58 protein-coding genes, 1 tRNA gene and 2 pseudogenes are annotated in these 55,396 nt (G+C 51.0%); 9 read left to right on the top strand and 52 right to left on the bottom strand.

Translation table 11 applies throughout. The annotated features are described in order from the left end of the window. The 31 genes and pseudogenes from TJ79_RS15070 to mtrB form a co-directional block, all read right to left on the bottom strand. Positions 1–522 (bottom strand): annotated as a pseudogene (locus TJ79_RS15070) (menaquinol-cytochrome C reductase); the annotation flags it as partial. A gap of 34 nt (positions 523–556) precedes the next feature. Continuing rightward, entirely contained in the window at positions 557–1,228 is a 672-nt protein-coding gene (gene qcrB, locus TJ79_RS15075; protein WP_040951168.1) for a menaquinol-cytochrome c reductase cytochrome b subunit, read from the bottom strand. A gap of 16 nt (positions 1,229–1,244) precedes the next feature. Beyond that, complete coding sequence (locus tag TJ79_RS15080; protein WP_040951169.1) at positions 1,245–1,814, bottom strand: Rieske (2Fe-2S) protein; 570 nt, start codon at positions 1,812–1,814, stop codon at positions 1,245–1,247. Between the two features lie 206 nt (positions 1,815–2,020). After that, complete coding sequence (locus TJ79_RS15085) at positions 2,021–2,428, bottom strand: DUF2487 family protein (RefSeq protein WP_040951170.1); 408 nt, start codon at positions 2,426–2,428, stop codon at positions 2,021–2,023. Then, positions 2,425–2,928 carry a gamma carbonic anhydrase family protein gene (locus TJ79_RS15090; protein WP_202903329.1) on the bottom strand — a complete coding sequence of 168 codons (504 nt, stop codon included), beginning with the start codon at positions 2,926–2,928 and terminating at the stop codon, positions 2,425–2,427. Before TJ79_RS15090 ends, TJ79_RS15085 begins: the two co-directional genes overlap by 4 nt. Before the next feature lie 187 nt (positions 2,929–3,115). Beyond that, positions 3,116–4,234, bottom strand: a complete 1,119-nt coding sequence (locus TJ79_RS15095) for a hypothetical protein (RefSeq protein ID WP_040951172.1) — start codon at positions 4,232–4,234, stop codon at positions 3,116–3,118. 91 nt (positions 4,235–4,325) lie between these two features. After that, positions 4,326–5,096 (bottom strand): annotated as a pseudogene (locus TJ79_RS15100) (AAA family ATPase). A gap of 110 nt (positions 5,097–5,206) precedes the next feature. Next, positions 5,207–5,824: an anti-sigma factor family protein gene (locus TJ79_RS15105; protein WP_040951173.1), complete on the bottom strand. Its 618-nt coding sequence runs from the start codon at positions 5,822–5,824 to the stop codon at positions 5,207–5,209. Then, positions 5,821–6,414 (bottom strand): RNA polymerase sigma factor, encoded by a 594-nt coding sequence (locus TJ79_RS15110; protein WP_040951174.1) that lies wholly within the window; start codon positions 6,412–6,414, stop codon positions 5,821–5,823. Before TJ79_RS15110 ends, TJ79_RS15105 begins: the two co-directional genes overlap by 4 nt. A gap of 508 nt (positions 6,415–6,922) precedes the next feature. After that, the gene (locus tag TJ79_RS15115) at positions 6,923–8,008 is read right to left on the bottom strand and encodes a prephenate dehydrogenase (protein WP_040951175.1); all 1,086 of its coding nucleotides are present in this window, start codon (positions 8,006–8,008) and stop codon (positions 6,923–6,925) included. 38 nt (positions 8,009–8,046) lie between these two features. Further along, positions 8,047–9,147, bottom strand: coding sequence for a histidinol-phosphate transaminase (gene hisC / locus TJ79_RS15120; RefSeq protein WP_040951176.1), 1,101 nt, complete (start codon positions 9,145–9,147; stop codon positions 8,047–8,049). Positions 9,148–9,363: 216 nt separating this feature from the next. Next, positions 9,364–9,708 carry a chaperone CsaA gene (gene csaA, locus TJ79_RS15125; protein ID WP_040951177.1) on the bottom strand — a complete coding sequence of 115 codons (345 nt, stop codon included), beginning with the start codon at positions 9,706–9,708 and terminating at the stop codon, positions 9,364–9,366. Between the two features lie 2 nt (positions 9,709–9,710). Next, positions 9,711–10,550 (bottom strand): tryptophan synthase subunit alpha, encoded by an 840-nt coding sequence (trpA, locus tag TJ79_RS15130; RefSeq protein WP_040951178.1) that lies wholly within the window; start codon positions 10,548–10,550, stop codon positions 9,711–9,713. Next, complete coding sequence (gene trpB, locus TJ79_RS15135) at positions 10,547–11,743, bottom strand: tryptophan synthase subunit beta (protein ID WP_202903330.1); 1,197 nt, start codon at positions 11,741–11,743, stop codon at positions 10,547–10,549. The genes trpA and trpB overlap by 4 nt, the downstream gene beginning before the upstream one ends. Next, complete coding sequence (locus TJ79_RS15140) at positions 11,727–12,494, bottom strand: phosphoribosylanthranilate isomerase (protein WP_052339622.1); 768 nt, start codon at positions 12,492–12,494, stop codon at positions 11,727–11,729. Before TJ79_RS15140 ends, trpB begins: the two co-directional genes overlap by 17 nt. Then, positions 12,491–13,306, bottom strand: coding sequence for an indole-3-glycerol phosphate synthase TrpC (gene trpC / locus TJ79_RS15145; RefSeq protein WP_040951180.1), 816 nt, complete (start codon positions 13,304–13,306; stop codon positions 12,491–12,493). Before trpC ends, TJ79_RS15140 begins: the two co-directional genes overlap by 4 nt. Then, positions 13,296–14,336, bottom strand: coding sequence for an anthranilate phosphoribosyltransferase (trpD, locus tag TJ79_RS15150; protein ID WP_040951181.1), 1,041 nt, complete (start codon positions 14,334–14,336; stop codon positions 13,296–13,298). Before trpD ends, trpC begins: the two co-directional genes overlap by 11 nt. Before the next feature lie 21 nt (positions 14,337–14,357). Continuing rightward, positions 14,358–15,902: an anthranilate synthase component I gene (trpE, locus tag TJ79_RS15155; protein WP_040951182.1), complete on the bottom strand. Its 1,545-nt coding sequence runs from the start codon at positions 15,900–15,902 to the stop codon at positions 14,358–14,360. 350 nt (positions 15,903–16,252) lie between these two features. Further along, positions 16,253–16,627, bottom strand: coding sequence for a chorismate mutase (gene aroH, locus TJ79_RS15160; protein ID WP_040951183.1), 375 nt, complete (start codon positions 16,625–16,627; stop codon positions 16,253–16,255). A 3-nt stretch (positions 16,628–16,630) separates the two neighbouring features. Continuing rightward, positions 16,631–17,725 carry a 3-dehydroquinate synthase gene (aroB, locus tag TJ79_RS15165; RefSeq protein ID WP_040951184.1) on the bottom strand — a complete coding sequence of 365 codons (1,095 nt, stop codon included), beginning with the start codon at positions 17,723–17,725 and terminating at the stop codon, positions 16,631–16,633. Position 17,726: 1 nt separating this feature from the next. Then, positions 17,727–18,890 (bottom strand): chorismate synthase, encoded by a 1,164-nt coding sequence (gene aroC / locus TJ79_RS15170; protein WP_040951185.1) that lies wholly within the window; start codon positions 18,888–18,890, stop codon positions 17,727–17,729. A 269-nt stretch (positions 18,891–19,159) separates the two neighbouring features. Continuing rightward, positions 19,160–19,942 (bottom strand): CheR family methyltransferase, encoded by a 783-nt coding sequence (locus TJ79_RS15175; protein WP_040951186.1) that lies wholly within the window; start codon positions 19,940–19,942, stop codon positions 19,160–19,162. A 55-nt stretch (positions 19,943–19,997) separates the two neighbouring features. After that, positions 19,998–20,441, bottom strand: coding sequence for a nucleoside-diphosphate kinase (ndk, locus tag TJ79_RS15180; RefSeq protein ID WP_040951187.1), 444 nt, complete (start codon positions 20,439–20,441; stop codon positions 19,998–20,000). Between the two features lie 71 nt (positions 20,442–20,512). Next, complete coding sequence (locus TJ79_RS15185) at positions 20,513–21,487, bottom strand: polyprenyl synthetase family protein (protein ID WP_040951218.1); 975 nt, start codon at positions 21,485–21,487, stop codon at positions 20,513–20,515. A 4-nt stretch (positions 21,488–21,491) separates the two neighbouring features. After that, entirely contained in the window at positions 21,492–22,340 is an 849-nt protein-coding gene (locus TJ79_RS15190) for a menaquinone biosynthetic enzyme MqnA/MqnD family protein (RefSeq protein WP_052339623.1), read from the bottom strand. Continuing rightward, positions 22,333–22,932, bottom strand: a complete 600-nt coding sequence (locus TJ79_RS15195) for a UbiX family flavin prenyltransferase (RefSeq protein WP_040951189.1) — start codon at positions 22,930–22,932, stop codon at positions 22,333–22,335. The genes TJ79_RS15190 and TJ79_RS15195 overlap by 8 nt, the downstream gene beginning before the upstream one ends. Next, complete coding sequence (locus TJ79_RS15200; protein WP_040951190.1) at positions 22,929–23,801, bottom strand: UbiA-like polyprenyltransferase; 873 nt, start codon at positions 23,799–23,801, stop codon at positions 22,929–22,931. The genes TJ79_RS15195 and TJ79_RS15200 overlap by 4 nt, the downstream gene beginning before the upstream one ends. Positions 23,802–23,818: 17 nt before the next feature. Further along, positions 23,819–24,526: a demethylmenaquinone methyltransferase gene (locus tag TJ79_RS15205; RefSeq protein WP_040951191.1), complete on the bottom strand. Its 708-nt coding sequence runs from the start codon at positions 24,524–24,526 to the stop codon at positions 23,819–23,821. 15 nt (positions 24,527–24,541) lie between these two features. Beyond that, the gene (locus TJ79_RS15210; RefSeq protein WP_040951192.1) at positions 24,542–25,405 is read right to left on the bottom strand and encodes a heptaprenyl diphosphate synthase component 1; all 864 of its coding nucleotides are present in this window, start codon (positions 25,403–25,405) and stop codon (positions 24,542–24,544) included. Positions 25,406–25,518: 113 nt separating this feature from the next. Then, positions 25,519–26,049 (bottom strand): hypothetical protein, encoded by a 531-nt coding sequence (locus TJ79_RS15215; RefSeq protein WP_040951193.1) that lies wholly within the window; start codon positions 26,047–26,049, stop codon positions 25,519–25,521. Between the two features lie 167 nt (positions 26,050–26,216). After that, positions 26,217–26,438 carry a trp RNA-binding attenuation protein MtrB gene (mtrB, locus tag TJ79_RS15220; protein WP_040951194.1) on the bottom strand — a complete coding sequence of 74 codons (222 nt, stop codon included), beginning with the start codon at positions 26,436–26,438 and terminating at the stop codon, positions 26,217–26,219. Positions 26,439–26,642: 204 nt separating this feature from the next. Here mtrB and TJ79_RS28185 point away from each other — a divergent pair, with 204 nt between their 5' ends. After that, complete coding sequence (locus tag TJ79_RS28185) at positions 26,643–26,930, top strand: hypothetical protein (RefSeq protein WP_155987906.1); 288 nt, start codon at positions 26,643–26,645, stop codon at positions 26,928–26,930. Positions 26,931–27,082: 152 nt separating this feature from the next. Here the strand turns inward: TJ79_RS28185 and TJ79_RS15225 are convergent. Next, positions 27,083–27,156 (bottom strand) — tRNA-Pro (locus tag TJ79_RS15225). Between the two features lie 242 nt (positions 27,157–27,398). Between TJ79_RS15225 and TJ79_RS15230 the strand changes: the two genes are divergently transcribed. Beyond that, the gene (locus tag TJ79_RS15230) at positions 27,399–28,511 is read left to right on the top strand and encodes a stalk domain-containing protein (protein WP_040951195.1); all 1,113 of its coding nucleotides are present in this window, start codon (positions 27,399–27,401) and stop codon (positions 28,509–28,511) included. A gap of 42 nt (positions 28,512–28,553) precedes the next feature. Then, positions 28,554–29,666: a stalk domain-containing protein gene (locus tag TJ79_RS26035; RefSeq protein WP_052339624.1), complete on the top strand. Its 1,113-nt coding sequence runs from the start codon at positions 28,554–28,556 to the stop codon at positions 29,664–29,666. A 126-nt stretch (positions 29,667–29,792) separates the two neighbouring features. Here TJ79_RS26035 and TJ79_RS15240 read toward each other — a convergent pair whose 3' ends face one another. The 7 genes from TJ79_RS15240 to TJ79_RS15270 form a co-directional block, all read right to left on the bottom strand. After that, positions 29,793–30,065, bottom strand: coding sequence for an HU family DNA-binding protein (locus tag TJ79_RS15240; RefSeq protein ID WP_040951196.1), 273 nt, complete (start codon positions 30,063–30,065; stop codon positions 29,793–29,795). A gap of 207 nt (positions 30,066–30,272) precedes the next feature. Further along, on the bottom strand, positions 30,273–31,751 hold the full coding sequence (gene spoIVA / locus TJ79_RS15245; protein ID WP_040951197.1) for a stage IV sporulation protein A: 1,479 nt from the start codon (positions 31,749–31,751) through the stop codon (positions 30,273–30,275). Positions 31,752–32,040: 289 nt separating this feature from the next. Beyond that, positions 32,041–32,769 (bottom strand): hypothetical protein, encoded by a 729-nt coding sequence (locus tag TJ79_RS15250; RefSeq protein WP_040951198.1) that lies wholly within the window; start codon positions 32,767–32,769, stop codon positions 32,041–32,043. Continuing rightward, the gene (locus tag TJ79_RS15255) at positions 32,763–33,110 is read right to left on the bottom strand and encodes a 2Fe-2S iron-sulfur cluster-binding protein (RefSeq protein ID WP_040951199.1); all 348 of its coding nucleotides are present in this window, start codon (positions 33,108–33,110) and stop codon (positions 32,763–32,765) included. Before TJ79_RS15255 ends, TJ79_RS15250 begins: the two co-directional genes overlap by 7 nt. A gap of 42 nt (positions 33,111–33,152) precedes the next feature. Continuing rightward, positions 33,153–33,446 carry a 2Fe-2S iron-sulfur cluster-binding protein gene (locus TJ79_RS15260; protein ID WP_040951200.1) on the bottom strand — a complete coding sequence of 98 codons (294 nt, stop codon included), beginning with the start codon at positions 33,444–33,446 and terminating at the stop codon, positions 33,153–33,155. A gap of 16 nt (positions 33,447–33,462) precedes the next feature. Next, entirely contained in the window at positions 33,463–33,633 is a 171-nt protein-coding gene (locus TJ79_RS15265) for a DUF2768 family protein (RefSeq protein WP_238323021.1), read from the bottom strand. A 151-nt stretch (positions 33,634–33,784) separates the two neighbouring features. Beyond that, the gene (locus tag TJ79_RS15270) at positions 33,785–34,078 is read right to left on the bottom strand and encodes a stage VI sporulation protein F (RefSeq protein ID WP_052339625.1); all 294 of its coding nucleotides are present in this window, start codon (positions 34,076–34,078) and stop codon (positions 33,785–33,787) included. Between the two features lie 174 nt (positions 34,079–34,252). Here TJ79_RS15270 and TJ79_RS15275 point away from each other — a divergent pair, with 174 nt between their 5' ends. The 6 genes from TJ79_RS15275 (at position 34,253) to TJ79_RS15300 (ending at position 43,472) form a co-directional block, all read left to right on the top strand. Further along, positions 34,253–36,880 carry a winged helix-turn-helix domain-containing protein gene (locus TJ79_RS15275; protein WP_040951202.1) on the top strand — a complete coding sequence of 876 codons (2,628 nt, stop codon included), beginning with the start codon at positions 34,253–34,255 and terminating at the stop codon, positions 36,878–36,880. A gap of 111 nt (positions 36,881–36,991) precedes the next feature. Next, positions 36,992–37,531, top strand: a complete 540-nt coding sequence (locus TJ79_RS28450) for a helix-turn-helix transcriptional regulator (protein ID WP_052339626.1) — start codon at positions 36,992–36,994, stop codon at positions 37,529–37,531. Between the two features lie 220 nt (positions 37,532–37,751). After that, positions 37,752–39,320, top strand: a complete 1,569-nt coding sequence (locus TJ79_RS15285) for a copper amine oxidase N-terminal domain-containing protein (protein WP_040951203.1) — start codon at positions 37,752–37,754, stop codon at positions 39,318–39,320. 4 nt (positions 39,321–39,324) lie between these two features. After that, a complete protein-coding gene (locus TJ79_RS15290) occupies positions 39,325–40,449 on the top strand; it encodes a fibronectin type III domain-containing protein (RefSeq protein WP_040951204.1) in 1,125 nt (374 codons plus the stop codon). Then, positions 40,385–42,901 (top strand): S-layer homology domain-containing protein, encoded by a 2,517-nt coding sequence (locus TJ79_RS26755; RefSeq protein WP_081756931.1) that lies wholly within the window; start codon positions 40,385–40,387, stop codon positions 42,899–42,901. The genes TJ79_RS15290 and TJ79_RS26755 overlap by 65 nt, the downstream gene beginning before the upstream one ends. A gap of 31 nt (positions 42,902–42,932) precedes the next feature. Then, on the top strand, positions 42,933–43,472 hold the full coding sequence (locus TJ79_RS15300; RefSeq protein ID WP_040951205.1) for a hypothetical protein: 540 nt from the start codon (positions 42,933–42,935) through the stop codon (positions 43,470–43,472). 98 nt (positions 43,473–43,570) lie between these two features. Here TJ79_RS15300 and TJ79_RS15305 read toward each other — a convergent pair whose 3' ends face one another. From TJ79_RS15305 to TJ79_RS15365, 13 genes are all read right to left on the bottom strand, one after another. Next, complete coding sequence (locus TJ79_RS15305) at positions 43,571–44,617, bottom strand: NAD(P)H-dependent glycerol-3-phosphate dehydrogenase (protein ID WP_040951206.1); 1,047 nt, start codon at positions 44,615–44,617, stop codon at positions 43,571–43,573. A gap of 27 nt (positions 44,618–44,644) precedes the next feature. Then, entirely contained in the window at positions 44,645–45,241 is a 597-nt protein-coding gene (plsY, locus tag TJ79_RS15310; protein ID WP_040951207.1) for a glycerol-3-phosphate 1-O-acyltransferase PlsY, read from the bottom strand. A gap of 10 nt (positions 45,242–45,251) precedes the next feature. Then, on the bottom strand, positions 45,252–46,574 hold the full coding sequence (gene der / locus TJ79_RS15315) for a ribosome biogenesis GTPase Der (RefSeq protein WP_040951208.1): 1,323 nt from the start codon (positions 46,572–46,574) through the stop codon (positions 45,252–45,254). A 121-nt stretch (positions 46,575–46,695) separates the two neighbouring features. Then, positions 46,696–46,881 carry a capping complex subunit for YIEGIA gene (locus tag TJ79_RS15320; RefSeq protein ID WP_040951209.1) on the bottom strand — a complete coding sequence of 62 codons (186 nt, stop codon included), beginning with the start codon at positions 46,879–46,881 and terminating at the stop codon, positions 46,696–46,698. Continuing rightward, positions 46,878–47,765: a YIEGIA family protein gene (locus tag TJ79_RS15325; protein WP_040951210.1), complete on the bottom strand. Its 888-nt coding sequence runs from the start codon at positions 47,763–47,765 to the stop codon at positions 46,878–46,880. The genes TJ79_RS15320 and TJ79_RS15325 overlap by 4 nt, the downstream gene beginning before the upstream one ends. After that, positions 47,762–48,388: a YphA family membrane protein gene (locus TJ79_RS15330; RefSeq protein ID WP_040951211.1), complete on the bottom strand. Its 627-nt coding sequence runs from the start codon at positions 48,386–48,388 to the stop codon at positions 47,762–47,764. The genes TJ79_RS15325 and TJ79_RS15330 overlap by 4 nt, the downstream gene beginning before the upstream one ends. A gap of 72 nt (positions 48,389–48,460) precedes the next feature. Then, the gene (fni, locus tag TJ79_RS15335) at positions 48,461–49,516 is read right to left on the bottom strand and encodes a type 2 isopentenyl-diphosphate Delta-isomerase (RefSeq protein WP_040951212.1); all 1,056 of its coding nucleotides are present in this window, start codon (positions 49,514–49,516) and stop codon (positions 48,461–48,463) included. Between the two features lie 15 nt (positions 49,517–49,531). Further along, the gene (gene rpsA, locus TJ79_RS15340; protein WP_081756932.1) at positions 49,532–50,851 is read right to left on the bottom strand and encodes a 30S ribosomal protein S1; all 1,320 of its coding nucleotides are present in this window, start codon (positions 50,849–50,851) and stop codon (positions 49,532–49,534) included. Between the two features lie 112 nt (positions 50,852–50,963). After that, entirely contained in the window at positions 50,964–51,554 is a 591-nt protein-coding gene (locus tag TJ79_RS15345; RefSeq protein ID WP_040951213.1) for a lysophospholipid acyltransferase family protein, read from the bottom strand. Position 51,555: 1 nt separating this feature from the next. Then, positions 51,556–52,230 carry a (d)CMP kinase gene (gene cmk / locus TJ79_RS15350; protein WP_040951214.1) on the bottom strand — a complete coding sequence of 225 codons (675 nt, stop codon included), beginning with the start codon at positions 52,228–52,230 and terminating at the stop codon, positions 51,556–51,558. Between the two features lie 128 nt (positions 52,231–52,358). Then, complete coding sequence (locus TJ79_RS15355) at positions 52,359–53,009, bottom strand: flagellar brake protein (RefSeq protein WP_040951215.1); 651 nt, start codon at positions 53,007–53,009, stop codon at positions 52,359–52,361. 94 nt (positions 53,010–53,103) lie between these two features. Continuing rightward, positions 53,104–54,444, bottom strand: a complete 1,341-nt coding sequence (ypeB, locus tag TJ79_RS15360; RefSeq protein WP_040951216.1) for a germination protein YpeB — start codon at positions 54,442–54,444, stop codon at positions 53,104–53,106. Between the two features lie 468 nt (positions 54,445–54,912). Next, the coding region (locus TJ79_RS15365) for a PrsW family glutamic-type intramembrane protease (protein ID WP_040951224.1) at positions 54,913–55,396 on the bottom strand (484 nt) is incomplete at its 5' end.

Genomic DNA, 55,396 nt, shown 5'->3' on the forward strand with positions numbered 1-55,396 from the left:
AATCGTGCCGGTTATTTCAAGCTGGTGCTGGTAGTGATGCCAGGAAAAGGTCGTCAAATAGACGATTGCCGCCAATGAGGTGAACATTAAAGCCGAAGCTACAGGCCGCCGGTAGAAGCGCCTTTCTTTCCCTCTATCCAGAAAAGGAGCCAGCAGCAAACCGACAAACAACAAGCCCGGCAGGCCAAGTCCGCCGATGACGACATAGTGTCCAGACGTATAAGGGTATTTCAACAACTGGTACAAGAAGAGAAAATACCAGTCCGGCATAGGGATAAACGAACCGTTAAGGGGATCCGCAGGATTGCCCAGAGGCGCCGGTTCTGACATGACCAGAACAAGCACGCCAACTAAGGCGACAACAGCGACCATCCATTCCTTTAATAGAAAGTTTGGAATGAAGACTTCCGATTTTCCGGGATAAGCGGTGTAATCGGGCGGCAGCTGTTTGGTTTCCCGTGCGATGACGCGGGAATCGCCGACATAGACGATTTTTTCATCCGAATTCTTATTATGTGCCACTCAAGCTTCCTCCTTCTCTTCGAGACAGATCAGATTATAGCGGACCAGCTATGCCTTGCTTGCGGATCATATAGAAGTGTCCACCCAAAAGAGCGAGAAGCAGAGCAGGCAGGAAGAATACATGAAGGGCAAAAAACCGCGTCAATGTCGTAGCTCCGACTATATCTCCCCCTTGCAGGAAAGTTTGCAGGTAGCTGCCGATAAAAGGAGTCGTCGCCGCAATTTTTATCCCGACCTGGGTAGCAAAATACGCCTTGTTGTCCCATGGCAGCAAATAGCCGGTAAACCCAAGCCCCAGAATAACGAAAAAGATCAACATGCCGACAACCCAGTTCATTTCCCGCGGCGCTTTGTACGCACCTGTGAAGAAGACACGAAGCGTGTGCAGGAACATCATGACGATAACGAGGCTGGCCCCCCAGTGGTGCATCCCTCTCACGATCACGCCAAAGGCAACGTTGTATTGCAGGAAATCGACGCTTTTGTATGCGTTCTCGATATCAGGCACGTAATACATCGTGAGGAACATTCCAGATAGAAACTGGATGAGCACAATGAAAAAGGTCAGTCCGCCAAAGCAATATACAAATGCCGAGAAATGGTGCGCGGGATTCACATGCTCAGGAACCTCGTGATCGGCAACGTCTCTCCAAAGCGGCGTGATGTCCAGGCGCTCGTCTATCCAGCTATAAATTCCTTTCAGCATTTTTGCCTACGCCTCCCTAAGCTTTCTTGGACTCTTTATTTGCGTGAAGCGTTCCCACGTAAACAAAACCGTTTTCAATTTTCACATCAAATTCGTCCAGAGGAAAATTGGCAACCTTCAGTTGCTTGCCTTCCAGGGTATAGCGCGCGCCGTGGCATGGACACTGGTATTCGTGCGCTTCCTCCTTCCATTCCACGCGGCAGCCGAGATGTTTGCATGTCGGACTCAGAGCGAAAATATTGCCGGCTTTATCTTTGGAAATCCAGGCTTCATGCTTAGGCGTGCTTTCATACCAACCATCCACCTGATGGACCTGGAACTTGAATGATTGCGGGCTGTCGGTAATTTTACTTTCCTCTACGACCTTCACCCAATCCGCGCCAGTCTTCTTCTTCAGCATCGGATCGACGGCGAAGCGAACCATGGGAACGAGTAATCCCGCCGCTAGAAAACCGGTGGTGCCGCCAAGAGTGTATGTAAGAAATTGCCGCCGGCTCATCTCATTTTTGCGTTTCGGAGCGGTGTTCTGTTCACCCGACTCTTGATTCGTTTGCTCTGAAAAATGGTCTTGGTTCTTGTCATCCATGAACCTGATAAACCCCCTTTACAGTTGCTTCACTCATCATGCGCAGCCCTTACATTTCCCTTATTTCTTTATTATGTATTAACTAATATTAATTCTATAATAACGTACCCTTTAAAAACGCGTCAAGAAACCCCTGAGCGAGATGTTCAGGGGTTTGTCACAAAGTTCATATAATGTTTCTATTTTTGTCACAATTATATCCATTTTCACTGCCATATTCCGCTAAGCAAGTGATTTATTTTACTTTCACCATCGGTTGCGATGTCATTGGTTATGAGTAGGTCAGCATCTGAAAAGGTCATACACGAGATCGCCGCATCTGCTGTTACCAAGACGACATATCGGAACCCGCCTTCTTTTAGCTGCCGGCAAACCTGATTGACCGAATCCGCGAAACCGCCCGGTGGAGTAAAATAATGCAATGCCGGATAAGTCACCAGTCGTCCTTTATACGGCTCCTCCAGCTCTGCCATAAGATCTCCCAACCGCTCTAAAGCATCCGCCGCTTCCCATGGCGATTCTTCGCCGGTTAGTCCTGTCAAGGGCAGCAAGCAGGTATCGAGATAGGGTTGCAAATCGCGCCATTGGCCTTTGCGGATATCGCTGAATTTCATTTATCCGTACTCCCCTTTGCCATTCCCCGAAACTCCCGGCTTTTGATCACATAGCTGTCCGTCGTGCGCCTCATTCGTTCCAGATCCGCTTCCGTCAGTTCCCGCACCACTCTTGCAGGTGACCCGAGACATAACGTGTAGGGAGGAATCTTTGTATTTTCGGTGATCAGGCTGCCTGCTCCGACCAATACGAACTCGCCTATCTCCACCCCATTCAACACGATGGCGCCCATGCCGATGAGCGAGCCTGAGCCGATGGTGCAGCCATGAATAATCGCCCCATGGCCTACGGAAACATCATCGCCTATAAGGAGCGGCTGGCTCGTATTGACATGGCCGATGACGCCATCTTGGATATTGCTTCGATCACCTATCGTGATTGGCGCCAGGTCTCCCCGCAATACCGCATTGTACCACACACCGCTGTCTCGGCCGATGCGGACATCCCCGATGATCTGCACACCGGTTGCCAAAAAGGCGGATTCATCGATTGTTGGCATAATACCGTTAAAGGCATGCAACAAAAAAATCACCCCTTTTTGTTGAAGTGATTCCTCGCTTGTCGCTCGTCCAGCACTTCAACTCACTGAAGTGATTCCTCGCTTGTCGCTCGACCAGCACTTCAACTCACTATTGGAGTGATTATAGCAACCCACTGTCCAGAGTGTCAAAAACTTCGGCGTCTGCTTAGTCCGTCAGCATGATCATTTCGTCATCCGATACGTGAATGCCTTTGATAATTTTGGCCCCGACGCGGCTGGTCCGCACGACTCTCCCTTCGCGCTCATCTTCCCCGATCAGCAGCAAACCCAGATGTCCCATCATCCCAATCATACGTTGCTCCAGAATCGACTCCGGCGTGTCGTAATAGTAAGGTTTAATCAATCTCCCGAGGATGCCGCTTAAGGATGCAAGGGTTGTCCACTCACCGGTCAGGCACTCGATCCAGTTGGCTAAAGCTTGCAGATTAGGCACAGCTCCCTTATACAGCCGCAAATAGAACCGGTATAGAGCGTCCATATCCTCCCGCTCTTTCTCTTCTACTTTCTTCAAGCCTTTGGCCGAGATCACAAGTTCTGCGTTCCGCTCTTCAATCAGGCCGGAATAATAACAATAATCATAAATAAAGGAGAAGCGGCTAGGGTACTCGCGAAACCTTCGCCCGTAACCAAAGCGCCATGCGGTTTTCGCCACCGGCTCTTCGGAGATAGTGAAGGTCTCCTGAATTTGCTGCAACGTACGCTTATATAAATATCCTTCTGCGTTTAACGGCAGTTCATTTTGCGTCATAAAGTGAAGAAAACGATAGAGGTCCTCTGCCAGCAGCAGCCGCTCATCCCGATAGACTGCCGGATTATCGGCAATACGAACCAGATCTGCGCCAAATTGGCGAGCAAGGGTATCGCGAAAGCGCAGCTTCAAATCCTCTGGGACCAGGTAAAGATAACTGTTGTTCCAACGGTGGCCGTTAAATAGCCAGCCCCTTCCTTTAAAGCGGCTGATAATCTCCCGGGGATTGATCTCCGTCTGGCCCTCTCCATCGTAGACATTCATTCGAACCCGTGCCGTCAACTCCTCCAGACTGAAGGAATCCCTCCTGTCAAAAAGAAGCGAGCTCATGAAGCGGATTTCTTCCCATCCCAGCCTGCCCAATTCCTGCTTCAGAAGGTCGCTGCGGCTGACATTGGCGAGAATAGCCTGGATCAGGTCGTTTTTCGAGTGTGTATTGCAGGTGAGTTCGTAGGTCTCGGCAATTCGCCCCAAGTCCTTGATGTCGGCAAAGCACAACATGTCCGCCAGATTCATCGAGATCCCTCCGCTAGCATCTTTCATCCTCTTCTATTTTGCTCTTTTTACCAGTATGGACGAAATCATGCCGCGGTATCCCTGCCTCTATCTATTCCTCCGAATGTTCATCAAATAGCTCTGCCAGAATCGGGTTTCGATTGTTCACAAACTGCTTCATAATCGAGAAATGCTCCGTTTCTTCCAACTGCACCTTCTCAATACCATCGGCCGTCAGTTAATAGATCCAAGCATCCGGATAAGCCATCAGAATGGGAGAGTGGGTGGAGATGATAAACTGGGAACGGCTTTGCACCAGTTGATGGATTCGTGAAAGCATAGCCAACTGCCGAAAAGGCGACAAAGCCGCCTCAGGCTCGTCCAGCAAATAAAGCCCGTTTCCGCCGAACCGATTCATGAACGCGGCAAAGAACGATTCCCCGTGGGACTGCTTATGCAGCGATACACCGCCGTAGGAATCGATGATCCTCGGTAATCCTGGAGACTCCCGATCCAACTCGTCTATATTCGTCGCCAGGTTGTAATAGCTTTCCGCTCGAAAAAAGAAACCGTCTTTCGCCTTGTTGAACCCCCGAACGAGACGAAGATAGCGGTAAAGCTCAGAATGGGTGGCTTCGGTGGAAAAATTGAAGTTAAGGGTGCCGCCTTCGGGATTAAAGCCCCACGCTACAGCGATAGCTTCCATCAACGTAGATTTGCCAATGCCGTTTTCACCAATCAGATACGTGACTTTGGGATGCAGCGGCAGCGTTCTCAATTCCCGAACTGCTAAAAGATGAAAGGGATATTCGTCAAAAGCGGGAATGCGGTCGCGGAGCAGTTCGATGCTGCGCAAATATTGCGGATATTGGGACACTTCCATACGTTCGCTCCCTTTGTTCGATATCGTAATCATGTCTTATCTAGCAAAAAACCGCCGGCGCTGGCAAGCGACGACGGTTTTAATTCAAATTGGTTATGCCAACTTCCACTTCATGCCCTTGTTCGCGAGAACCAGTTCAAGAAGAGCAAGGTGCAGATGAATCCGATCAGAGACATGACAAGCCAGTAGTTCGGCGTGCTGGAAGGATTGCCCCACTTCATCGGCTCCATGATGGAGAATCCGATGCTGGCTACCGCTGTATTTTGCAGAGTCGCCTCATCCGTTATGCTATCGAAGCTGTAGGAAGCAGGTTTGCTGATCACACCCAGCGCTTGATGAGGCTCCGCAACGTTAACCGCTCCATGAGAGCCTGTCAAAACGTAGATGAAACTGACCGCAAAAATAGCGATGCATAAGGCGATAACAGCCGTTAGATTGCGCCTCAGCTTGAAGGGGATGGCGTACATTTTCGCGCTGACGGGAGTTCTCCAGCCCTCATCCTTATAAATACGATCCATCACGCTGCTGCTGATTTGCGGGGCCTGTAAAAGCTCGCTGGAATCATCCTGCACAGCGCGGATCAGATCATAGCTTTCCTCCCACATGCGGAATTCCTCCGCACAGGCAACGCATTCGCTGATATGCTTGTCAACCAGGATACGTCGGGAATCATCTTCGGGTAAATCAAAGTAATTACCGAACAGTTCCTGAACTTCGGAACAGTTCATCGTGATCTCACCCTTTCAAGGTCATCTAAAACCGGTTCAAGATAATAGGGCTCGAGCTGCACCTTGACGCTTGCTCGCGCCCGAAACAGCAAGGATTTCACCGCACTCACCGTTTGTCCGAGAATATTGGCAATTTCCTGATAATCCATCTGATCGTATTCCCGCAATATCAAGGCAGAGCGCTGCTTCTCCGGTAAATTGTTGATAGCCTGGCGGACCATCGTCACCCGCTTATTGCGCAGGGCGGTGCTCTCCGGCAAAGCTTCTTGGGAAGCTTGGGGCATAATGCCCGTTTGTTCCAAAGAAACCTTGATATGTTTTTGTTTTCTCATTTCACTAAGTACGGTATTGCGGGCGATCGTATATAACCAGGTTGAAAACGAAGCTTCAACTTCACGGAAAGTTTGCAGACTTCGATAGGCTTTGTAAAAAGTTTCCTGACAAAGATCGTCGACGGCCGCCTCTAGGCGCGCGCTTTTCAGCATGTGATAGATGAACGCGTAGATTTTCCGTTCGTACCGCTTCATCAGTTCGCTGTATAGCTCTACGTTGCCGTCTTTGATTTCTCTGATCAGCTGAGAGTCCGTCATTAGCCTAGCGCTCCTCCTTCTGAAAGGCTCGAAGTTTTACCGCCGGCATGACACTATTATTACTCTGCCGGCAAATAAAAGTTGCGTTACCAAATTAGGGTTCCAAGCTGTAATTACCCGGTAAGCACACTCCATCTATCATGATTTCGAGCAAAACTATGAATTTTCCTGCCTATATAAGCTCTATTTTTGCATTTTCACCTCGGAAAACGATGGAATTTGCGATGAAATATGTATTCCCAACGATTGACACCCTTCCATAGACGTCGGGTTTCAAAGAAATGTTTCATCCATTTTTTTCTGAAATGAGGCTTCCCTCTCTATGATATAACAGATTCGTTCAAGAATGCCTGTATGCCAGCTGAGAATCTCGAAAAGCGAAAAAAAAAAGCTGCCGTACTCGGCAGCCCGCACAAAGTGCAAATTCGGATAGGAGTGGAGAGAAACCATACTGTACTTTTATTATATGTATCCGTTTACATTCTGTCAACCCTTTTTTGAAAACGTTTTATCGCACCTCGTACTTATCTTTCAAAATGGCTGCCGCTTTGTCCATATCTCGATCGCTGCGGAAGCTGAGCCGCAAAATGCCCGGCACATCCGCCCTGCTTTCAATCACCTGGATGTTGCTCAGGTTGATCCGTTCGCTGCCCAAGAGCGAGGCGATTTGTCCAATGATGCCCGGATGGTCCGGTATATCCACATAAAGATCGTACAGGGAATGGAGCATTCCTTTGCGGCGCTCGGGGATCTGATTACGGAACGCTCTGGACTTGCTGAACTGTTCCTCGATGCCTTCCCCATCCTCTGCTTCCAAGAGTCGGATGAAGAGGTTCGTTTCCTCCGTCCACTGATGCAAAAGATCCAGTACCACCTGACGGTTATCCATCAGAATATCCCGCCAGATAACAGGTTCGCTGGAGGCGATCCGGGTAATATCGCGAAAACCGCCTGCTGCCAGATCCTGATAGAGGGGGTTAACCTCTGCATACCGGGAAACCTGATTGACCAGGGCTGCCGCCACGATATGAGGAAGATGACTAATGGCGCCGACAATCTCATCATGCACTTTCGGCTCCAAGCGCACCAGTTGAGCTTTCGTGTGGTTGAGAAGCTCCACCAAGCGCTCGTACGCTTCTTCCGGAACTCCGGGAGCGGGGGTCAGGACATAAAAGGCATTCTCGTAGAGAAGGCGGCTAGCTGCCTCCACGCCTGAACGTTCTGAGCCCGCCATCGGATGGCCGCCAATAAACCAGGCATTCCGCAAGTTAACTTTGGCTGCGGCACGGCAAACCGATGCCTTCGTGCTGCCAACGTCAGTAATGATGCAGCCAGGTTTCAAATCAATCTCCTGCAATTTGAGGAGATATTCCTCAAGGTTGCCTACCGGAACGCAAAGAAAGATGAAATCCGCGTCTTCCGCAGCCTCTTTGAAAGATGTTGTAGCCGAGTGAACGACTCCGCGGTCTACGTATTTTCGCACCGAGTTAGGATTGACGGAATGCCCGACAACGGTAACTTCCGGCAAATCTTTAAAGCAAAGGGCTAATGAACCTCCCATTAGCCCGACTCCAAAAATGGCGATTTTGGTCATGTGCAACCAACTTTCATCATGATAGAATTACCTTCCGCTTAAACGGTAACGGCTACTTCATTCAATACTTCTACCAGAGCTTGGATCAGGCCTTCGTTTTGCTTGCGGTTGCCGACCGTAACCCGGATGGAGAACGGAAATCCAAGCTGATGGCCGCTTCGGATAATATAACCTTTACGGAGCATACCATTAAAAACATCTGCGGCAGGACGCTTCACATCAATCATAATGAAGTTGCCGTAAGCAGGATAATAGGTCAGGTTGAGCCGTTCAAACTCACCGGTCAGATAAGCGATGCCTTCCAAGTTAGCGCGGCGGCATTCGGCGACGAACTCATCGTCGGCAAGTGCGGCAAGTGCGGCTGCCTGCGCGGAGCGAGTCGTATTGAATGGCGGACGAACCTGATTGATCAGTTTGATCACTTCCGGATGGCCGATGCCGTAACCGATACGCTGGGAGGCCAAACCGTAAATTTTGGAGAAGGTGCGCAGCAAGACAAGGTTCTTATACTCACGCAGGAGTGCAAGCCCGTCCGGAAAACGCGGATCCTCCACATATTCGATATAAGCCTCGTCCAGCACAACCAGCGTCTTGGACGGGCATTTTTCCATGAATGCCTTCACTTCATCATGGGTAACCATCGTTCCAGTCGGGTTGTTAGGATTGCAAATCCAGACGATTTTCGTGCGGTCGTTAACCAAGTCCAGCATAACCGGCAAATCGTGAGTGCCGTTATTCATCGGCGCTAGCACGATCTTCGCTCCCTCGACTTCCGCATTGTGATAATATTGCGAAAACGTATGGGAAGCCATTACCGTCTCATCGCCCGGTTGGAAAAAAGCTTCGGCAATCATTTCGATAACTTCATCGGAACCGCATCCGAACACCACTTGGTCCGCATTGACTCCGAATTTGCTGCAAACCGCTTCAGTCAAGCTGACGCTTGCTCCATCGGGGTACAAACTGATATTTTCCAGCTCACGGATCACGGCTTCTTTGGCTTTAGGCGAACATCCAAAGGGGTTTTCATTGGAGGCCAGCTTGATAACGTGGTCCAAACCCAACTCACGCTTTACGTCTTCAATGGGTTTGCCGGGAATATAGACTGGAAGATTAACGATACTCGGTTTTGGCTGCACGTACAAACACCTCATTTTATGAAATAGAAACAATAGCTATCAGGTAATCCTGCTTTCGCGCTTCGACGCGGCAGAGAAGGTTTAGAGCTATTATAGCGCATATTATGCCCGGTGACTAGTATACTCGTTGCCGATGTTTTTGCATAATGAAAAGCCACCCTGCTCTTCAGGATGGCTTCGATTCATATTTCCATACTGTCTATTGATTTCGAGGACTTAGGCGACAGGCGTACCGTTCGGAACCGGAGCGTCCGGGGCAAGCAGGACAACGTCGTCGGCTTCAGGTATTCCGCCCAGCACCAGAACTTCCGAGATATAACCGGCTATTCGGCGGGGTGGAAAGTTTACTACGGCCGCCACTTGCCTGCCGATCAGCTCTTCCGGATTATACCGTTTGGTGATCTGAGCGCTGGAGCGTTTTAGGCCCAGTTCTCCGAAATCGATAAGCAGCTTGATCGCTGGTATTCGCGCTTCCGGAAAAGCCTCTGTCTCTAGAACAGTACCGATGCGGATATCCAGCTTATGAAAATCATCGATCGTCGCGGATTCCGACGGAGGCATGGTCAAGCGCCCTCCCCGGTTTTCAGACTGCGGACAAAATCGCGGATATGAGCAAGCCCCTCCGCCCTCTTGTCAGATGCAGTAAGCAGCGGCAGCGCTTCTTCGATGGAGCGAACGATGGCGCTGCCCACGACAACGCCGTCGCAAATGCGGGAGAAACGCTCCACGTGCTGCCGGTTGGAGATCCCGAACCCGACGGCAACGGGAAGCGGCGTTGCTGCTTTCACAGCATCAATAAAGTCCTCTACGCCCCCGTAGAACTCGCTCCGGGTTCCAGTGACACCCAGTGAGGAAACGCAATACACAAATCCTGCGGCTTGCTCAGCAATTTGCGCAATGCGGGTATTGGAGGTCGGCGCTACGAGCGGTATGAGGTGGATATTATTTTGCACGGACAGCTCCTTGACCGGGCCGCTCTCTTCGATGGGCAGGTCCGGGATAATCAAGCCGCTGATGTCGTTTTCCTTCAGCAGATCAAAAAAACGTTCAAATCCTAGCTGCAGGACCGGATTGTAATAGGTGAATAGAATAAAAGGCAGCTGAATGCCCTGCCGCCTGCATGCTCCGGCCGTATGAATGCAGTCCACGATGGAGATGTGGTTTTTCAGCGCTCTTTCGGAGGAACGTTGAATAACCGGTCCGTCCGCCAGAGGATCGGAATACGGTACGCCCAGCTCCACCATATCCGCTCCGGCCGCCTCCAGCTCGCGGATAATGGCAACCGACGTTTCCAAATCGGGATCGCCTATGGAGAGGAATGGAATGAGCGCCGTTTCCCCCTTCTCCTTACCCAGCCGAAAAGCTTCATCAATACGATTTGTAAGCTTGCTTCCGAGGCTCATTCCGTTTCCCTCCCCAAATAGCTCATGATCGATTCCACATCTTTATCGCCGCGGCCGGACAAGCTGACAACGATAATCTCGTCCTTCGACATAGTCGGCGCTACCTTCATCGTTTGAGCAATGGCGTGGGCGCTTTCCAATGCGGGGATGACTCCTTCGGTCCGGCTCAGGAGCTGCAGTGCTTCCAGCGCTTCCGCGTCGGTGATGGGTACATACTCCGCTCGGCCTGCGTCTCTCAAGTATGCGTGCTCCGGGCCAACACCCGGATAATCCAGACCGGCGGAGATGGAATGGGCTGGCAGAACTTGGCCAAGCTCATCCTGCAATAGATAAGACATGGACCCTTGGAAAACGCCATGAGACCCCTTCGTCATGGTCGCGGCATGTTCCAGTGTATGGATGCCTCTACCCGCTGCTTCGACACCCATCAGGCGGACTCCCTCATCTTCGACAAAGGGATAAAAGATCCCCATGGCGTTGCTGCCGCCGCCTACGCAGGCGATGACCAGATCCGGCAATCGGCCTTCCTGGCGAAGAATCTGTTCCCGGGCTTCATCCCCGATGATCCGTTGGAAATCGCGAACCATCATCGGATAAGGATGCGGTCCGGTCACGGAACCGAGGATGTAGTACGTATCTTCAACGTTGCTTACCCAATAGCGCAGCGTTTCGTTGCAGGCATCTTTCAACGTCCTGGAGCCGGACATGACGGGGACGACTTCGGTACCCAGCAGGTTCATTCGAAACACGTTAAGCTGCTGCCGTTTGGTATCTTCCTCTCCCATGAAGACTTTACACTCGAAGCCCATGAGAGCGGCGACTGTAGCGGTCGCTACGCCGTGCTGGCCCGCACCGGTTTCGGCGATGAGCTTTTTCTTGCCCATGCGTTTGGCGAGTACCGCCTGGCCGATGGCGTTGTTGATTTTATGGGCGCCAGTATGGTTGAGATCTTCCCGCTTGAGATAGATCTTCGCTCCGCCCAAATGCTCCGTCAATCGTTCCGCGTAATACAGCCGGGTTGGCCTGCCAGAATATTCTTTGAGCAAATAGGTGATTTCTTTAATAAACTCCGGATCTTTGGAGTGCAGCTTATAGGCTTCCTCCAATTCAATCAAAGCGTTCATCAGCGTTTCCGGTACATATTTTCCTCCGAATTTTCCGAAACGTCCGTGAGCGTCAGGCACTTGGCTGATCACAACTTCTCACCCTTTCCACAAAAGCTGCTATTTTCGCAATATCTTTTTTTCCGTTCGTTTCAACCCCGCTTGATACATCTACCCCATCCGGAAAATAAGTCCGAACAAGCGTGCCGACATTATCGGAATGGAGTCCTCCAGCCACAATCAGCTTCAGGTTCAGCATGCGCGCGGCCTCCCGGTAAGCCGGAATGGCTTCCCATGGGAAGGTCTTGCCACTGCCACCCCCATAAACCGGATCGAACGTGTCCAGCAAAAAGGCATCGACTGATCCTTGATAAGGAGCGAGACGGGCATACGCAGCTTCCACTTCTTCCTCGCCGGAGCTATTTTCGGCTGCCGTTTCCGTGAATGATAGCACGCGGAACACCTTCACCGCAAAGGTTTCTTTAATCCAGTTGCAGAACTCCGGCGGCTCGCTGCTGTGCAATTGGACGACGTCCAAAGGGGCGACGGACAGCACATCGGTCAGCATTTCCCTTGAAGGTTCCACGAAGACGCCTACCGTCTGTGGAATCTCTCGACCGCCTGCTATGCCTGCCGCTTCATATTCCCTGGCTTCCTTCAGCAGTTTGATAAATTCCGCCGTTTGTACCGGAGTAACTTTGCGCCGGCTGTTGGCAAAGACGAAGCCTATATAATCAATCGGCATTCTTCGAATCGCGGTCAAGGTTTCAACATCGGTAATCCCGCATATTTTTATGAGTGTTTTACCGGCTGTGCGTTGATTTGTCTCAGCACCGCTCATCTGGTGATCTCCTTGCCGTAGCCGATAGGCCCAAGAAGCGTATGCACCGCTTCAGCGACATCCGGCTGGCGCATGAAATATTCGCCTACCAAAACAGCGTCTGCGCCTACGGATTTTAAATAATCGATATCGGTAGGACCGGCGATTCCGCTTTCGCTCACCAGTGCGATTCCGGCGGGAAGCTGCTTCGCCAGCTTTTCCGTTGTCTGCAAATCGGTGGCAAAGGTGCGCAAATTCCGGTTGTTGACCCCGATCAACGCCGGCTCGGCTGAAAGATCCAGCACGGCGGCAAGTTCTTCCTGGTCATGCACCTCTACCAACGCATCGAGCCCAAGATCCGCACTGATTTGCAAAAATTCATTCATCTGCTGAGGAGTTAAAATCGCGGCGATCAGCAATACCGCATCAGCCCCCCATATTCTAGCCTCGTAAATCTGGCGGTAATCGATGACGAAATCTTTCCGCAGCAGCGGAACCCGGACTTGCTGCCTTACGGCGCGCAAGTAGTCGCCGCTGCCTTGGAAAAACGTCCGGTCCGTCAGCACCGACAGACAATCTGCGCCTGCCGACTCGTAAGCGGCGGCGATGGCAACGGGATCGAAATCGGGCCGGATCAGCCCTTTCGAAGGAGAAGCCTTCTTCACCTCGGCGATTAAGCCAATATCCCGCTTTCTGCCGGCTATAAGCGACCCAGCAAAGCCTAAGCACTGCGGCAGATTGGATATCTCCTTCTCAACCGTCCCCAAGGAGAAACCGGATCTCAAAACTTCGACTTCCTTCATCTTTTCAGCAACGATTTTATCAAGATACATAGCTGATATCTCCTGTGTATTGAATGAGTTCTTCCAGCTTCGCCAGCGCTCTGCCGGAATCGATGACTTCCGCCGCCAGCGCCGCCCCTTCCCGAATGGAAGCGGCGCGATCTGCCACATAGAAGCAAGCGCCGGCATTGGCCAGCACGATGTCGCGGCAGGCGCCTTTTGCACCTTGCAGCACGCTGCGGATAATCTCCGCATTAGCCGCCGCATCGCCGCCTGCAACATCTTGCATTTTATAAGTGCCGAGCCCAAGTTCGCCAGGCGTCACTTCGTAGGTTTGCAGCGCTCCATCCTTCAACTCTGTCACCCGGGTAGGTGCTGAAACGCTGATTTCATCCAATCCGTCCAGGCTGCCGACAACAAGGCTGCGCTTCAGGCCTAACGCCTGCAAGACTCGAGCCAGCAGTTCTGTTTTCGAGCGGTCGAAAACCCCGATGAGCTGCCGATCGGCGCCTGCTGGATTCGTCAACGGACCGAGCAGGTTGAATACGGTGCGAATTCCCAATTCCTTGCGGGGACCGGCAGCGTATTTCATCGATTGGTGGTAGTTCTGGGCAAACATGAAGCAGATACCCACCCGATCAAGACATGCCGCCGCCTGACCGTTATCCAACTGGATATTTACCCCTAATGCCTCCAACACGTCGGCGCTGCCGCTCTTGCTGGACATCGCCCGATTACCGTGCTTGGCAACGCGAATTCCTCCGGAAGCGGCGACAATGGCCGAGGCCGTGGAAATATTGAACGTATCCGCGCCGTCACCGCCGGTTCCGCATGTATCCAACAGCCCGAAATTCTCGGTGTTGACCCGGTTCGCCTTGCTGCGCATGATTTCCGCGAAGCCGGCGATTTCATCCGCCGTCTCGCCCTTCATGCCGAGAGCCGTAAGCAAGCTTCCGATCTGCGCGGCGGTTGCACGCCCGTCCATAATTTCCTCCATGGCCATCCGGGCTTCTTCCCGGGACAGGTCGTTACCTCCTGCGACTCTTGCTATCGCTGATTGTACCGCCATTTTTGCATCCATCGTCCGTTCCTCCTTCGTCCATTAATAATAATCTTGATTGGCCAATACCGCCGTTTTTCCGTTCAGCTCGTCCGCAAACATTTCTTCGGCCATGCGTATGGAAGTGAGAAGCGCCTTCGCCTTGTTAATCGTCTCCTCGTATTCTTTTTCCGGCACCGAGTCCCATACAATTCCCGCACCCGCTTGCACATAGGCTTTCCCATTCTTGAACACGATGGTACGGATCGTGATGCACGTATCCATATTTCCGGAAAACCCAAGATACCCGATGGCGCCGGCATAGGCGCCTCTTGCTTCATTTTCCAGTTCGGCGATGATTTCCATCGCTCTCAGCTTGGGCGCACCGGATACGGTGCCCGCCGGCAAGCAGGAGATGAAAGCATCGAAGAAGGTTTGATCCTTGCGGATCTTCCCCGAAACGTTGGAAACGATGTGCATGACATGGGAGTAGTGTTCGATCTCCATAAATGTATCGCACTTCACAGTGCCAAACTCGGCTACCCGGCCGATATCGTTGCGGCCCAGGTCTACCAGCATTAAATGCTCCGCCCGTTCTTTCTCGTCGGCCAGCAGTTCTTTTTCCAACGCGCTGTCCTCTTCCGGCGTCAGCCCCCGTGGTCTCGTACCGGCGATAGGCCGGGTTTCCACTCGCTCTTCCTCCACCCGCACTAGCAGTTCCGGAGACGAGCCGACGATCACTTCCTCATTGAACTTCAAGTAATACATATAGGGTGAGGGATTGACCGTCCGGAGCACCCGATATACATGCAGCGGGGAAACTTCCGTCTTTTTCTCCAGCCGTTGGGACAGCACTACTTGGAAAATGTCGCCCGCCCGGATATATTCCTTCGCTTTTTCCACATTATCAATGAACTGTTCCTTCGTTAAATTGGATTCGATGCCGGTCAGTTCCACCCGTTCTGGAATACCTCGATGGGCTAAGTGGGAAGCAGCGATCGGCCGCTTCAGCCGTTCGACGATCTCGTCGATTTTACGGCAAGCCCAGTCGTATTCCTTGGCGATTTCCTCATCGGTAGCGCCTTCCGGCACATGAACGTTGGAGATGATCATAATCTGCTGCTTGAAATGATCGAATACCACCAACCGGTCACAGAACATGAACTGTAAGTCGTTCATCTGCAGATCGTCATTCCGGTGCTCCGGCAAATGCTCGTAATCCTGCAGCAGGTCGTAGCCGAAGTAACCGATGGCGCCCCCGGTCAACCGGGGAAGTCCAGGTAAGGCCGGACTGCGGTAGCCCCTGAGATAGGCTTTCAGCACTTCCAGAGGTTTTTCCCGATGCTCTTTAACCTCGCCTTTACCGGTAACTCGGGTGATTCCCTTTTTCCCTTCCACTGTCAAAAAAGGATCGGTGCCGATGAAGGAGTAGCGCGCCCATTTGGCACCTCCCTCCACACTTTCCAGAAGAAAAGCGTGAGATTCCTCGTAAAAATGTTGGAAAACCCGGATCGGTGTCTCCGTATCTGCCAACAGATAGCGGACCACCGGGATGAGGTTGTAGTCTCCTGCCAGCCGAAGCACTTCCTTCACATCAGGCGCGTACATCGCATTCATCTCCTATCGATGATTTGTCTTTTTTACAATCCGTGCAAATCGAAAAGCCACTACACAAGTGTAGTGGCTTTGAACACAAGGCTGATGGTATCCGGCAGAGAATGAAGGCGCGGGGTATGCTAAATAGCAAGAAGAAACCAATTGAATTGGCGCTTCTGCAAATCGGCGTACGGGAATCTACCCGTCCCGCCAAACTCCCGGCATTATACTTAGCTCTGCTCTAACTAAACTCAGCTCAACTTGTGTTGCTCTCATCTACACTCAACTAAACTATACTGGTTATCACTATACACGAAAGGATCAGGAAGCGTCAATATGGAATCGAAAAGAGTCCTATCCCCTTATTGAGGGGCTTTCACTAAGTCCGGGCGAAGCTTCATCGCTTCCTTCAGGTATACATGAACAATTTCGTCTTGGCGCTTTTCAGTATTAATCTGTACCATCAGACGAATGCATCTCGGCAAGCTCGGCTCGACGGGAATTTCCAACGAACACATCAGAGGCACCAATTCCCAGCCTGGCATTTGCCGAATGGATTTTGCCGGAAAAACGGCGGTTACATCGTGAGTCGTCGTTATGAATACGCTGCAAATATCTTCAGGTTTTACATCGTTCTCCATGACGATCTGTTTCAACAGCTCGATTGTGGCATCGAGGATTTCTTGTTCCTCATTTTGCGACACCGTCGTCGCGCCGCGAATTCCGCGTACCCACATCGTCTATCCCTCCCGTTTCAGCTCTTCGACGACAGCACGCACCTGATTGACCGACAGCTCGTTATTGATTTCCACTTTGCCGATGGATAAAGGCAACACGAAGGACATCCGATTTTCACGGAATTTCTTGTCGTGCATCATCGCAGCCATAATCTGATCGGTATCCAAATGAGCAGGAATACGAACCGGCAGTCCAAACTTACGGAAGATCCGTTCCGTTACAGCTTCGATTTCAGGCGAACGGCCAAGTCCCACAGCCAATTTAGCGGAACCGACCATGCCGATGGAAATCGCTTCGCCATGGAGCAGCTCGTTATAGCCCGCTACCGCCTCGAGAGCGTGGCCGATGGTATGCCCTAAATTGAGGATGGCCCGCAAGCCGTTTTCCTTTTCGTCTTGGGAAACCACGATGGTTTTAACTTGAACCCCTGTAAAAAGGGCGTATTCCAAAGCAGCCGGGTTCAGGGCGAGCAGTTCCTGCACGTGATCCTCGCACCAATAGGCAAACTCCTCATCCCAAATGAGACCATGTTTAATGACTTCCGAGAAACCGGAGCGAACATCCCGATCCGGTAATGTTTGTAATAGCTCCGTGTCATAGAGAACGAACTCCGGTTGGTAAAAAGCGCCGATAACATTTTTTGCCAGCTTGTGATTGACGGCGACTTTCCCTCCGACACTGCTATCATGGGCTAGTATGGTCGTCGGTATCTGCACGAAGCGGATGCCCCGCATGTAGCTGGCTGCTGCGAAACCGGCCAAATCTCCGACGACGCCTCCGCCTAAAGCGATAATGGCCGAACTGCGTTCAAGGCCCGCCTGTAAAGCAACGCCGACGATTTCTTCCAGCATCGTCAAGCTTTTCGAGCTTTCTCCTGACGGGATGATAAACGAAGATACCGCAAAGCCCCCGGCTTGCATTATCCCCATGACTCTTTCCAGATGATGCTTTGCAACATGATCGTCCGTAATAATCAGATGCGGGGAGGATTGGCGTACTCCGTTTTCGGCCAGTTTTTCGGCAATTTCAGCGAGGATGCCGGACCCGATATAAATCGGGTATGACCGCTCTCCCAAGTCAACCTTTAATTCCTTCATCTCAATACCGCTCCAATTGGGCTTTGTAATTGGTAAGGTTTGCCCGGATTTCTTCGATCGAGTCTCCGCCGAACTTTTCCATAAAAGCTTGCGCTACTTCCCAGGCGATGACGTTTTCCATAATAACCGCCGCTGCGGGAACAGCACACGTATCCGATCGCTCCACCTGGGCGCTGAAGCTTTCCTTCGTGTCGATATCGACGCTTTTGAGCGGGGTATAGAGAGTGGAGATGGGTTTCATCACGCCGCGGACGACGATAGGCTCGCCGGTAGTCATGCCGCCTTCGAAGCCTCCGGCCCGGTTGCTGGCCCGGTAAAAGCCTCGGCCGGCTTCATACAGAATCTCATCGTGCACTTGAGATCCTCTCCGCTCTCCGGCTTCAAAGCCGATGCCGAATTCCACCCCTTTAAATGCCTGGATGGACACAACCGCTTGAGCGATGCGGCCGTCCAGCTTGCGATCCCATTGCACGTGGCTGCCCAAACCGGTAGGCACGCCTTCCACGATCACTTCGACGATGCCGCCCAAGGTATCGCCCGCTTCTTTAGCCGCGTCGATGGCAGCGACCATTTTCGCCTCTGCCGCTTTATCCGTTACGCGCACCGGAGACTCTTCGGTCAAGCGAGCCAGTTCGTCTACCGGCAGGTCCTGGCGTTCCGCCTCAACATCGCCGATCCGCAGCACCTGACAAGCGGTACGGATGCCGAACTCGGCCAACAACTCTTTGGCAATCGCGCCAACAGCGACGCGAATCGTCGTTTCTCTGGCGCTGGAGCGTTCAAGAATGTTGCGCAAGTCCTTTTGGTTGTATTTTAATCCGCCATTCAAATCCGCATGGCCCGGCCGGGGACGCTGGATCCGTCTGCGGCCTTCGTCCTCTTCTTCTGCCGGCTCGGCGCCCATAATCCGGGTCCAGTGCTTCCAGTCGTTGTTTTCCACGACCAAGGCAACCGGCGCTCCGGTGGTTTGGCCGTGACGTATGCCACCCTTGAATTGAACGGTATCCTTCTCGATCTGCATACGCAGTCCCCGACCGTAACCCTTTTGCCTACGACCCAATTGTTCATTCACCGCATCCAGGGAAACCGGCAAATTGCTAGGTAATCCCTCCACGATAGCTGTCAATTGCGGTCCGTGGGTTTCTCCCGCTGTCAAATATCTCATTCGATCTCCCCCGCCTGTTTTCATTCTTTCTTATATGCGTACCTTTTCGCGCTTTAGCGCTTTTGTGCGTTAATTATAATATAGCCCTCATGCTTTGACAAGATAGACTCGTCAGTTCACTTACCTTAGCACAAAACCGCTGAATCGTAACGAAACAGCGGTTTTTCCGACTACATCAGAATTTGTAAGTTTGCCACTATAAATACCCTGATTCCGCAACAGTAAACGCCGCTCGTCCCCTTCGGACGGCGAAGCCGTTTATCCTTGTTTTATAGCTTGCGGTAAAAAAAGGTATCCGCCAACTCCATCCCGTACCGGTTCGGCGAAAAGATCTGCTCCGTGCTGCCCACGAAGAGGATTCCTCCCGGCCTGAGCGCCGCGGAAAATTTTTGATACAGCTCATGCTTGGCTTCTTCCGTAAAATAGATCATAACATTGCGGCAAACAATCAGGTCGAAATTGTTCTCAAACCGGTCCGTCAACAGATTTTGCTTTTGAAAACGAACGTATCGCTTCAATTCCGGGTTTACCCGAAAAACTTCTCCCTCTTTGATGAAGTTTTTCTCCAGCTGCACCGGCGGCACATCCCGGATGGAACGGTCCAGATATACCCCTTGCTGCGCCTTCTCCAGCACGCCTTCGTCCAAATCCGTGGCCAGCAAAGAGGCGTCCCTCAAAAGCCCGTGCCCTTGAAGGATCATCGCCAATGTATAGGGTTCTTCACCAGTGGAGCATGCTGCACTCCAGACCCGCAAACGGCGGTTAACGGCTGTAAGCTGCGGCAAAATCCGCTCCTCCAGCACCTGCCAGCGATTGGGATTGCGCCAAAACTCGGAAACGTTGATGGTCATCCGGTCCAAAAACTCATACAGCAGCTGCTTGTCTTTTACGATAGCCTCGAAATAGGCGTCAAAGGATGAAAACCCTTTTTTGATCCGCAAAGTAGTTAAGCGGCGCTTCATTTGCGCTTCCTTATACTGGCTTAAGTCAATGGTGGTGTAGCTTTTGATCTTCCCCACAAAGCGATTGAATTCCTGGTCCTGACTCTCCACGTTGGATAATCCCGTCCTTTATCCGCACATATAGATCGTTACTTTGCCCCAAAGTTTAGATCCATGGGGCGATAGCTTTTTCATAATCCAACAGCTCATCCGGTTTGAAAAAGAGAGCGATTTCCCTCTCCGCGCTGGCAGGAGAATCCGAACCATGAATGAGATTGAAGGATGTATGCAGGGCATAATCGCCCCGAATGGTTCCTGGCAATGCATCCTCTGGCTTGGTCTTGCCCATCATCATGCGAGAAAGAGCGATGACGTCGTCACCTTGCCACACCATGGCCAACACCGGACCTGATGTGATGAAGCGGACCAATCCGTCAAAAAACGATTTGCCTTGATGCTCCGCATAATGCCGGCTCGCCAGATCTTCGCTGATGAGCATGAGCTTGCAGCCTACAAGCTGCAGACCCTTCCTCTCGAAACGACGGACAATCTCGCCGATCAATCCGCGCTGCACGCCGTCTGGCTTGACCATCAAAAAGCTTCTCTCCATCACTCGTTCTCCTTTGCTTGTGGAATGAAGTCCATCTACACATGCGCCGGTTTAACGCGGCGGTAATGTGACTAATAGGAGCGTTCGCCGACAAAATGGGCGATACCGATCAAATCTTCTTTTGCTCTGATGTTCGGAAGCTTCTCAAGTGCATGAATCGCTTTTTCCTTGTACCGAATGGCAATATCCTCCGCTTGCTGCAGTCCGGCGCTGCCCCGCACGATCTTCAGAAAATGCGATACATCCGTCTGACCATCCACTTCACGGATTCGCTCCAGCTCTTGAAGCAAAGGATCCCGAAGCTCAGACTCCCTCATTGCCAGCAGAACAGGCAAAGTAATGTTGCCTTGGCGAATGTCGTTGCCAGGCGGTTTGCCGATCTGTTTCTCCGTGCCGCAAAGGTCAAGAAGATCATCGCGGATTTGGAAAGTCATCCCCACATTGTACCCGTATGTATATAAGCTTTTGGAGACGTCTTTTGGCGCACCTGCAGCAATGGCACCCAACTGACAGCTGATGCCGATCAGGAGTGCGGTCTTGCGCTTGATTCGGAGCAGATAATCCCGCATCGTTTGCCCGCTGTTGAAAAAGTGGCGGATCTGCTCCATCTCGCCGATATTCATTTCCACAATTGCGCTGGACATGATCTGGTGAATTTCCGGCTGCGGAAGACGAGTCACCATCTCCAACGCTTTTGCAAAGATATAATCTCCCGTGTACATGGCAATCCGGTTGTCCCACTTGGAGTTCACCGTTAGTTGGCCGCGGCGCTTGTCGGAATCGTCGATCACATCGTCATGTACGAGGGAAGCCATATGAATCAATTCCATCGATACGGCTACGTTTTTCAGCTTTTCCAGGTCGTATTCGCCATATTGTCCGGCCAGCAGCACGAAGATCGGTCGAATCCGCTTGCCTCCTGCTTTCAGCAAATGCATAGACGTATCCCGCAAAAGCTGATGATCGGAACGGACGCTTCTTTCCAGCTCCTGTTCGATGTACCCCATATCACTCTTTAATCTGGCGTAAATATCTAGTAAATTCATCATTTCACCTGTAGGACGGAATGTCTTGCCACAAATCGATGGTAACGGGACGGTCCAAGAGACCCAATTCGAAAGCATAATCATAGTACAACTGCAGGCCGCTCCATTGCTCGGGACCAAAATCGTATGTGAGTTGACCGAAGTATCGTCTCCAATATTCCTCGGTTCCACCGATAGTCGCCATTGCCTCCACAACTAGTGGAGTCGGATCGGCAAGTCCCCGGGCTTTGCTGTCCCGGAAAGCGTGGTACACCTCGGACACCAGCTCCGGATAGCGCTCAACCGTATCCCGGCGAACCGCCCAAACCGCAAAGCTCATCCAACGGCCGGTTTTCTCGTTCCACAGCTCACCCAAATCGGTCACCGTATAGCCGCTTTCTTCCCAATCGGACCGAATGGCGTCATCCCCGATAAGCAGGGCGGCGTCTTCATCCTCCCGCATGTTGCTCAGGCTGGGAGCGTCGTACCGATACTGCGGATTGCCATCGAAGAACTTACTGAGCAGGATTTTCAACAAGTTCACGGAAGAAGCTGAGGTCGTCGGCAGCATGATTTTGCCGTGGGCAACCTCCGATAGCGGCTTTTTATGAAAGAGCAAAATGGAGTTTACCTTCCCCCAGGCACTGACCGACAGATCGGGAAACAGCACCAGCTGCTCGGAGTTTTCGCCGTAAGCGAAGGATGAAATGGCACCCATATCCACAGCGCCTGCGGCAATGGCTTTATTCAGCCCCGTTGGAACCTGTTTGATCAGTTCTACTTTTTCGCCGAACCGATCCACTGGAAAGTAATAATAGATAGGCCACACGTTGGTAAAATCAATGCGGCCGATACGAATCAATGGTTTATTCATCATGCTCTCCCCATCTAGCATATAGATTATGCTCTAAACCCATGGAATCCAAGACGCGTCCTACCATATAATCGATCATCTCGTCCAGCGTCTGCGGCAGCTGATAGAAAGCAGGCATCGCCGGAATGATACGGGCGCCAAGCCTGGTCAGCGTCAGCATATTTTCAAGATGTACGGCATGCAGCGGCGTTTCCCGGGGAACCACCAGCAGCTTACGGCCTTCCTTTAGCATCACATCCGCAGCCCGTTCAAGCAGGTTGCCCGATGAACCATGAGCAAGTCCTGACAAGGTGCCCATGGAGCATGGGATGATCACCATCCCCTCCGTGCGAAAAGAGCCGCTGGCTATGCTTGCGCCAATATCCTGAATCGGATGATAGATCAATTGCCCGGTTTCCGCCGGAAAATGCTCCGCCAGCGCCTCTTTGCGTCCGGTTACCTGCCAATTCAACTCATCGTGCAATACGCGCCAACCGGCTTCCGTCACCACAAGATGCACCGTCAACCCCTGCGCTAGCAAAAAGCGGCATAGCCGCACGCCATAAACGACGCCGCTGGCCCCCGTAATCCCGACTACCCATGGACGATTCATAACAGCTTCACCGCCAGATCAACGAAACAAGCGACAAACACCAGAATGCTGAGCGCTGCGTTCATGGTAAAGAAAGCCGTATTCACCCGCACCATGTCGTTCGGGTTGACGATCCAGTGCTCATAAAACAAGATCACGTATGAAATAATGATGCCTGCAAAATACCACCAACCGAGATCAGTCAGGAAGAATAAGCTGGTTAAGCCTACGGCCGTCAGAAAATGCAGCACTTTAGCGACGATTAATGCATTTGCAATGCCAAATCGGGACGGAATGGAGTACAAGCCGTCTTCGCGGTCATATTTCACATCCTGGCAGGCATAGATAATATCGAAACCCGCCGTCCAAAGAGCGATGGAGAAGTAGAAGATCATCGCCGTCCAGTTGCAGTGGTTCGTTACCGCCACCCAGCCGCCCAGTGGAGCCAAAGCGATGGTCAAACCGAGCACAATGTGGCAAAGCCAGGTGAATCTTTTCGTGTAGGAATAGAAGGTAAGGCAAAAAACTGCGATTGGGAGCAGCTTCATCGCCAAAGCGCTGAGTTCGGCTGTCGCCCAGAAGAACACCACGAAAGATACGATGATGAAGATGACAACCTCTGCCACCGACAACTTCCCAGCGGGTATAGCCCGCCCGGCGGTGCGGGGATTCTTTTTATCGATATAGCGGTCAAGCAGCCGGTTCAGACCGAAAGCCGCACTGCGGGCTCCGACCATCGCCAAGGTAACCCACAGGATTTGCATCCAGGTAGGAAAGCGGCCATTTACTTCTGCCGATCCCAATATGGCTCCCATATAAGCAAATGGCAGAGCGAACAGTGTATGTTCAATTTTGATCATATCCAAAAAAACTTTGATTTTGTGAAACACGATCGTTCCCCCAACGCTTATTTTTCTTTTTTAATGCCGATATGCAGCGCCGCGATTCCTCCGGTGAGGGGGTAAGCCTCGACTTGGACGAGTCCTGTCTGCCTGAAAATATCGGCCAACTGCTTATGGTCGGGGAAGCTGACAAGGGAATCCGGCAGCCACTTGTACTGTTCGTAACGTTTTGCGATCAATTTGCCGAGGTTTGGCAGTACTTTACGGAAATAGAAATAATAAATCCCTTTAAACGGTTGCCAGGTCGGCTTGGATAATTCCAAGCATAGCACCTTGCCGCCAGGCTTGATAACACGCTGCATTTCTTTCAGCACTTGTACCAAATCGGGCACATTGCGCAAACCAAACCCGATGGTAGCATAATCGAAGCTGTTGTCTTCAAAAGGAAGCTCCATGGCATTGCCCTGTACCAGCTCAATGCGGTCATCCAGATGGGCTTGGGCCACTTTCGCTCTGCCGATCTCCAGCATGTTGGCGCTGAAATCGAGGCCTACAATACGGCCTGAGCCGCTTGCTTGAGCTAAGCTGATGGTCCAGTCGCAAGTACCGCAGCACAAGTCCAGCGCTGCGCTGCCAGGAGTGGCGGCAAGCTTTTTCATCGTAAACTTTCGCCATGCTTTATGCCGGTTGAAGCTAAGAATGTTATTCATGAGATCATATTTCGGCGCTATGCTTTCAAACACCGAATGGACAAATTGTTCCTTGGATTTCATCAGCTTTCGGTCACCTCAAAATTCTTCCTGCACCTTGGGATGTTTTAAGACACGGGTCAGCAGCTCGCTAATGGGCTGTAGATCCTTGGACAAACGGTCGGAATGAAACTGGCGGATTTTTTGGGCCAAGAGATCCACTTGGGTATCGAGCAGCTGCATAAGCTGGCTTTTCACATTATATTTGAGCAGCAGCGTTCGAATTTTGCCTGTGTCTGATTCCATGGATTGAAGCTGTTTTTTTTCCTCCTTGCTGGCGGATTGCAGGATATGCCAATACCCCCAACTGCCTTTGAAGCTTTCCAAGACGCCGGTGCGATTGATTTCGTCGGCTAGCACCTCACAGCTCGTCACAATTTGCAGTACTTCCGGCCACAGCCGCCGGGAAATTCCGGTCATCCAAGTTTGAAAGCTCAGAAAGAGCTGGGATTTGATGGTGACCATACGGCGGATATGCTCTTCAGCGGTGAGCTTGACCTGCTTCGCCAAGGAATAATAATTCATCTTTTGACAGTTAACTTCGCAAATGGAAGCAGCCAAATGACGAATCATCTCGATTTCACCGGCTTCCGCCAACAGGTGATAATAATGGGAACTAAAATAATCCCCGGCTAATACTTTAAGCTGGCGCGCCCGAGACGACGGCTTGTCCTTCAATTGGTTTGTAACGGGAACAAGATCATGGGTATCGAGGCCGAGCTGAACCAGAGAAGTTACAAGAGCGTATAGCTCGCTGTTCTTCTCTGTTTCCGGTTCACGATTAAGAAATGTAAAAAGCAGACGGGTACGGAATTCCGGGAAATCCGGGAGATCCGTATGGATACGGATCATATCGTGTTCCGTGAACCGTGCAGCCAGTTCTTTCATATGAGAAATGGTCATCCTGGGCCTCCGAGATCATCACTCGTACACCTTGCGTGCACAAGAGTCATTCTTACTTCTGACACATTATTATAGCATAACCCTCCGCCGCACGCACTTTTGCCGACACCCCGTTATGTGCGCTTGTCTTTTGTAATCATTTCCAGTCCTTTACGCGTAAATGAAAGCCGGCAGCGTTTTTCCAGCATCGCACGCAAAGTGTCCGTATCCTTTGGCAGTTTGCGCAAATTCCCCGCTTCCCCGCGGCGGGTATTCAGCGAAACGAGCAGCTGCTCCGACCCTTGCTCCCATGAGTCGGCTCCGTAAACTCGCGCCTGAATTTCATCGATATTCGTCGTGCCTTCGACCGAGAACTGCGCTAGTTTGGAAAGATCCTGCAGCACGTCCTTCTCGTCTTGTCCGGGTTGCATGATGTAATCGACGGCTAGCACAGGCGAATTCCAACTAGCTCGTCGGATTTCCATTTTCTTCGGCAGGTCGACCAGCAGATCCACCAAATTGGAATCCGTCAACTTCTCTTTCAAACCGTACCCTGCTGCTTCAATACTCCCTCCGCGCTCTTCTGCAGTTGGGAGAATCGACAATGATGCCGCGATGGCAACCGACAGCAAGGTGGCGACGGCAAACCGTTCTCTCCAGCGCATCCGAACCCGCCTCCCGGAAACAACTCTATATTTTCAAGTATAAGCCCACAAGCCGCACAACATTCCTGTCAAACGGTTATCTTCCGCGAGACATCTCAGGTTAGGCACACAAAAAAACCGCACCTCGCAGCGACTGCTGCCGTACGGTTTCATTTCCTTCATCATTTCTATTCGTCCGTCTCCACTTTTCCATGCTTGGTCAGGACAGTGGCTTTACCGCGAACCTTAACGGCGGAGGTGTGATCGGTAAACTGGGCGATCAGCACTTCTCCCTTATCCAGCTTCTCCGTATGGTGAAATTTAGTGTCCTGGCCTCGGGTCAGGCCAATGACATGCACGCCGTTTTCCTTGGCTTTGACTACGAAATAATCATAATCTTTCTCTTCCATGAACAGCCTCCATCATCGCAACGATTCTATTCTCTTATGATGCTGGAAAACCCGGCGGAAGTCAAATGTATGAGCATAGCGGAAACAACCAAAGCCAATGAATTTAGGTAAAGTTTCAATATAGAGATTTATAAAAATACCAGCAGACTATCGCCATACGATTACTGGATTCAAGTCGTATACGACTCATCCTTCTTCTATCACGTGCAATATGACATCAGCGTCAGCAATGAACAAAGATCAGCTACAATTACCGAACTCCAAAACCATATGGAATCTCTCGCCAAAGCAACGATAAAAGCTGCACCGGGAAAAAAGATGATGGGACAATATTATAAATCCTGGTATCGTTACCCAACGCTAAAAGTTGACCTAGTAAGCTATCATTACTTTACATGGAAAAATTATTCTGGAGATATAATTATGAATTACGAAAATGCCACGCTCGGAGATTTCCGGTGGAACTCATTTACAGACGACACCCTTGAATAAGCAAAAGAACGCCGTTAAATTGGACACCTCCATTTTAGTGGCGTTCTTTTCGTTTAGTCGGTTTGACATGCTTACTACATCAACGGAGAAACAAAACGCCTCCCGTTCGAAATAAATCGAACGGAAGGCGTTTTGCTCATCTTGCATTAGAGTCGGAGTAACACGATTCGAACGTGCGACCTCACCCACCCCAAGGGTGCGCGCTACCAGGCTGCGCCATACCCCGACGTTTAAAAGAAGCGCTGCAGCTTACTCTTTTTTCAGCCGCAAGAAAGAGTTTATAACATGGGCAAATTAAAGTCAAGAAAAAAGACTGAAATAATGAAATTAATAATCGCAGATTATCTCTTGCGATTTCCCGAACTTTTACCAAAGGAACGCCGTCAATTCTTATAGCTGCTAACGATTTATTCCTGTCGGCAGATATCAATCATACCCATCGACTCAAGTTCAAAAGGAGAAGATATCATGACTAGTAAACAGACCAAACAGCCGCAAGCCTCGCGTTCAACTGCTGCCAAATGGGTTGCCATCCCTTTGTCAGCCGCTCTGCTTTTCGGTGCCGGAGTCTCAGTACCCGCTCTTGGTGGCACCGCTCATGCGGAAGCTTCAGCAGATCAGAACGGGCTTAAAATCTCAACCTTGTCTCTCCTGCTTGATGGGACGGAAGTGACCGTTCCAGGGGTCATTACCGATTCGGGCACCTCCTATGTTGGCATAGCCGCCATCGGAGAGAAGCTGGGTTTGAAAGCAATTTGGGATGCCGCGACGAATACCGTAACCGTCACAGGTCCACGAACCAACGTTGTGATCAATCCGAACGAAGATGCACGCTTCCCCTACACCGTCAACGGGCAAAAGCTGTATGAAGCTCCCTCTTATATCATCAAGGGAAGAACCTACGTCCCATTAAAATTCATTCTGGAGCAGTTCGGTTACAACGTAACCTATAACCCGAAAGCCCAGAAAATCTCCGTAGATAAAGTGAATGTGAATGACCTAACCATGGGTACAAAATCGTTGGACGCTTCCACCAATACCTATACCCTCTTGGCGCAGTATCCTTCTATCTCCGGCATGGCAGATGCGCAGGTTCAAGATAAGTTGAATGATTTCTTCAAAACTGACGCGGAGAACGCCTTCGCCGATGCCAAAAAGGAACTGTCCTCGACGGAGGGCGGCAACCCCGATGCCAAATACGAATTCTTCTACGATTATAAAGTCCCGTATAACCAAGACGGCAAACTGAGTGTTATACTGGAAAATTACATGTATACAGGCGGGGCTCACGGAAATACCGGTCGGAAAGCCCATACCTTCGATCTTGCCACAGGCAAGGAGTTGACGCTGAAGGAAGCGGCAGGCGATAATCCCAAATTTAAAGAAATCATCAATGCCGAGGTCGCAAAAGTTTTCCAAGCGCCGGACTATCCGCTCCTCACTCCCTTCACGTCGATTTCCGATAATCCGGACTTCTTCCTGAGAGGGAACGATCTCGTGGTCTTCTTCCAGCAATACGAGTACACACCTTATGCCTACGGCTTCCCGGAAGTCGTCATCCCGCTGTCCAAATTCAAGTGATCTAGCAAAAAAGGGAACCCATTTGCATAAGGAGAAGCTGTCATGACCAGTAAACCGACCAAAGAACCGTCAGCTTTGCTTTCAACTTTTGCCGGATGGATTGCCATTCCCTTGTCGGCTGCTCTGCTATTCGGCGGCGCAGCCGCTATACCCTCGTTTGGCAGTACCGCTCATGCAGAAGCTGCGATCGATCAAAGCGAGCCAACAATCTCAACCTTATCTCTCCTGTTAGACGGAACGGAAATAACCGTTCCGGGATTCATTACCGATTGGGGGACCTCTATCTCTTATGTCGGAATAGCCGCCATCGGAGAGAAACTGGGTTTGAAAGCAACTTGGGATGCCTTAACGAATACCGTAACCGTCACAGGTCCGCGAACCACAATTGTGATCGATCCGAACAAAGACATGCGCTATACGTACACCGTCAACGGACAAAAGCGATATGAAGCTCCATCCCATATCATCAAAGGAAGAACCTACGTCCCGTTAAAATTCGTTCTGGAGCAATTCGGATATAACGTAACGTATAATCCAAAAACCAAGCAAATCTCCGTCGTTAAAATACATGTGAACGAGCTGACTATAGGTACGATATCATTGGATGCTTCCACCGACACCTATACCCTTCTGACACAATATCCATCGATCTCCGGAATGGCCGATACACAAGTTCAAGATAAGTTGAATGAAGTCTTCAAAACTGACGCAGAGAACGCCTTCGCCGATGCCAAAAGAGAATTGTCCTCAACCGAGAACGGCAATCCTAACTACGAACAGCTCTACGATTACAAAATTCTGTACAATCAGAACGGCAAGTTAAGCGTCGTCCTGGATAACTACATGTACACATTCGGCGCCCATGGAAGAACCATCCGCAAAGCCCATACCTTCGATCTTGCCACAGGCAAAGAGTTGACGCTGCAAGAGGCGGCGGGCGGTAACCCAAATTATAAGGAAATCATCAATGCCGAAGTGGCAAAAGTGTTCCAAGCGCCGGACTTTCCGCTCCTCTCTCCCTTTACGTCTATTTCGGATTGTCAGGACTTCTTCTTGAGAGGGGATAATGTTGTAGTGTTCTTTCAGCAATACGAGTATACGCCTTATATCTATAATTTCCCTGAAGTCGCCATTCCGCTTGCCAAATTTAAATGATTTAGCCAGAGTAAAAATTCTTATGAAGCAAAAAAGGGGCTTTCTCCCGATCACCAAAGGTGGTCGAAGGAGAAGCCCCTTTCTTCTGCTTATGAGAGTTAGAAATATGTACAGCGGATGTTCCGCTTAGCGGATTCCCTCTCTCAACTGTTTGCCCGGACGGAAAGATGGAACCTTGCTTGCGGAAATCTCGATTTCCTCACCGGTTTGGGGATTGCGGCCCTTACGTGCAGAACGTTCACGAACTTCGAAATTACCGAAGCCAACTAACTGCACCTTGTCTCCGCCTTGAAGAGCGTCGGAAATCGCTTCGAATACGGCTTCTACCGCTTTCGTCGCATCCTTCTTGGACAATTCGGAAGATTCAGCCACTTTAGCGATCAATTCGGATTTATTCATGTCATTCACCTCCTTGAGCAAGTCAGATACGTCTACTTCTCTTTGTTTACGCTTTCCAGGAAAAATATACGTGAATATGCTCAAAACATCAAATTTATAGTAATATACCTCTTCCCGATTTGCAAGCCGGGAAAAAGGAAAACCCCGACAGCCGCCCTATCCAGCAGGCGGATGCCGAGGTTTCTTTCTTCTAAACTTATCAAACCGTTAAAGAATAATCGCAATGAGTCCGCCGGAGCCTTCATTGATAATCCGGCCCAACGTTTCCTGCAGCTTGTAGCGGGCGTTGTCCGGCATCATGGCTAGCTTACCTTGAATGCCTTCCCGCACGATGGAGTGGAGCGACCGTCCGAAGATATCTGAATCCCAAATCTTCAGCGGGTGTTCCTCGAAGTCTTGCATCAAATAGCGAACCAACTCTTCGCTTTGCTTCTCCGTCCCGATAATCGGCGAGAATTCCGATTCCACATCGACACGGATCATATGAATGGAAGGGGCTGTCGCTTTCAGCCTTACCCCGAAGCGTGAGCCTTGACGAATGAGCTCCGGCTCATCCAGTGCCATTTCTGCGAGGGTCGGAGGCGCGATGCCGTAACCGGTCGTTTTCACCATTTCCAACGCTTCGGCAAACTGATCGTATTCCCGTTTCGCATGGGTCAGCTCTTGCATCAGCTGCAGCAGATGATCCTTGCCGCGGACTTCAACACCCATCACTTCCATCAAGATTTTATCGTAGAGTTCATCCGGAGCATACAAGTCAATTTCCGCCACTCCTTGCCCCATGTTCATGCCGGCAAGAGCGGCCCGTTCGATGAAATCGTATTCCGCAAAATGGCTGACCACCCGGTCCACATCGCGCAGCCTGCGGATATCCTGCACCGTGTCGCGGACAGAATTCTCGAAGCTGCTGCGCAGCCAGTGATTATCCTTCAACACCATAACCCAGCTAGGCAAATTGACATTCACTTCATGGACCGGGAATTCATACAGAACTTCCCTCAGCACGGAAGTCACTTCTTCTTCGCCCATGGTCGCCGCGCTCAAGGTCATGACAGGTATGTCATATTTGGCCTGCAGTTCACTGCGCAGCTCCAATGCGGAATCGCTGTTCGGCTTAGCCGAGTTGATCACCAGAATAAAAGGTTTGCCTACTTCCTTCAGTTCGGCAATGACTCTTTCCTCCGCTTGCACATAGGATGAGCGGGGAATTTCCGAAATCGTTCCGTCGGTGGTGACGACGACGCCCAGCGTTGAATGCTCCTGAATGACCTTGCGTGTGCCGATTTCCGCCGCTTCCTCAAAGGGAATCGGCTCGTCGAACCACGGCGTATTGATCATCCGCGGACCGTTCTCGTCTTCGTAGCCCTTGGCTCCGCTTACGGCATAGCCCACGCAATCTACCAGCCGCACGTTTACATTCAAACCTTCTGCCACCGTGATTTGCACGGCGTTGTTCGGAACGAATTTCGGCTCAGTGGTCATTATCGTCCGTCCTGCCGCGCTTTGGGGCAGCTCATCGGTTGCGCGGATGCGGTCGGATTCGTTGCGGATGTTGGGGAGGACACCGGCTTCCATGAACCGCTTGATAAACGTGGATTTCCCGGTACGGACCGCGCCCACGACTCCCAAATAGATATCCCCGCCGGTCCGTTCCGCAATGTCCTTAAAGATATCGACTTTCTCCAATGAAGATCTCCTCCTGTAAAATGATTGAACGAAGCAGGCGGGAACCGGCGGGCCTTAAGGGCTCCGTACGCCTAAGCTCCACAGCAGCCATACTCGTACATTCCTTTGGACTAGTAAAAATATATGTACGTGCTCATAGATTATGACTGCCACTTCCGTAAAAGATGCTTTCCGGCAGGCGATTCACGGAAATGGCATTCAATCTTTTTTATGCGCCAAATCCGCAAATATGCCCCACAAAAATAAAAACAGCGTTCCGTTATAGGGAAACGCTGTTCGTTAGGTGATTTCAATTATCTTGTAATGTGACCAAATCATCTATCCAGTAATAGGGAAAAGAACGAACCGGCAGAAAAAAGCCCTCATCCGTCAGCAGTCTGCGAAGGTCCGTTTTATCGTCATGGGGCGATTGATCCGGGTGATCCGCCATCATCTGTCCGATATCCGCCGCATAATCGACGCCTACGGTACCCGTTTCGTTCACGATCAAATAGCACTTATCACCGCTATAGGGGCTCATGAGCCGCGGCTCCTTGACACCCAACTTGTGAAAATCAAGGAGATAGAATCCCGAAGAGAGCATCTCCCCGAAAGGTAATTGGCCCCCATGCCGAGACTTATAGGCATCCACATCATCCTGAGCTTGCTTAACAGCTTGAAAGGCGCGTAAATCCAGCAGCCTAACCGCCGGCTTCCCATTCAGATAGTAAAGGACATATTGCAGATGGCCTCCGTTTTCAAAAGCATCCGCCGGTATTTTCGCCAAATCGCCGGAATCTTTCAGGAGGAGCAGATCGACGGGATACTTTTCATAGAGGGGAGTCGCTGCATCCGTCACTTTCACCGGCAGTTTATGTTCCCGCTCCAAATAGACATCCACCGCTTGCTGGACGACAGGCACATAATCACCCGGTTGAATACCTGACTGACTGTTTGTTTCCGGACGAACCATGCAACCACCCAGCACAAGCACTCCGGCACAGATGAGGAGCAGGTGACGGATTCGGCGTTTTACCACAGATCCTCCTCCTTCTGTTTAGCCAGCAGAGCACGTACCGCCGATTTCAGCGGGTCCTCCGGCACCAGAACCTCGACGTCGCCGTTTCCGGTTACTTTCGCCTGGCAAGCAAGCCGCCAGCCCTCTTCCAGTAAAGCGCCTAGCTTCAGTTGCTCGCTCTTCTCCGGCTTAGTTAAGAAGGATTGATCCTCCACCTTGACCTTACACATCAGGCAAGCTGCTTTTCCGCCGCAGCGGGTCCGGATGGAAACCCCCGCCCGGTTGCCCGCATCCAAAAGCGACGATCCCGGGCGGATGGCTATTTTTTTATTTTCCGTCAAAAATCGAACCACCGGCTGCACGGGATTCCCTTCTTTCTTATCACTTAACACCGCTGCCTGCGGCTAAAAATAGGTTTTATTGACTGCGGTAATCGACCCTTCGCTTTTCACTATGGCTTGACAGCCCAAGCGGAAGCCTTCTTCAAGCTCCTCCGGCTCGAGACGGTCGAATTCCTCATCCGTCGGCTTGGCCAGCTGATCCAACCCCTCCGTAATGAGACAACGGCAACGGGCGCATGTCCCTCTCGTACAGGAAAAGCCCCAGTCTACATCGTTTTTCAAGGCAATATCAAGAATAGTCTTACCCGGCTCCGAGGCAACTTGTTTGGAAACGCTACGACCTTTCAGGTTGATCATGGTATGTATACTCTCCTTAGCTCATCGATGCCAGCATAAAAACGACACTTATCAATAAAAGCACAAACGCAATCGTAACAAAGAGAAAGCGAAAAGGTCCCTTCAGCTTGCTTCTGGCGAAGATCACGAGTGCCGCCGCCGACAGCATCAAGCCCATGCCCGTAAATGAAGCCCACATTTTATCCATGCTGCTCACGTTTCGATTTCCCTCCCCTAGAAAATCTAAACCCGATTATACCATTCCCCCTCATCTTTGTGAAACGCATACAAAGAAAGAAGCCGCCTGAAGGCAGCGATAGGCTGCCCAGACAGCTTCTTTAGGTAGAGTCAGTGTTCCGTCACTTATTCCCGCCGCCGATAAACTTCATAAGCGTCTCCAGACTGCCCAGGTTCATCTTGCTGCTTTGGACAGCGGTAACGATTTCCTTGACCGTATCTTCCGCCACTGGAACTCCTACGAGACTGGAAACCTGTTGGATCAGCTGCCGCAATTGCGCCTCGCTTTGTACCGTCTCCGGCGTAACACCTTGAGCGATTTTATGAATATCCTTTGCGGTTACCGACTTTCCCGTTTTGTTTTTCACCAGCTTGAAGACGCCCTTTGATACGTCCTTATCGTTTTTCTCACGCATTCTATGACCTCCTTCGCCCCGCATCGGCTGAAATAGTTTATGATCTTGCGTTTCCGTTGTTGTGGGCGGCGACTGCATATTGAAGGATATAGAACCAGTGTATAAAATAAGGATATATATCCTTATTTTTGAAATCGCTTTTTTGTCCAAATTGGAGACTGGAGAGGTTCCCTTATGAACCAGGAGCAATTGCTTACGACAAAACTCTATATCCCTCATAATCCGGCGGCCTTTATTCAACGTTCCGGGCTGCTGGCAAAGCTGGATAAGGCGGCTGAAGGCAAGCTTACCTTGTTAACGGCTCCCCCCGGTTTCGGCAAGACGACGGTTGTGGCCGACTGGGTTCGGCGAAGATCTTATTCCAGCGTCTGGGTATCCTTGGATAAAGGCGAAAACGACTTGCACCGGTTTTGGAGCTACATTATCGCCGCCTGCGAGCCTCTTGTTCCGGGAATCCAAAAAAAAGCACGCTCTCTCCTTCACTCCTTCTTGCAAATCTCCGGAAGCCAATACGTCACTTTACTGATTAATTCGTTGTCGCCGATGGAGCAGGATGTGATGCTGGTTTTGGATGATTATCATACGATCCATTCGGAAGAAATTCATCAGTCGATCGAATATCTCATCGAACAGAGTCCGAACCATATCCATCTATGCATCATCAGTCGCAAAAAACCGCTGCTTCGCGTCGCGATGTTGCGCGCCAAAGGTCAGCTGAAGGAGATCGCCGACTCCGACTTGAAGCTGACGGACGAGGAAATCGCGGCTTTCTGGATAAGCCAAATGGGCATCGGATTATCCGCTGCCGAACTGGGCCGGCTAGCGGACCAGACAGAAGGCTGGATCGCCGGCGTACAGCTTGCTGCTCTTACGGCAATGAACGGACCCTCCGCCATCAACCATTTCTCCGGCAAACACCGCTACGTCGTCGATTATTTGATGGAAGAGGTCATCGACCATTTACCGGTGGGGGTAAGGAACTTTCTGCTCCAAACCTCCATTCTGGAAAGAATGAATGTAGAACTTTGCACCGCCGTCACCGGAATGGAGAATAGTGAAACGTTGCTCCATGATATCGAACAAGCTAACCTGTTCGTTATCCCCCTTGACGGTGAGGGATACTGGTTTCGGTACCACCACCTGTTTGCCGATTTTTTACGCAACCGCCTAGCCCGAAACAACGAAATCGAGGCAGCTGGCTTGCACCTGCAAGCCAGCATCTGGCTGGAACAGCATCAGCTGTTGGAGGAAGCCATCAACCACGCTTTGTCGGCTAGCGACTATGATAGGGCCGCCTGCTTGATCGAAGCTATCGCCCCCAAACTATTCGACCGCCAGGAACTGACCCTCGTGGACAGTTGGCTGAACCTTCTGCCATCGAATTACATCAAAAGTCCCGGCCTTCTCCTGATTCACGCCTGGAGCGATCTTCTCTCCAAAAGATTAGAACGCATTCCCTTCCATAAGAAAATGATTGATGATGCTCTGCAGACAATCCCGGATGAACATCAATACACCCGGATGCAGGAAGATGCTTTTATGTTCGTTCATTATTGCTCTTTTTTGATGGGAGACTTTGACGAAACCATTCGCCTGATCCAGATTCTGAATAACCGGGAGACCGATACCATTCTCGACGAATCGGAGCTCATGCACCGCTATTTGGAAATTAACGAAGGTTTGGCTCCGCTTATAAGCGGCTTTTATGGTTTTTCAGGAAATCTGAAACAAGCGGAGGCCTTTCATCAACTCTATGCTTCCTTTATCGATAAGAATAAAGCCGACGGAACACGCTACAGCGCTTACCAGCGTACGGCTTTAAGCGAACTGTATTACGAGAAAAACGAGTTGGATAAAACCGACGAATATCTATCCATTGCCATTCCAGCCGCCGTACAAAACAATTGTCTGGGTGCTCTGATCCCCGCCGTCATCGTTCAAGCGAAGCTCAGACGAGCACGAGGAACACCGGAAATCGCCGTTGCCGGAGTCCGGGGCGTTATGGAAAGGCTGGAACGAGAGGGGCTGCAAGGTACCCATTGGCACGGGTTGCTGAATGCCTGCCTTGCCCGTTTTCTTGCGGAACAAGAGGATTTCGACTATGCGCAGGATTGGTTGGAGAACCGGACTATACGGGTTAAACCGAACACCGCCCCTTACTCTGATTTTGAACGATTGACTCAAATCCGCCTGCTGCTGCATCTGGGGAAGTATGAGGAAGCTCTTCCTCTCGCCGTCCAATTGAGCCACGCATCCAAAACCACTGGGCGAATATGCACGCTTATGGACTCTCTTTGTCTGGAAAGCCATCTCCACCTCCGTTGCGGGAATGATTATGAAAGCATGCGGTCGCTTCATACGGCTTTGACTATCGGCGAGCAGATGGGCTATTCTCGAACGTTCATCGATAACGCTCGCTGGCTGGCTCCCGTCCTAGCTGTATACATCAAAACGCGGATCGACCGTTCGATTCCCGAGCTCCTGACCGGCGCATCCCTTACGTTTGCCAGACAACTACATGCGGCCTTCGCGCAAGCGGACGAACGAACAGTCTGGGAGCAGGTCCCTGCGTATGCCAAACCTGGTCGAGCCAACACTGTACACACCCTTACGACACGAGAGACGGAGATTCTACAGCTGATCGCATTGGGCTATTCTAATAAAAAAATCGCTAAGGAGCTTGTCCTTACCGAAGGAACCGTCAAACTGCATACGCATCGGATTTATAGCAAGCTGCAGGCCAACGGCCGATTACAAGCGATCCAAATCGGCAAGAAGCTGCAGATCATCCCTTTGGGATAAGGAGAATTCGCCAAAGATATAACCCGGTTTATACCCTTCGTTAGATTCCAACTCCGGAGGCAAATGCTACAATCTGTGGCATTAGGGGTTACCTTAGGGGAGGAATTTGCCGTGATTGAGCTTGAAGCGAATCTGCTTAATGATTCGCTCCTGCAATCTCTTTTGCTTGAACGTATGACGGAGCTTTATACTTGCGTAAAACTTATGCATGAAGCTCTTGAAATGAACAATAAGGATGCATTCAGTTGTGAGCTGCAACAATTTAACCGCATCCTCGCTCCCATCTTCAGCCGATTTCTGACGGACTCGCTCCGCCCGTCGCTTCAGCCCGAGCTCCTCGGGAAATGGGCGGCTCGGCATTTCTATCACATTTTGACCGGGGAGGCGGAACCGAAGCTGACGGCGGAACCGAAAAGGCAGCTCCAGGATGATGAACCCATCTTTAAAGAGTATGGGTATACATTAACCAATCGTGAAACGGAAGTATTAAAGCTTACAGCCCTGGGCTTATCCAACAAAGAAACCGCCCGCCGGCTCGTCTTGTCGGAAGGAACCGTAAAGCTTCATCTCCATCGGGTCTATAGCAAGCTGCAGGCCAGCGGCCGAGTGCAAGCCATCCAGCGGGCAAGGCAGCTGCGGCTGATTCCATGACATCTAAACATCTATCTAAAATAAAGAGCCGGTTGTGAAGCATTAAGCTTCAAACCGGCTTTTTATTATACTAATGCCAATCTAATAATTGCTAAAGATATAACTCTATATATATCTATCGTTAGACTTCGGAAATGTCTTCCTTTGCTACAATCAATGGTGCTCGGGAGGAAAAACCTTCCAGCGTTATGGTTGGAGAAAAAAAGGAGGATTTGTAGCAATGAAGAAAATCGCAACACTGTGTTTGGTTCTCGTCATATCTCTACTGCTTAATTTGACGGCTTCAGCCGCCGCCAAAGATCCGCAGTATGAGCCGGTCAAGGTCAAGATAGACGGGGTACTGCTCAATGCGGAAGCATACAGCGTCAAGGGACGGACAATGGTTCCACTTCGGGCCATTTTCGAACGGCTTGGCGCCGAGATCAAATGGAATGCGGAAGCCCAAATGGTAACTGCTGTGAAGGGTCAAACCACGATAAAGTTGGTCATCGGAAAAGCGACAGCCACGATCAACAACAAAAGCGTGACCCTGGATGTGCCGCCGATGCTCATTAAAGAGCGAACCTTCGTGCCTCTTCGCTTTGTATCGGAAGCATTGGGAGGTGAGGTTTCCTACGATGCACCGAATAAGATGGCTCTCGTCAATACAAAGCCGGCAGAATGTAAATCAGGCGTTGTGCACTCCGGTAAAATCAATTCCGCCGGCGAGACTTGGAAAGCTTGCGAGAGTCCCCACTTTGTTGAAGGTGACTTCGATATCTCGGGGCTGGAAAGTCCCGTCCTTACGATAGAAGCCGGCGCTGTCGTCCGCTTCATGAATGGCGCTTCCCTCTTCGTTGGAGAAGTTGACCCGGGAGGACTGGTCATAAACGGCACTGCCGATAAACCGGTGGAGTTGACAGCGGATAGCGCGAGTCCTGAACCGGGATTTTGGAAAGGGATCCGTTTCGGCGAGTCCACTCTGAGGAATAAAGCGGCAATCAGCCATGCCAATATCGAATATGCCGGCGAAGGAGACAAAGGTGCTGTCAATATCCAATCCTACGGACAGCCCCTTGAAGTGAACCTTGCCGATACCCAACTGAAGAACAACCTGTTTTCCGGAATCCAGCTGGCAGGCTTCGGTCGCCTTGCTTCGGAAAGTCCCGGAATCATCGTAACCGGTACTCATTCATCCTTGAACGGCGGTGGTTTCCCTGTTATCGCCGATATCGTGAGCAGTCATCAACTGCCGAAAGGAAAGTATACAGGCAACGCCCTCGATGCCATCCGCATCACGAATATTAGCTCCTATGCCGAGATGAAGTCGAACACGACCTGGCGCAATTTAGGCATCCCTTACGATATGGATATTTCCATAGATGTGGATGGTGCAGCGAATCCAGTGCTGACAATAGAACCTGGAGTCGTAACGAACTGGGCACCGGATACCGGTCTGTACATCGCAGAAACGAATAAAGGCGGGCTCCACGCTGTCGGCACTGCCGATAAACCCATTACGTTCACCAGTTCTATGGAACAACCGGGCAGTTGGCAAGGCATCACCTTCTCAAGCAACTCCGCTTCGAAGACGATCCAATTGGAGTACGCAGTTGTGGAATATGCAAAAAAAGGTGCCTATTTGTATAACGATCTGGGACCGGTGATTAAAAATTCGACCTTCCGTAATAACGAAGAATACGGCCTATATATGCCTCTCTACAAAGTCGGAGTTACCGACTACCGGGTGGGATTAGGCAACACTTTTAAAGAAAACGGCACTGACCAGAATTTTGAAATGACGGAGTGATCACATGAAAATATCGGAAAATGTTAAAAGAAAGCTGCGCTCAGCCGCAGCGTCCATGTTAGTCGCCCTTATCGTATCGTCTATCATCCAGACCGGTCCAGTGCGGGCCGAAGATAAGTCAACCACGCTGCCGACCCCCATCATGAATGAGCCGGCGCATGAATATCAGAATAGCGATAGGCTGAAAGTGACCGGTACCATCCCAGCGGAAATCAACGAAACGAGCCGAGTCGACGTCGAGTTTTACGATCCGGCAGATCTTAAGAACCCTCTTGTCACGGTTTCGCTGCATAAGAACGAACTTTCCGGCTTAGCCTTCGAAGCTACCGCGCCGGATCCGTTGTACGATGGCACATATGCCATTACATCGCGTGTTGTAGACTCCGCCGGAAGCGAAATCTACGGCAGCTATTCCAATACAATTTGGATCACGATCGACACCGTCATCCCGCATAAACCGTACATGGTGCAAGACCCATGGTCGTCCCCTGACGCACATACCATCAAATTAAAGTGGAGCCAAAACGATCCAAACCCGACTCTAACCAAAACGAGTCTACAGGAAACTGCTCCGGTCACGTATGCGGTCTACCGTGAAAACGATCGGCTCGGTGATACCCCCGAAATGACTTACGTAGACAACACGATTGATCGACCCGGGTTGTGGCATTACCGGATTTTCGCGCAAGACGCTGCCGGCAACGTTTCCAGTTCCCCGCTGGATATTTACGCCGGGACCGATAACCCGCTTACGAAACGGATTCAAACGGCACCTGAGATCAGCATGGCGAAGATTAGCGGCGACGGCAAGATGGTATTTTACCGCATCAACCATGAATCGGTGACCAAGTTCCATAATCTCTTAACGGATGCCGTCGGTTCCATACAGGACCCTAATGGCACCGCCGAAGTGATGGATATGGATGTTTCCTATAATGGCCAGAAGCTTGTTTATACCACCTATGCGACAGATGGATCGCAGCACGTCCACCTTTATCAGGACTCGACCTTCACTGATGTGACGAACAGCGAGCCGCCTGCTTTATATGTTCATATGAGCTCAGATGGAAACAGACTGCTATACACGCCGCAAAAAAAAGGGATCTCCAACAGACGTTATTTTGTATGACGCGCTGGACAGTCATTTACAGAAGAGAATTGCCTTGCCTGCCGATCCGGGTGAAACCCTTGACACCTGCTCTTTATCAAAAGACGGTAGATGGATCGTCTATTCCATCTATAGTGGGCCTGAGCCTACGGATATCAGCAAAAGCTCGGTTAAGCTTTACGAGATTTCGACAGGAGAGTCCCGTACCCTCGTTGATGGAGCCTTCCAACCGGAGTTGAACAGCGACGGCAGCCGCGTTGTCGTACGTAAGTTCACAGGAATGGTTGATTCTACCCCCATTTACTCCATCGTTGCCGTGAATACCGCAAACGGCGAGAAAACGGAGATTGCTCGGGATACAGCATCCATCCTCTACAATGCTCCAAGCATCGTTGGCCATTATGTCTTTGTTCAATACGAGCAATTTACCCCGGATGCAAAGTTCATCACCTTCGGGATTATGGCATTCGATCTGAATGATTTATCGAAAAATATGCGTATCGGCAATCCCGGCAGCTATGTGGAATCCTGGTCCATGAGCTCAGACGGCAGTAAAGTCGCCTACCTGTCCGAAGATACGCGAGAGCGGACAGACGTAGGGATTTTCTCTCAAGGAGTATTCGTCGCTCCGGCTTTCGAAGCAAATAAGCCGCCAGTCGATACCACTCCACCCGCTCCTATCGGAAATTTACATGCAGAAGCCGCCGGCAGCAATGTGACCGTTAGCTGGACCTCACCCAGCGATGAGGATTTCGATCATATCCTGCTTTATGTGAAGAGACCCGGACAAGACGGGTATGATTTGCCGGTCACAATCGAAAAAACAACCAGCCAGCAAATCTTGAAAGGGCTTGAGCCCGGAACCTACACGATAAAGGTAGTGGCCGTCGATACCAGCGGTAACCTTTCACCGGAAACCACCATACAAATTACCGTTTCCAGCAGCAGCCCCTCCCCTTCGCCGTCAACATCGCCAACGCCTGGCCCTGTAAGTGGCGGAGGAGGAGGACCGATTGCTACTCCCAAACCTTCAGTTGCGCCTGCCCCCGACACGAACGAAACGGTATTCTATCTGACGAAGGAAGCAAGCAGCCACAGCGGTTTCAAACAAGCGATTCGACTCGATGCAGATGCGCTTACCGTTAATCAGGATACGCCGGTAACGGTTCGAAAAAGCGAAGCGAGCTCTATTTTGCCGCAAGCCGGTTACCGTGCGGTTTCCAACGGGTTTACCCTTTCTTCCGAGAAATCATTTAATAAAAAGGCGTATCTGACTCTCGCCATTCCTGAGTCAGCTCTGAAAGGCCTCGACCCGCAGAAGCTTGGCATTTTCAAACAAAATAATGACAAAACATGGAGCTATATCGGCGGAAGCCTGTCCAAAGACAACAAGGAGATAACGGCGCCTATTTCAGGTTCGGGTAGCTACAGCATCCTGCTATCGGAGCTTACCTTCCAAGACATCAAAGGTCATTGGGCGCAAACTTCCATCGAAATAGCCGCAGGCAGACAACTGATGGATGGCGTCTCTCCAAGTCTGTTTGAGCCGGAACGGCCGATTACCCGGGCCGAAACGGCACGGCTTCTCGTTCAACTGCTTCGTTATGCGGATAAATACGTCATCCCGTCAGGTAACAGCACCCCTAAATTCTCTGACGTGTCGAAGAGCAGCAAGGATTACAATGCGATCATGGAAGCGGCAAATGCCGGCCTTGTCAAAGGAGATGCGGAAGGAACCTTCCGCCCGAACGACCCCGTAACCCGCGAAGAATTGGCGGTTGTGCTCTATAAACTGTGTCAGTCCACTGTCGTGGACAATAAAGAGCCTCTGAAAGCTTTCAAAGATGCCAACAGTATCTCGACATGGGCTCGGATGGCAGTTGAGTTCGCCAAACGGCAGGACATTTTGAACGGTATGCCGGACGGTACTTTGCAGCCACGGGGAAAAACAACCCGAGCCCAAGCCGCAATCATCGGATTGAAAGTTTTGCAACTCCTGCAACCGGCAAAAACGCCTGTCAGCGCAGCTCTCTCTTCACTGGATGTAACCTTGTACGACACAACCGGCAAAAAAACCGGCTGGGCCGTGCTGACTCCGATGACCGGTGGAGTGCATATCCAATTGAAAGCAACAGGACTCAAACCCGGCAAGCACGGGTTCCACCTTCATGAAAAAGCTTTTTCATGGATGGACTTAAAAACAGCCGGCGGCCATTTCAACCCGGAAGGCAAGAAACACGGATCCGATAATCCGCAAGGCCATCATTTGGGCGACCTGCCCAATTTAGTCGTTGAGGCCGATGGAACCACTAGTACCGATTTCATGCTGAATGGCACTTCGCTATGGGATGCCGCGGCTGCCGGCGCTCTTAACGGCAGATCGATCATCATTCATGCGGCAGAAGACGACTACAAAACCGATCCGGCTGGCAATGCCGGAGATCGTATCGTCGGCGGGATCATCGCCGAATAAGCCGCGCCGCAATAGAAAGGAGCATCGCGAAATGAAATGGCCTGCGGTATTAAGCTTGTTTTCCCTGATCCTCGGCAGCTTGATCTGGATTGCGGTCTGGACTTCGGTCAGCCTACTGGATCCGGCTCCTCCGGGAGGTTATCGGGAAGGTGTGGCGGATACCCATTTATATCTTCTCTTTTCGATTGCCCTCATGACGGCAGGTTTAGTAACGGTGTATCTTCATCAAGCACACGATTTGCCGTTTGTCGGGAAGGCTGCTTTCCTTCTTGCTTTAGCCGGGTTTCTGCTCTTCGGAGGAGGCAGACTGCTTCAGGAGTTCGGACACAACCCCCAGCCTATGGCGGGAATTGGATGGATTCTCTTCGCTGTTTTCCTGGTGATTTACAGTATCGTTTGCTTGGTCAAAGGCGTGTTCTATCCAACTACCCGCACTGTTTTGCTGCTTGCCGCCATCTCCCTGCTGCTCTTAAGCGATCTGGACTGGCGATCGTGGCTTGCCGTACCCTTCGGCTTGATATGGGCATGGATCGGGATCGACAAGCTCCACAAAGAAATCGCATGGAAGTAAGAAGTTTATACTTTCTGATATCAAAAAAGACGGAACCGAGTTCACCAACTCGGCTCCGTCTTTATTTATTCGCATAACCACCACGCCAACTGGTATTGTTACCCCAGCCAATTCGAAGCCGCATTTTGTGCGACTTCCTCGATTTCGTGGGTCTTTAAGCGGCCCATCAGTTCTTCTACCGCTTCCTTCGGACGTTTCCCTGCAAAGAGGACGCCGTAAAGTGCATTGGTGATCGGCATGCGCACCTTATAGGTCTCCGCCAGCTTACTGGCGGCGGATGTGGTCTTGACGCCTTCCACCACCATCTGCATTTTATCCAAAACGTCTGTTAGCGACGCTCCTTGTCCTAACATATATCCGGCACGCCAGTTCCGGCTATGCTTACTGGTGCAGGTAACGATTAGATCGCCCAATCCGGCAAGACCGGAAAAGGTCAACGGATTCGCTCCCATGGCGATGCCGAGGCGGACGATTTCCGTCAATCCCCGGGTCATGAGTGCGGCTTTCGCATTATCTCCGAAGCCAAGGCCGTCGGACATGCCGACGCCGAGTGCAATGATATTTTTCAGCGCTCCGCCGACTTCTACACCGGTTACGTCCGGATTGGTATACACCCGGAAATAGGAATTCATCAGCAAATCCTGAGCCGCCTCCGCCGCGCTGACATCCTCCGCAGCCACAACTGTTGTAGTCGGACAGCGTAGAACGACTTCCTCGGCGTGACTTGGGCCGGAGAGAACGACGATCCGTTTCCGGTCCGTCTGAGGAATTTCCTCGGCGATTACCTCGGTCATTTGCTTCAAAGTTTCCGCTTCAAAGCCTTTTGTCGCATGAATAATCAGCGTCCGCTCATCCAAGTAAGGCTTCACTAACGCGGCAACCTCCCGCATGCTAGAGGAAGTGGCGGCAAGCACGACGGCATCCGCCCCGGTTACTGCCTCCTCCATGGAAGATGTGGCGCGAATACGCTCGGAAAGCCGTACATCCGGTAAATATTTGGCATTGGTATGGTTGATGTTGATTTCATCAGCCTGATCCTGTCTACGCGTCCAAATGACCACATCGTGGCCGTTGTCCGCCAAAACGGTAGCGATTGCCGTTCCCCAACTGCCTGCTACGAGCAGCGCCGTTTTCTTCTGATGCATTTCGCGTTTTCCTCCATCCCGTGGGCTTTAGATGCCTTTCTTGCCAAGCTTGCTCTCTTTCTTGCGAACCAGCTTAACAATATTGGTACGGTGCCGGTAAAAGGCAAAAGCAGCGATCAGCAGACTCGTCCAAAACAGCTCCGGCCCCGTACCGCTCAAAAGAAGAAAGACTGGTGTAAGGGCGGTGAAAATAAGCGATCCCAAGGAGACATAACGGGTGATAGCTATGGCTAAAATCGCAAAAATCCCGGCAATCAACGCCGGCCAGAAGCAGAGGGTGGCCAGAACGCCGATGGTCGTGGCGATGCCTTTGCCTCCTTTGAACCGAAAGTAGATCGGCCAATTATGGCCGATGATGACCATAATGCCGCACAAGAGTGGAGTCCATACTTGATCTCCTCCGAGCCACCAGCCGATCCAAACGGCGGCAATGCCCTTCAGCACATCAAGCGCAAGAACGGCGATGGCAGGTCCGGTGCCCAAAATCCGCAAGGTGTTGGTCGCCCCCGCATTGCCGCTTCCGTGCTGGCGAATATCAATTCCCTTCAGCAGCTTGCCTGCAAACAGACTGAAGCTGATCGAGCCAAGAAGATAGGATATGATGATAGCCAAAACTTGCAAAATACGACTCCTCCTATTCGTCTGCCGCTTTTTTTCGTGTGATCAGCCGGAGCGGCGTTCCTTCAAAGTGGAATGAGGCACGGAGCTTGTTTTCTAGGTAGCGCAAGTAAGAGAAGTGCATCATCTCCGGCTCATTTACAAAAATGACAAAGGTAGGCGGCTTGACCGCCACCTGGGTAACATAATTCACCCTAAGGCGCTTGCCCTTATCCGTAGGCGGAGGTGTTACGGCCACGGCGTCGGCGACCACTTCGTTCAGCATCGGTGTTTTAATGCGCAACGAATGATTCTCTGCCACTTCTGCTACGACAGGAAGGAGCTTGTGCAGCCGCTGTTTCGTCTTCGCCGACACAAACACCACAGGCGCATAAGTCATGAAGAGGAAATGATCCCGGATCGTTTGGGTAAAGCGGTTCATCGTTTTGTCGTCTTTCTCGACAATATCCCATTTGTTCACGACAAAAATGCTGGCTTTGCCCGCTTCATGGGCATATCCGGCAATGTGTTTATCCTGTTCGATGATCCCTTCTTCGCCGTTGATCACAACGAGCACTACATCTGCCCGTTCGATCGCTTTCATCGCACGCATTACGCTGTATTTTTCAACGTTCTCATAGACTTTTCCGCGCTTGCGCATGCCGGCGGTGTCAATGAGTACATACTTCTGGCCATCTCGTTCGAACGGGGTATCGATAGCATCCCGAGTCGTTCCGGCAACGGGACTGACGATCACCCGCTCCTCGCCCAAAATCGCATTGATAAGAGAGGATTTGCCCACATTAGGTCGACCGATGAGAGCAACCTTGATGACATCCTCGCCATATTCATCATCTTCTTCATCGGGAAAATGATTAGCGCAGGCTTCCAGCAAATCGCCGATGCCGATGCCGTGGGCACCGGAAATGCCGATAGGCTCGCCAAATCCGAGGTTATAAAACTCGTAAGTATTCTCCTGCATTTTGATATTATCCACTTTATTAACGGCAAGCACGATCGGCTTGCCGGAACGGTACAAGAGTTGTCCGATCTCTTCGTCAGTGGGGGTAAGCCCCGCTTTTCCATCGGTCATAAATATAATGACATCCGCTTCTTCAATCGCCAGTTCCGCCTGCACGCGGACTGAGCGCATGATTTCGTCTTCTCCTTCAATCTCGATACCGCCGGTATCGATTACGCTGAAGGAACGGTTCAGCCATTCTCCTGTTCCGTACAAGCGGTCCCGTGTAATACCGGGACGGTCCTCTACAATAGCCAGACGATCGCCAACCATCCGATTGAAAATGGTGGATTTTCCAACATTCGGCCGTCCGACGATTGCGATGACGGGTTTTGCCATACGGTTCACTCCTGTCTTGTAAGTCCGGGCACTTCATTTACCCGGTTATGTATTTCTTTCTGTGATGAGCCCAACCTCAATCATAGCAAAAATGTACGCTATTGGCTATATTGCACAAATTTCAGTGCTTGACGAGGATCATAACTGTTGGCGTAATCTCCGCAACGGAAGCGTCCATGATCTTTTCCAGTGTATTGGCAACCTGTTGCAGTTCATCTGAGTTAGCCACAAAAAACATCGGCGCTCCCCCTCCCACTTCATTGTGGTCCATGGCCACCACAGCGACAATTCTGCTGTTATCGTTCATGCTCCCTTCCTCCTCCGTTTCTTCGACGGCCGCCTCACAGAATTTTCAATAAGCGGAACGCTGCGGATAACTTGCTCTGCCCGTTCGATGTCTTGATCCACCGACAAGAAGAGCAACCCGAGACGTCCGTCCCGCATGTCCAGCTTGGCCATCGGAATAAGCGAAGGCTCGCCCGTGTCCAGATACGCCCCTAAAATCGAAGAGAGGTTGTGCAAAATCGCCTGGCGTTGGCCGGGATTTGCTAAAGAAAGTCGGCTAGTGCGCCCTTTGGGCTTTAGCGTAAAACCCATTCCGTACTCTAAGATCGATTTTCTCGCTTCCGATAGTCCAATATTGCGGATATAGATATCGCCGACATAAACTCCCGGTCCCTTGATGACAATGTCTGTTTTTTCCACATTCACGATGCTGCCCAATGATTTTCCAGACTTCAAAATCTTGTTGAGGCCGAAACAGAGCACGCCTGCGGCTACTCCCACATACCAGGATAGCAGCACGGTACAAAGAGAAGCGGCGAACGCCGTCAGTATCACGAGATAGTTGCGGCCTTCAAAAACCATGGCGATCCCTTCCACATAAGCCCCGCCCCTGGGCACCATCTCTTCCTGATCGAGAGTGGTCAGCATCTCCCGCTCCATGTTTCGGACATCCCTGAACTGCTGCGCTGCCAAAGTAAGAAACGTGACTGCCGTATATTGTTTCTCCAGGATGGCCGGCACCGCCACCGCCCCCAATGCCGCGGCGATGATGCCAAGAGCTACATGAATAATTTGTCCATGAGGATAGGTAGGATACTGACGGTAATCCGTGCGCATCATCAAAAACCTCGCCATCGTCCCGAGGATGACACCTAAAAGGATCGCAAGCGTATACTTATCGGTCATCTGCTCTTCCTCCCTTTTACGGCTGCCGCCAGACGTGAGCCTTTCAGCCTGCTGAAAGCCCACAAAATGCTCACAAACGCCGAAAGAACGCGAGCAACACTGACGGAAACCCACCAGCGATCCCAGAAGGCCGGACCGCCCCAAGTGCGGATTTCGGGCAATACGGCGATCCCATTCAGCAAATCACCGAACAACAGTCCGATGGTAAGAACGGATACTTGCAGAATCGGCGGCCGAAATCGTAATGAAATAAGCACAGAGTATAGGAGAGCTAGATCGAGATCCGGTGTCGTAAGAAATGAGATGGGTATCCGATCCACCAGTTGGGTCAGCAAATAATCGACAAGCCCCAACATCAGCCCGGCGGCAGCTGCACGGTAACGCATCTCGCCTGAGTCCATCATCACAAAGGAGCCGATGGTGACCAGAATAAGCACAATGACAACACCGTTAATTTTCATCGTGGCAAAAGGAAAATCAGCAAAAGAGAAAGCGATCCAGAATACAAAAAAAAGGAGGAGAGATTTCCCCTTTATCCCCCTTAGAAATACGTCCTTCCAGCCGGTCATCAACAGGATCAGGCATACGGCCATGATCAGATAGCCCAAATATCCTGAGTTCATTGGAGCATCCCCGCCTCTCATACCCATTCAGTATGCGGAGAATGCTGTCGTTTCATTCCAAACAGGAAAAAGCTAATCTTGGCCGCCGCGACGGGCGTAACCCTTCGTTTCGATTCCCCGTTCCCGGCACCACTCCAGAGTCGTTCCGCTGACCACGAGCGGTTTTTCTCTCAGCTCTGCTAGAGATCTGGCACCAAGTGCAGCCATGGCGATGCGGATGCCTTCCTCCATCTCGCCGATGAAAGCTGCTGCTCCGGCTGCGCCGCCGCTATTGCACGCACGCAAAACGGCGCCAGCAATTCCGACAGCGCCTGCCCCCAGAGCTAGCGCTTTTACAGCGTCCAGGCTATCCGTGATTCCACCGGATGCGATAACACTCGCTGCAGAAAAATGAGGCAGTACCTCCAGAAGCGATTGGGTTGTGGATAGTCCCCAGCCATTCGTCCAAGCTAATGACTGGTCACGCCGCTCATTCTCGATGGCGGCAAAATTGGTTCCGCCTCTACCGCCGACATCGAGGATGGCTGCCCCGCGCTTTTTAAGCTTAAGCGCAGTCGCGGCCGATAGCCCAAACCCGACTTCCTTGATAATGACCGGCACCCCGACAGACTGGATGATGCGTTCGATCCGTTCTCCAGCGCCGCGAAAATCCCGGTCACCCTCGGGCATCACCAGCTCCTGCATCACATTGAGATGGATCTGCAAGGCATTCGCCTCCAGCATATCAACCGCAGCCCTCGCCTGCTCCACCGTCGCTTCCGCGCCTAAATTGGCGATGACGATTCCGTGGGGGTTGATTCTGCGGACAATGCTGTAACTTTCCGTTAAGATTGGGTCCTTCAGTGCCGCCATTTGTGAACCTACCGCCATCGCAACTCCACATTCAGCCGCAGCTTCCGCCAGCGACTGGTTAATCGGCGAGACCGCTAACGCCCCTCCTGTCATCGCATTAATGACAATCGGCGAACTCAAGATGAGTTCGCCGATTTGCGTTTCCAGGGATATGGCGTATGCGTTCGTTTCCGGGAGACTATCCGGCACAAGCTGGATATCGCTTAAGCCGTTTCCGCCTGACGGACCAAGCCGGAGGGCATGGTGGATATGATCCATTTTACGCGACTCGCGCATATCGTTCCCCCGGTATCATTTGAATTTGCTTAGCTTGTCGCCGAACCGCTCACCCAGGGTCAAGTTCAACCCTTCATTGCGGTATTCTTCACTGATCGTTTCTTGTTGCTGCTTGCGAGGACGCTCCGGACGAGGCGCTTGAGCGGGAGCTTCTTCCGTTTCCTTGATGCTCAGGCTTACGCGTTTCTCATCGGGGTTGATGTCGAGAATCTTCACTTGTACATCTTCACCTTCCTTCAGCACTTCATGAGGAGTGCCGATGTGACGGTGAGAGATTTGCGAAATGTGCACAAGACCTTCGACGCCGGGAAGCACTTCAACAAAGGCTCCGAAGGAGGCAAGCCGCTTGACGGTACCGGTCACGATCGAGCCGATTTCCAGCTCGCTCTTTACCCGATCCCATGGGCCTGGTTGAGCGGCTTTCAAGCTCAAGCTGATGCGCTCGTTAGCCGGATCGACCTTAAGCACCTTCACGGATACCTTGTCGCCTTCCTTCACGACTTCGGAAGGATGTTCCACATGGTTCCAAGCCATTTCGGAAATGTGTACCAGTCCATCCACGCCGCCGATATCAACGAAAACGCCGAAAGGAGTCAGGCGTTGAACAGTTCCTTCGATGGTTTGACCGGGAACAAGTTTTTCCATGATGGCCAGTTTGTTTTGCTCATATTCCGCATCCAGCACGTCCTTTTGGGACAGGATGACTTTATTTTTTTCACGGTCGAGTTCTTTCACGTGCAGGCGCAGAACGCGTCCTTTGTAATCACTGAAGTCCTCAACGAAATGACGTTCTACCATGGAAGCGGGGATAAAGCCGCGCAGACCTACGTCAACGACAAGACCGCCTTTGACAACATCCGCAACCTTAGCCTCGATGATTTCCTTGTTATCCAGCTTCTTTTGCAGGTCTTCCCAGGCCAGTTCGCTATCGATCGCGCGTTTGGAGAGAACGAGTTTTTCCTTCTCGTCATTGAACGACACGACTTTCAGCTCAACTTCCTGTCCTACTTGCACCGCTTCAGCTGCGTTGTCGAGCTGCAACGAGGACAATTCGCGAACCGGGATGACACCGTCATACTTATATCCGATATCGACAAATGCCTGATCATTGTCCACTTTCACGATTTTCCCACGGACGGTCGATCCCTTCTTTAGATCGATGGAACCGTAATCCACCTGCTCAGGCGACGTTTCTTCCGCTGTCACATTCGCTTCTTCCACTGCAGATGGCTCTACCGGAACGGCTGTCTCCTCTACCGCTGCTTCCGGTGCGTTGTCCGGGTTAACCCCTGTTTCAGGCGTCGAATTTCCTTGTACTTTGTTTTCCTCCGTCATACCGATAACCTCCTAACATTTGGCGACCCAACACTTCAATTCATAATCCAGTTAAAATCGCAATGATTTATAGTGTAGTATAATTCCAAGATACCATTTCCATTCACTGCAATCAATTTTTACCCAGCTTTTTATTCTCTGTAACCATATTCCGGATGACGGACATGATTTTTTCCGTCGCGGCTTCCAGTTGTTCGGAGCCGCCGCCGGCAAATTCGCTTAAATCCACCGGAGAACCGTAAATCACTTTCATTTTGCGGAAAGGAGTGTACCGTCCCACGATCGCTACGGGAATAACCGTGGCGTTTGACTTCAAGGCAAGCATTGCCGCACCTTTTTTTCCCATGCCGCCGGCATTTTTGCGAGACCCTTCGGGAAAGATCCCCATCACATGGCCTTCTTCCAGCAGTCGAATAGAATGCCTTATCGATTCCTTGCTGACTCCGCCCCGTTTAACGGGATAAGCGCCTAATGTGTGGATCAAGGGACCCAACACCGGCACCCGGAATAGCTCTTCCTTGGCCATGAACTGAACTTTGCGGTCCAGCGGAGAGGCCAAAATCAGCGGATCGATATTATTGATGTGGTTACCGCATAAAATAACCGGTCCTGAGGCAGGTACATTGTGCTTTCCCGAAACTTCCCAACGATACAAAACGGCAAACAAGAAACGCAGCAGTTGGCGAATCGCTACATAAAGCATCTCATTTTCCCCCGTTCACTTTGGTCCGGCATAGCTGGAGAACAGCTTGTACCACCTCATCAAGCGCCAGCTCAGTCGTGTCCAATCGGACAGCATCCTCGGCCTTACGTAGAGGGGACAGCTCGCGTTCCGCATCCATCCGGTCCCTTCGAGTGATATCGGCTTCCAGCTCATCCAGCGTCATGGCCGAATCGGGAGCTTCTTTGTAGCGCCGTTCTGCGCGCCGTCTGGCACTAGCCGTCAAAAAGACTTTCACTTCGGCGTCGGGCAGCACCTTCGTGCCGATATCCCGGCCATCCATGACAATTCCCTTGCCAGTTGCCAAGTTCTTTTGAATGTCCGTGAGCCGTTGGCGAATTTCAGGAATTTGCGACACTTGCGAAACATTCGCATTGATTTCGGCAGATCGGATCAAGCTCGTAACATCCACACCGTCTACAAAAACCTGCTGCCCGTTATCGCCGGGCTTTAGCTCCAGTTTAAGGTTTTGCGCTGCGGTAACAATAGCCGGCGTATCGTCCGTACGAAGACCCAGTTGAATGATTTTCCAGGTGACGGCTCGATACATCGACCCGGTGTCCACATAAACGAAACCCAATTCTTTTGCAACAAGTCTTGCTACGGTGCTTTTCCCTGCTCCAGCCGGTCCGTCGAGAGCAATGTTGAACTTAACCAATGCGGTGCCTCCAGTCCTGAAAGAAAAAAGCAGGCGGGTGCCTGCGTTCCCAAAAAATTATACCAAAACATAACGGGGAATGCAAAACCATGCGCGGAAAAGTGCTGAAAAAACAACACTCCTGCCCTTTAGCTTTTACGGATAATCTGCTCCCGTTCAAAGCAAAACCGAATGATTTTTTGCCTTTCTTTGTCCGCCATTTCCGTAAAACGCATGATCACGCTTTTACTAAACTCCGTATCGATAGCCCGGACAACCATCCCTTTGAAAAAGACATGATCGGGCTTACCGTTTCTAGGCGGCAGCAAGAGCCACCCTTCCGTTTTCCGTCCTTTATCGAGCGAAATGTTCTTCTCGCAGGTAAAAGAGATGCCCCCGCCGCCCACGTCCTCCGTTACGCCCAGCACTTTTTGCTTAAGATCCGTTGTTAGAGAAACTTCAAGCTCGGCTGGCATCCGCAAAAAATTGCGCCGCTGAACCCGGCCGATTTCCTCTTCCCGAGGCTTGCGGACAATGACCTGGCGGATTCCGTCTTCCCGATATCCCATAACCGTAGTGGTAAAAAAGTTTTTGAAGCCGCCATCCGATACGAAATACGTGGAAAGCTCGTCCCCCACATAAAAGCGCTTCAACCGGCCTGTCTGTTCGTTCATTGGAATTTCTAGGGCTAACCGATCGCCAAGATCATCAGCGATCCGGGCTTTATATTCCTGTTTGGCTTCTTCTTCATCGATGGTATTGATTTGAAGATATAATGCCTGATTCACGCTGGGCAGCACGGATTGTCCTCCTCATCGGCTTTTCAAACCTGATTATAGCATGGGGTGGACATTAAAAACGAGAGGCTATCTAAGCCTCCCGTTAAAAAGTTTGTTAGGTTTGCTCTTGCATATTTTCCACTTGCTCTTCGTAGGCGTTGTCCGCGTTAATGAAGATTTTGTACATCTCGCCATTCATTTTCCCCGTGAACTGGTAACAGAGGATCTCTTGAAAGGTTTCATTTTCGATGAGCGCTTCGTTTGAACTGCTCACTTTGAACGATGGGCTCAATTCTTTTTTGGCTTGAGCCATGGTCAGCTTCGGTTTGGCCAATTTCCTGTCCTTATGCCCGAAATGGTAATCCGCGGATTTGATATCCGTCACTTCGCCATTATCCAGTGCGATGTTCAGCATGACCGATTCCGGATAAAGGATGACTCCCCCGGTTTTATGGGCATAAGTGATGGCGGCCGTACCGCTGTATTTTGAATAGTTGACCGGCACCATATCCGTAAAATGATGCTTGGCAAGGAAATCCTGACCGGCTTCCTCCGCCCCCTGCAAATCCAGCACCGGGTTCGTCACCGTACGCGGACTGTAATACTGCAGCAGATGACCGCCTTTTTTGGAGTAATACAGCATGATCGGCTGATTGGTTTCAGGGTTCACCGTATTCACGGTATACGTGTTGTATTCGGTTCCCTTGCCGTGCTCCTTGACATCCATTTGCCCGCCGCCCGGCACGTCGAGAAATTCTGCCGCTTTCCTGTGGATTTCTTCGGCTGTCACCCAATTTCCCGGCAGCTTGGACAAGTCCCGTCTTTTCTGCTCGGACATGATGGATGCACCCCAATCCACCTCCTCGTAACCTTCCACCATCTTATTCATCGCTTTGAAGCCATCGATGATGACGTTATCCGTCTTTTCTTTCTGGGAGGCTAAAGCCGATTCTACATCCATCCAGCGCAGGTTTTTGGAAAGGATAGAGCTTTGCACCTTTGAAATCTCTCCGTCCATCTCTTTGGATTGCTTGTAGAGAGTGGCCAGCGTGGCCTTTTCCGAATCGGACATGGGCTTGTTGGATAAATCCCGAACCGATACCTGATAGCTGAAGGAAGCGAGATTGTGCAGGAGCTTCTGGGTTTTGTCCAGAGGAAGCATGGCAAGAGGAAGCAGGGTAACATCATTTCTCGCTTGATTGGTTACCCGCCAAATATTGATCATCTGCTTGCGATAATAATCCTGGGATGTCGGATTTACCGCGGTAATATTGCCAAGCTGTTTTTGAATTTGGTCCAAGTGGAAACTCAAGTCATGAAATGACCGCTGATACTGGTTTTCCGCCTTAATCAAAATGGTGTTCTTCTCACGGTTTTCCTGATAACCCCAGATGCCAAGCCCGATGAAACCCACAAGAAATACGGGAAACAAAACGGCGCTTATTCTTTTGTACATGGGGACGAATCGCCTCCCTCTTTTTCTCTAGGTTCTGTACTCCCGTTCCGATTTATTCAAGGTTTCCCAACCAAAGATAAACGGCTTCGTCGACACCGTACCCCACAAAGTGAAGCCAACCCTGACGATGCTTAATTAGGTACTTTGCGAGGACCCCGATACCAGGACGAGAGGCGTTTCCTGTAGCGGAATAAGGCTTTTTATGGTGCCAAACTTATAAATTCTTATAAAAAAAAGACCTGCAGAAAGGCTGCAGATCTTTTCGTTTCGGTTGTCGCTATAGTTCCTCGATGTCAAGGTCCCGATCGTTGTCGCAAAGGCAGCGGCGGAAGCCCGTTTCAATCCTTCCTTTGCTGCGGTTGCCCTTCAGAACAAATAATTCCCCGCATTTTTTGCAGCGTATTCTCACTTTTACCCGACTCAATGGATGTAAACCCTCCGTGCACCGTTTTCCATCCAGTATGCCCGTTAAACGGAAATTTTAACCTCTTCCTCCCCAACAGGCCGCAGCGGAGAGCGGGCGTTGGCTTTCTTCACTTTCCACAAGGAACGAATCCACAGATAGCCCATCAGCGGAATCATAAACCAGAGCCAGGTATCGGTAAAATTCGTTAAAATGTAATCGAATATCCCGTGATACAGTACAGGCATAAGAATCGAAACCGCCATGTACATCCGTTTGTAACGGGGCTTGAATTTGGCTAAGCCGAGATAATACCCCATCACCACACCGAAGAGGGCATGCCCGGACACCGGCAAAAGCGCCCGCCCGATCAATTGTCCGAAGCTCGAATAAGAATAAATCGCATAAACGACGTTCTCCATAGACGCAAACCCGAGAGAAACCGCAACGGAATAAACAATGCCATCGTAAGGCTCGTCAAACTCCACATGCTTGAAAATGAACAGGTACAGGATCATCCATTTGACCGCTTCTTCTAGCCCTGCCGAG

The sequence above is a fragment of the Gorillibacterium massiliense genome (assembly GCF_000455485.1).
Taxonomy (GTDB): Bacteria; Bacillota; Bacilli; order Paenibacillales; family NBRC-103111; genus Gorillibacterium; species Gorillibacterium massiliense.

What these genes read in the sequence shown, in the direction of transcription:
- TJ79_RS15330 (WP_040951211.1), bottom strand. Translation starts at nt 48,388, where the DNA reads ATGAACTCAGGATATTTGGGCTATCTGATCATGGCCGTATGCCTGATC.
- TJ79_RS15205 (WP_040951191.1), bottom strand. Translation starts at nt 24,526, where the DNA reads ATGAAATCCAAGGAACAATTTGTCCATTCGGTGTTTGAAAGCATAGCG.
- rpsA (WP_081756932.1), bottom strand. Translation starts at nt 50,851, where the DNA reads ATGACGGAGGAAAACAAAGTACAAGGAAATTCGACGCCTGAAACAGGG.
- trpD (WP_040951181.1), bottom strand. Translation starts at nt 14,336, where the DNA reads ATGGATGCAAAAATGGCGGTACAATCAGCGATAGCAAGAGTCGCAGGA.
- ypeB (WP_040951216.1), bottom strand. Translation starts at nt 54,444, where the DNA reads ATGTACAAAAGAATAAGCGCCGTTTTGTTTCCCGTATTTCTTGTGGGT.
- ndk (WP_040951187.1), bottom strand. Translation starts at nt 20,441, where the DNA reads ATGGAGAGAAGCTTTTTGATGGTCAAGCCAGACGGCGTGCAGCGCGGA.
- TJ79_RS15275 (WP_040951202.1), top strand. Translation starts at nt 34,253, where the DNA reads ATGAACCAGGAGCAATTGCTTACGACAAAACTCTATATCCCTCATAAT.
- TJ79_RS15305 (WP_040951206.1), bottom strand. Translation starts at nt 44,617, where the DNA reads ATGCATCAGAAGAAAACGGCGCTGCTCGTAGCAGGCAGTTGGGGAACG.
- qcrB (WP_040951168.1), bottom strand. Translation starts at nt 1,228, where the DNA reads ATGCTGAAAGGAATTTATAGCTGGATAGACGAGCGCCTGGACATCACG.
- TJ79_RS15080 (WP_040951169.1), bottom strand. Translation starts at nt 1,814, where the DNA reads ATGGATGACAAGAACCAAGACCATTTTTCAGAGCAAACGAATCAAGAG.
- TJ79_RS15115 (WP_040951175.1), bottom strand. Translation starts at nt 8,008, where the DNA reads ATGACCAAAATCGCCATTTTTGGAGTCGGGCTAATGGGAGGTTCATTA.
- TJ79_RS15110 (WP_040951174.1), bottom strand. Translation starts at nt 6,414, where the DNA reads ATGACGGACTCTCAGCTGATCAGAGAAATCAAAGACGGCAACGTAGAG.
- TJ79_RS15260 (WP_040951200.1), bottom strand. Translation starts at nt 33,446, where the DNA reads ATGATCAACCTGAAAGGTCGTAGCGTTTCCAAACAAGTTGCCTCGGAG.
- TJ79_RS15195 (WP_040951189.1), bottom strand. Translation starts at nt 22,932, where the DNA reads ATGAATCGTCCATGGGTAGTCGGGATTACGGGGGCCAGCGGCGTCGTT.
- TJ79_RS26035 (WP_052339624.1), top strand. Translation starts at nt 28,554, where the DNA reads ATGACCAGTAAACCGACCAAAGAACCGTCAGCTTTGCTTTCAACTTTT.
- TJ79_RS15085 (WP_040951170.1), bottom strand. Translation starts at nt 2,428, where the DNA reads ATGAAATTCAGCGATATCCGCAAAGGCCAATGGCGCGATTTGCAACCC.
- TJ79_RS15185 (WP_040951218.1), bottom strand. Translation starts at nt 21,487, where the DNA reads ATGAATTTACTAGATATTTACGCCAGATTAAAGAGTGATATGGGGTAC.
- TJ79_RS15320 (WP_040951209.1), bottom strand. Translation starts at nt 46,881, where the DNA reads ATGAACGATAACAGCAGAATTGTCGCTGTGGTGGCCATGGACCACAAT.
- TJ79_RS15105 (WP_040951173.1), bottom strand. Translation starts at nt 5,824, where the DNA reads ATGAACTGTTCCGAAGTTCAGGAACTGTTCGGTAATTACTTTGATTTA.
- TJ79_RS15230 (WP_040951195.1), top strand. Translation starts at nt 27,399, where the DNA reads ATGACTAGTAAACAGACCAAACAGCCGCAAGCCTCGCGTTCAACTGCT.
- TJ79_RS15265 (WP_238323021.1), bottom strand. Translation starts at nt 33,633, where the DNA reads ATGGATAAAATGTGGGCTTCATTTACGGGCATGGGCTTGATGCTGTCG.
- TJ79_RS15345 (WP_040951213.1), bottom strand. Translation starts at nt 51,554, where the DNA reads ATGCTTTATGTAGCGATTCGCCAACTGCTGCGTTTCTTGTTTGCCGTT.
- trpA (WP_040951178.1), bottom strand. Translation starts at nt 10,550, where the DNA reads ATGAGCCTCGGAAGCAAGCTTACAAATCGTATTGATGAAGCTTTTCGG.
- TJ79_RS15215 (WP_040951193.1), bottom strand. Translation starts at nt 26,049, where the DNA reads ATGCGCTGGAGAGAACGGTTTGCCGTCGCCACCTTGCTGTCGGTTGCC.
- TJ79_RS15290 (WP_040951204.1), top strand. Translation starts at nt 39,325, where the DNA reads ATGAAAATATCGGAAAATGTTAAAAGAAAGCTGCGCTCAGCCGCAGCG.
- TJ79_RS15325 (WP_040951210.1), bottom strand. Translation starts at nt 47,765, where the DNA reads ATGACCGATAAGTATACGCTTGCGATCCTTTTAGGTGTCATCCTCGGG.
- TJ79_RS15090 (WP_202903329.1), bottom strand. Translation starts at nt 2,928, where the DNA reads ATGCCAACAATCGATGAATCCGCCTTTTTGGCAACCGGTGTGCAGATC.
- TJ79_RS15300 (WP_040951205.1), top strand. Translation starts at nt 42,933, where the DNA reads ATGAAATGGCCTGCGGTATTAAGCTTGTTTTCCCTGATCCTCGGCAGC.
- fni (WP_040951212.1), bottom strand. Translation starts at nt 49,516, where the DNA reads ATGCGCGAGTCGCGTAAAATGGATCATATCCACCATGCCCTCCGGCTT.
- aroC (WP_040951185.1), bottom strand. Translation starts at nt 18,890, where the DNA reads ATGAGATATTTGACAGCGGGAGAAACCCACGGACCGCAATTGACAGCT.
- trpE (WP_040951182.1), bottom strand. Translation starts at nt 15,902, where the DNA reads ATGTACGCGCCTGATGTGAAGGAAGTGCTTCGGCTGGCAGGAGACTAC.
- aroH (WP_040951183.1), bottom strand. Translation starts at nt 16,627, where the DNA reads ATGTGGGTACGCGGAATTCGCGGCGCGACGACGGTGTCGCAAAATGAG.
- trpC (WP_040951180.1), bottom strand. Translation starts at nt 13,306, where the DNA reads ATGTATCTTGATAAAATCGTTGCTGAAAAGATGAAGGAAGTCGAAGTT.
- TJ79_RS15210 (WP_040951192.1), bottom strand. Translation starts at nt 25,405, where the DNA reads ATGACCATTTCTCATATGAAAGAACTGGCTGCACGGTTCACGGAACAC.
- csaA (WP_040951177.1), bottom strand. Translation starts at nt 9,708, where the DNA reads ATGCCTCCGTCGGAATCCGCGACGATCGATGATTTTCATAAGCTGGAT.
- TJ79_RS26755 (WP_081756931.1), top strand. Translation starts at nt 40,385, where the DNA reads ATGGAAACAGACTGCTATACACGCCGCAAAAAAAAGGGATCTCCAACA.
- TJ79_RS15285 (WP_040951203.1), top strand. Translation starts at nt 37,752, where the DNA reads ATGAAGAAAATCGCAACACTGTGTTTGGTTCTCGTCATATCTCTACTG.
- der (WP_040951208.1), bottom strand. Translation starts at nt 46,574, where the DNA reads ATGGCAAAACCCGTCATCGCAATCGTCGGACGGCCGAATGTTGGAAAA.
- mtrB (WP_040951194.1), bottom strand. Translation starts at nt 26,438, where the DNA reads ATGGAAGAGAAAGATTATGATTATTTCGTAGTCAAAGCCAAGGAAAAC.
- TJ79_RS15140 (WP_052339622.1), bottom strand. Translation starts at nt 12,494, where the DNA reads ATGAGCGGTGCTGAGACAAATCAACGCACAGCCGGTAAAACACTCATA.
- aroB (WP_040951184.1), bottom strand. Translation starts at nt 17,725, where the DNA reads ATGAAGGAATTAAAGGTTGACTTGGGAGAGCGGTCATACCCGATTTAT.
- TJ79_RS15190 (WP_052339623.1), bottom strand. Translation starts at nt 22,340, where the DNA reads ATGAATAAACCATTGATTCGTATCGGCCGCATTGATTTTACCAACGTG.
- TJ79_RS15270 (WP_052339625.1), bottom strand. Translation starts at nt 34,078, where the DNA reads ATGCGTGAGAAAAACGATAAGGACGTATCAAAGGGCGTCTTCAAGCTG.
- TJ79_RS15240 (WP_040951196.1), bottom strand. Translation starts at nt 30,065, where the DNA reads ATGAATAAATCCGAATTGATCGCTAAAGTGGCTGAATCTTCCGAATTG.
- TJ79_RS15095 (WP_040951172.1), bottom strand. Translation starts at nt 4,234, where the DNA reads ATGAATCTGGCGGACATGTTGTGCTTTGCCGACATCAAGGACTTGGGG.